51 protein-coding genes (2 of these 51 only partly in view) are annotated in these 57671 nt (G+C 58.2%); 28 read left to right on the top strand and 23 right to left on the bottom strand.

The annotated features are described in order from the left end of the window. The 4 genes from ACERY3_RS03080 to ACERY3_RS03065 all read left to right on the top strand — a co-directional run. Window positions 1–293, top strand: the 3' portion of a protein-coding gene (locus ACERY3_RS03080; RefSeq protein ID WP_033145039.1) for a metalloregulator ArsR/SmtB family transcription factor. 28 nt of this gene lie to the left of the window's left edge; the window shows 293 of its 321 coding nt (coding positions 29–321); its start codon lies off the left edge, out of view; the stop codon is at window positions 291–293. A 40-nt stretch (window positions 294–333) separates the two neighbouring features. Beyond that, window positions 334–1623, top strand: coding sequence for an arsenic transporter (locus ACERY3_RS03075; RefSeq protein WP_373225020.1), 1290 nt, complete (start codon window positions 334–336; stop codon window positions 1621–1623). A gap of 12 nt (window positions 1624–1635) precedes the next feature. Then, entirely contained in the window at window positions 1636–2067 is a 432-nt protein-coding gene (arsC, locus tag ACERY3_RS03070; RefSeq protein WP_047061470.1) for a glutaredoxin-dependent arsenate reductase, read from the top strand. Between the two features lie 117 nt (window positions 2068–2184). Beyond that, a complete protein-coding gene (locus ACERY3_RS03065; RefSeq protein WP_373225019.1) occupies window positions 2185–2955 on the top strand; it encodes an SDR family NAD(P)-dependent oxidoreductase in 771 nt (256 codons plus the stop codon). Here the strand turns inward: ACERY3_RS03065 and ACERY3_RS03060 are convergent. Further along, window positions 2952–3503 carry a TetR/AcrR family transcriptional regulator gene (locus tag ACERY3_RS03060; RefSeq protein ID WP_033145035.1) on the bottom strand — a complete coding sequence of 184 codons (552 nt, stop codon included), beginning with the start codon at window positions 3501–3503 and terminating at the stop codon, window positions 2952–2954. The genes ACERY3_RS03065 and ACERY3_RS03060 overlap by 4 nt on opposite strands. Window positions 3504–3584: 81 nt before the next feature. Between ACERY3_RS03060 and ACERY3_RS03055 the strand changes: the two genes are divergently transcribed. Then, the gene (locus ACERY3_RS03055; protein WP_032661348.1) at window positions 3585–4799 is read left to right on the top strand and encodes an MFS transporter; all 1215 of its coding nucleotides are present in this window, start codon (window positions 3585–3587) and stop codon (window positions 4797–4799) included. Further along, entirely contained in the window at window positions 4789–5601 is an 813-nt protein-coding gene (locus ACERY3_RS03050; RefSeq protein WP_373225018.1) for a Cof-type HAD-IIB family hydrolase, read from the top strand. The genes ACERY3_RS03055 and ACERY3_RS03050 overlap by 11 nt, the downstream gene beginning before the upstream one ends. Window positions 5602–5668: 67 nt before the next feature. On the opposite strand, the gene ACERY3_RS03045 is transcribed toward ACERY3_RS03050, so the two are convergent. Then, window positions 5669–6901, bottom strand: coding sequence for an MFS transporter (locus ACERY3_RS03045; protein WP_032661345.1), 1233 nt, complete (start codon window positions 6899–6901; stop codon window positions 5669–5671). A gap of 168 nt (window positions 6902–7069) precedes the next feature. Here ACERY3_RS03045 and ACERY3_RS03040 point away from each other — a divergent pair, with 168 nt between their 5' ends. The 3 genes from ACERY3_RS03040 (at window position 7070) to deoR (ending at window position 9240) form a co-directional block, all read left to right on the top strand. After that, window positions 7070–7798, top strand: a complete 729-nt coding sequence (locus tag ACERY3_RS03040) for a phosphatase PAP2 family protein (protein ID WP_373225017.1) — start codon at window positions 7070–7072, stop codon at window positions 7796–7798. Window positions 7799–7805: 7 nt separating this feature from the next. After that, window positions 7806–8414 carry an undecaprenyl-diphosphate phosphatase gene (gene ybjG / locus ACERY3_RS03035; protein WP_211437787.1) on the top strand — a complete coding sequence of 203 codons (609 nt, stop codon included), beginning with the start codon at window positions 7806–7808 and terminating at the stop codon, window positions 8412–8414. 67 nt (window positions 8415–8481) lie between these two features. Then, the gene (deoR, locus tag ACERY3_RS03030; RefSeq protein WP_047061464.1) at window positions 8482–9240 is read left to right on the top strand and encodes a DNA-binding transcriptional repressor DeoR; all 759 of its coding nucleotides are present in this window, start codon (window positions 8482–8484) and stop codon (window positions 9238–9240) included. Window positions 9241–9336: 96 nt separating this feature from the next. Here deoR and dacC read toward each other — a convergent pair whose 3' ends face one another. Then, window positions 9337–10542: a serine-type D-Ala-D-Ala carboxypeptidase gene (gene dacC / locus ACERY3_RS03025; protein ID WP_032661393.1), complete on the bottom strand. Its 1206-nt coding sequence runs from the start codon at window positions 10540–10542 to the stop codon at window positions 9337–9339. Between the two features lie 240 nt (window positions 10543–10782). Here dacC and ACERY3_RS03020 point away from each other — a divergent pair, with 240 nt between their 5' ends. Further along, the gene (locus ACERY3_RS03020) at window positions 10783–11409 is read left to right on the top strand and encodes a glutathione S-transferase family protein (RefSeq protein WP_373225015.1); all 627 of its coding nucleotides are present in this window, start codon (window positions 10783–10785) and stop codon (window positions 11407–11409) included. Here ACERY3_RS03020 and ACERY3_RS03015 read toward each other — a convergent pair whose 3' ends face one another. Together ACERY3_RS03015 and bssR are read right to left on the bottom strand one after the other, a co-directional pair. Further along, window positions 11410–12528, bottom strand: coding sequence for a PQQ-dependent sugar dehydrogenase (locus ACERY3_RS03015; RefSeq protein WP_373225013.1), 1119 nt, complete (start codon window positions 12526–12528; stop codon window positions 11410–11412). A 108-nt stretch (window positions 12529–12636) separates the two neighbouring features. Next, entirely contained in the window at window positions 12637–13020 is a 384-nt protein-coding gene (gene bssR, locus ACERY3_RS03010; protein ID WP_023310914.1) for a biofilm formation regulator BssR, read from the bottom strand. Window positions 13021–13236: 216 nt separating this feature from the next. Here bssR and rimO point away from each other — a divergent pair, with 216 nt between their 5' ends. Continuing rightward, on the top strand, window positions 13237–14562 hold the full coding sequence (rimO, locus tag ACERY3_RS03005; RefSeq protein ID WP_211437784.1) for a 30S ribosomal protein S12 methylthiotransferase RimO: 1326 nt from the start codon (window positions 13237–13239) through the stop codon (window positions 14560–14562). 108 nt (window positions 14563–14670) lie between these two features. Here the strand turns inward: rimO and gsiD are convergent, their stop codons facing one another. The 5 genes from gsiD to iaaA are packed head-to-tail and all read right to left on the bottom strand — an operon-like array spanning window position 14671 to window position 20893. Continuing rightward, entirely contained in the window at window positions 14671–15582 is a 912-nt protein-coding gene (gene gsiD / locus ACERY3_RS03000; protein ID WP_373225012.1) for a glutathione ABC transporter permease GsiD, read from the bottom strand. Between the two features lies 1 nt (window position 15583). Next, window positions 15584–16504, bottom strand: a complete 921-nt coding sequence (gene gsiC, locus ACERY3_RS02995; protein ID WP_023310911.1) for a glutathione ABC transporter permease GsiC — start codon at window positions 16502–16504, stop codon at window positions 15584–15586. Between the two features lie 5 nt (window positions 16505–16509). Beyond that, window positions 16510–18048: a glutathione ABC transporter substrate-binding protein GsiB gene (gene gsiB / locus ACERY3_RS02990; RefSeq protein WP_033145024.1), complete on the bottom strand. Its 1539-nt coding sequence runs from the start codon at window positions 18046–18048 to the stop codon at window positions 16510–16512. Between the two features lie 23 nt (window positions 18049–18071). Beyond that, the gene (gene gsiA, locus ACERY3_RS02985; protein ID WP_373225010.1) at window positions 18072–19943 is read right to left on the bottom strand and encodes a glutathione ABC transporter ATP-binding protein GsiA; all 1872 of its coding nucleotides are present in this window, start codon (window positions 19941–19943) and stop codon (window positions 18072–18074) included. A gap of 11 nt (window positions 19944–19954) precedes the next feature. Continuing rightward, a complete protein-coding gene (gene iaaA, locus ACERY3_RS02980) occupies window positions 19955–20893 on the bottom strand; it encodes a beta-aspartyl-peptidase (RefSeq protein WP_094934338.1) in 939 nt (312 codons plus the stop codon). A gap of 188 nt (window positions 20894–21081) precedes the next feature. Here iaaA and moeA point away from each other — a divergent pair, with 188 nt between their 5' ends. Further along, window positions 21082–22314, top strand: coding sequence for a molybdopterin molybdotransferase MoeA (gene moeA / locus ACERY3_RS02975; protein ID WP_373225009.1), 1233 nt, complete (start codon window positions 21082–21084; stop codon window positions 22312–22314). A gap of 1 nt (window position 22315) precedes the next feature. After that, complete coding sequence (gene moeB / locus ACERY3_RS02970) at window positions 22316–23068, top strand: molybdopterin-synthase adenylyltransferase MoeB (RefSeq protein WP_058841667.1); 753 nt, start codon at window positions 22316–22318, stop codon at window positions 23066–23068. 89 nt (window positions 23069–23157) lie between these two features. Here moeB and fsa read toward each other — a convergent pair whose 3' ends face one another. After that, on the bottom strand, window positions 23158–23820 hold the full coding sequence (fsa, locus tag ACERY3_RS02965) for a fructose-6-phosphate aldolase (RefSeq protein WP_058841668.1): 663 nt from the start codon (window positions 23818–23820) through the stop codon (window positions 23158–23160). Window positions 23821–23948: 128 nt separating this feature from the next. On the opposite strand from fsa, the gene ACERY3_RS02960 reads away from it, so the two are divergent. The 4 genes from ACERY3_RS02960 (at window position 23949) to ACERY3_RS02945 (ending at window position 29700) form a co-directional block, all read left to right on the top strand. Further along, on the top strand, window positions 23949–24848 hold the full coding sequence (locus tag ACERY3_RS02960) for a glycyl-radical enzyme activating protein (protein ID WP_373225008.1): 900 nt from the start codon (window positions 23949–23951) through the stop codon (window positions 24846–24848). 4 nt (window positions 24849–24852) lie between these two features. Further along, complete coding sequence (locus tag ACERY3_RS02955) at window positions 24853–27285, top strand: formate C-acetyltransferase/glycerol dehydratase family glycyl radical enzyme (protein ID WP_058841670.1); 2433 nt, start codon at window positions 24853–24855, stop codon at window positions 27283–27285. Between the two features lie 193 nt (window positions 27286–27478). Continuing rightward, window positions 27479–28294 (top strand): Cof-type HAD-IIB family hydrolase, encoded by an 816-nt coding sequence (locus ACERY3_RS02950; protein WP_047061452.1) that lies wholly within the window; start codon window positions 27479–27481, stop codon window positions 28292–28294. A 149-nt stretch (window positions 28295–28443) separates the two neighbouring features. Then, a complete protein-coding gene (locus tag ACERY3_RS02945; protein WP_058841671.1) occupies window positions 28444–29700 on the top strand; it encodes a DUF1479 domain-containing protein in 1257 nt (418 codons plus the stop codon). On the opposite strand, the gene ACERY3_RS02940 is transcribed toward ACERY3_RS02945, so the two are convergent. Continuing rightward, a complete protein-coding gene (locus ACERY3_RS02940; protein ID WP_096151248.1) occupies window positions 29697–30770 on the bottom strand; it encodes a LacI family DNA-binding transcriptional regulator in 1074 nt (357 codons plus the stop codon). The genes ACERY3_RS02945 and ACERY3_RS02940 overlap by 4 nt on opposite strands. 288 nt (window positions 30771–31058) lie before the next feature. Between ACERY3_RS02940 and ACERY3_RS02935 the strand changes: the two genes are divergently transcribed. Together ACERY3_RS02935 and ACERY3_RS02930 are read left to right on the top strand one after the other, a co-directional pair. After that, a complete protein-coding gene (locus tag ACERY3_RS02935) occupies window positions 31059–32360 on the top strand; it encodes an MFS transporter (protein WP_058841673.1) in 1302 nt (433 codons plus the stop codon). Between the two features lie 17 nt (window positions 32361–32377). Further along, on the top strand, window positions 32378–34741 hold the full coding sequence (locus ACERY3_RS02930) for a glycoside hydrolase family 31 protein (RefSeq protein ID WP_058841674.1): 2364 nt from the start codon (window positions 32378–32380) through the stop codon (window positions 34739–34741). Window positions 34742–34832: 91 nt separating this feature from the next. On the opposite strand, the gene ACERY3_RS02925 is transcribed toward ACERY3_RS02930, so the two are convergent. Next, complete coding sequence (locus ACERY3_RS02925) at window positions 34833–36428, bottom strand: ABC-F family ATPase (protein WP_047061448.1); 1596 nt, start codon at window positions 36426–36428, stop codon at window positions 34833–34835. 222 nt (window positions 36429–36650) lie between these two features. On the opposite strand from ACERY3_RS02925, the gene ldtB reads away from it, so the two are divergent. After that, complete coding sequence (ldtB, locus tag ACERY3_RS02920) at window positions 36651–37571, top strand: L,D-transpeptidase (RefSeq protein ID WP_029740604.1); 921 nt, start codon at window positions 36651–36653, stop codon at window positions 37569–37571. Between the two features lie 43 nt (window positions 37572–37614). On the opposite strand, the gene ACERY3_RS02915 is transcribed toward ldtB, so the two are convergent. The 9 genes from ACERY3_RS02915 to mntR form a co-directional block, all read right to left on the bottom strand. Continuing rightward, window positions 37615–38331: a GntR family transcriptional regulator gene (locus ACERY3_RS02915; RefSeq protein WP_048976797.1), complete on the bottom strand. Its 717-nt coding sequence runs from the start codon at window positions 38329–38331 to the stop codon at window positions 37615–37617. Window positions 38332–38346: 15 nt separating this feature from the next. After that, window positions 38347–39669 carry a PTS sugar transporter subunit IIC gene (locus ACERY3_RS02910; protein WP_058841675.1) on the bottom strand — a complete coding sequence of 441 codons (1323 nt, stop codon included), beginning with the start codon at window positions 39667–39669 and terminating at the stop codon, window positions 38347–38349. A gap of 51 nt (window positions 39670–39720) precedes the next feature. Then, the gene (locus ACERY3_RS02905) at window positions 39721–41097 is read right to left on the bottom strand and encodes a glycoside hydrolase family 1 protein (RefSeq protein ID WP_033145006.1); all 1377 of its coding nucleotides are present in this window, start codon (window positions 41095–41097) and stop codon (window positions 39721–39723) included. Between the two features lie 148 nt (window positions 41098–41245). Beyond that, window positions 41246–42286 carry an aldo/keto reductase gene (locus ACERY3_RS02900; RefSeq protein ID WP_023310892.1) on the bottom strand — a complete coding sequence of 347 codons (1041 nt, stop codon included), beginning with the start codon at window positions 42284–42286 and terminating at the stop codon, window positions 41246–41248. A 102-nt stretch (window positions 42287–42388) separates the two neighbouring features. Next, window positions 42389–43912, bottom strand: coding sequence for an efflux transporter outer membrane subunit (locus tag ACERY3_RS02895; protein WP_058841676.1), 1524 nt, complete (start codon window positions 43910–43912; stop codon window positions 42389–42391). Then, window positions 43912–45483 (bottom strand): DHA2 family efflux MFS transporter permease subunit, encoded by a 1572-nt coding sequence (locus ACERY3_RS02890; RefSeq protein ID WP_033145003.1) that lies wholly within the window; start codon window positions 45481–45483, stop codon window positions 43912–43914. Before ACERY3_RS02890 ends, ACERY3_RS02895 begins: the two co-directional genes overlap by 1 nt. Then, on the bottom strand, window positions 45480–46574 hold the full coding sequence (locus ACERY3_RS02885) for an HlyD family secretion protein (RefSeq protein ID WP_032661279.1): 1095 nt from the start codon (window positions 46572–46574) through the stop codon (window positions 45480–45482). The genes ACERY3_RS02890 and ACERY3_RS02885 overlap by 4 nt, the downstream gene beginning before the upstream one ends. 101 nt (window positions 46575–46675) lie before the next feature. Then, window positions 46676–47785 carry an anion transporter gene (locus tag ACERY3_RS02880; protein WP_058841677.1) on the bottom strand — a complete coding sequence of 370 codons (1110 nt, stop codon included), beginning with the start codon at window positions 47783–47785 and terminating at the stop codon, window positions 46676–46678. Then, a complete protein-coding gene (gene mntR / locus ACERY3_RS02875; protein ID WP_023310887.1) occupies window positions 47782–48255 on the bottom strand; it encodes a manganese-binding transcriptional regulator MntR in 474 nt (157 codons plus the stop codon). Before mntR ends, ACERY3_RS02880 begins: the two co-directional genes overlap by 4 nt. A gap of 183 nt (window positions 48256–48438) precedes the next feature. On the opposite strand from mntR, the gene mntS reads away from it, so the two are divergent. Together mntS and ACERY3_RS02865 are read left to right on the top strand one after the other, a co-directional pair. Next, window positions 48439–48567 carry a manganase accumulation protein MntS gene (gene mntS / locus ACERY3_RS02870; protein WP_045887583.1) on the top strand — a complete coding sequence of 43 codons (129 nt, stop codon included), beginning with the start codon at window positions 48439–48441 and terminating at the stop codon, window positions 48565–48567. 283 nt (window positions 48568–48850) lie between these two features. Further along, on the top strand, window positions 48851–50434 hold the full coding sequence (locus tag ACERY3_RS02865) for a phosphoethanolamine transferase (protein ID WP_058841678.1): 1584 nt from the start codon (window positions 48851–48853) through the stop codon (window positions 50432–50434). A 157-nt stretch (window positions 50435–50591) separates the two neighbouring features. Here the strand turns inward: ACERY3_RS02865 and ompX are convergent, their stop codons facing one another. Further along, on the bottom strand, window positions 50592–51110 hold the full coding sequence (gene ompX, locus ACERY3_RS02860) for an outer membrane protein OmpX (RefSeq protein WP_023310884.1): 519 nt from the start codon (window positions 51108–51110) through the stop codon (window positions 50592–50594). A 354-nt stretch (window positions 51111–51464) separates the two neighbouring features. Between ompX and rhtA the strand changes: the two genes are divergently transcribed. The 6 genes from rhtA to ybiO form a co-directional block, all read left to right on the top strand. Next, window positions 51465–52352, top strand: a complete 888-nt coding sequence (rhtA, locus tag ACERY3_RS02855; RefSeq protein ID WP_023334998.1) for a threonine/homoserine exporter RhtA — start codon at window positions 51465–51467, stop codon at window positions 52350–52352. Between the two features lie 299 nt (window positions 52353–52651). Then, the gene (gene dps / locus ACERY3_RS02850) at window positions 52652–53155 is read left to right on the top strand and encodes a DNA starvation/stationary phase protection protein Dps (protein WP_010428924.1); all 504 of its coding nucleotides are present in this window, start codon (window positions 52652–52654) and stop codon (window positions 53153–53155) included. Window positions 53156–53517: 362 nt separating this feature from the next. Then, the gene (gene glnH / locus ACERY3_RS02845; protein WP_023310880.1) at window positions 53518–54261 is read left to right on the top strand and encodes a glutamine ABC transporter substrate-binding protein GlnH; all 744 of its coding nucleotides are present in this window, start codon (window positions 53518–53520) and stop codon (window positions 54259–54261) included. Window positions 54262–54345: 84 nt separating this feature from the next. Further along, complete coding sequence (glnP, locus tag ACERY3_RS02840; RefSeq protein WP_003858462.1) at window positions 54346–55005, top strand: glutamine ABC transporter permease GlnP; 660 nt, start codon at window positions 54346–54348, stop codon at window positions 55003–55005. Next, a complete protein-coding gene (gene glnQ / locus ACERY3_RS02835) occupies window positions 55002–55724 on the top strand; it encodes a glutamine ABC transporter ATP-binding protein GlnQ (RefSeq protein ID WP_032641580.1) in 723 nt (240 codons plus the stop codon). The genes glnP and glnQ overlap by 4 nt, the downstream gene beginning before the upstream one ends. Window positions 55725–55848: 124 nt before the next feature. Next, a protein-coding gene (gene ybiO / locus ACERY3_RS02830) for a mechanosensitive channel protein (protein ID WP_058841680.1) crosses the window boundary here: on the top strand, window positions 55849–57671 show its 5' portion. Its footprint extends 391 nt past the window's final position; 1823 of the gene's 2214 nt are visible here — the first part of the coding sequence; its start codon is at window positions 55849–55851; the stop codon falls past the right edge of the window.

Genomic DNA, 57671 nt, shown 5'->3' with positions numbered 1-57671 from the left:
CCCTCTCCGACGAAACGCGACTCGCCATCGTCATGCTGCTCCGTGAAGCGGGCGAGCTGTGCGTATGCGATCTCTGCTCCGCAACCACCGAGTCTCAGCCTAAGGTCTCCCGCCACATGGCGTTGCTGCGCGAGTCCGGGCTGGTTATCGACCGTCGCGAGGGGAAGTGGGTCTATTACCGTTTGTCTCCCAACATGCCTGCATGGGCGGCAACCGTTATCGACAACAGCTGGAACTGCCTGCGGGACGAGACGCGCATGAAGCTTAAAAACCGACTTTCAGGCTCGTGCTAGGCAAAACACATTCACAAAAACAGATATAACGGAGTAGAAGATGTTTCTGGCAGGGGCTATTTTTCTGTTTACGCTGGTACTGGTCATCTGGCAGCCCAAAGGGCTCAGTATCGGCTGGAGCGCCAGCATTGGCGCCGTGCTGGCGCTGGCCAGCGGCGTGATTCACATTAACGATATACCTGTGGTATGGAATATCGTCTGGAACGCCACGGCAACGTTCATTGCCGTCATCATCATCAGCCTGCTGCTGGATGAGTCCGGCTTTTTCGAGTGGGCGGCGCTGCACGTTGCCCGCTGGGGGAACGGTCGCGGGCGATTGCTGTTTACGTATATCGTGCTGCTGGGCGCAGCCGTGGCGGCGCTGTTTGCCAATGACGGTGCGGCGCTAATCCTGACCCCTATCGTCATCGCCATGCTTCTGGCGCTGGGGTTCAGCAAGCAGGCCACGCTGGCGTTTGTGATGGCAGCAGGTTTTATCGCCGACACCGCCAGCCTGCCGCTGATTGTGTCGAACCTGGTCAACATCGTGTCGGCAGACTTCTTTAAGCTGGGGTTCAGCGAGTACGCCTCGGTGATGATCCCGGTAGATATCGCCGCGATTGCCGCAACGCTGGTGATGCTGCATCTGTTCTTTCGCAAGGAAATCCCCCCGGAATATGACCTGGCAAAACTCCGCGAGCCCGCGCGGGCCATTCACGATCTCCCGACGTTCAGAACGGGCTGGATCGTCCTGCTGCTTCTGCTCGTCGGTTTCTTTGTGCTTGAACCTCTCGGCATTCCGGTCAGCGCCATCGCGACCGTCGGCGCGCTGATTTTATTCGCTGTCGCAAAACGCGGACATGCGATAAACACCGGAAATGTGCTGCGCGGCGCGCCGTGGCAGATCGTTATCTTTTCGCTGGGGATGTATCTGGTGGTGTATGGCCTGCGCAATGCCGGGCTGACGGACTCTCTCACAGGCGTACTGGATAGCCTGGCCGGACACGGGCTGTGGGCCACCACGCTGGGAACCGGGTTCATCACCGCGTTTCTGTCATCCATAATGAACAATATGCCCACCGTGCTGATTGGCGCGCTCTCCATCGAGGGCAGTACGGCGACAGGTTTGATCAAGGAAGCGATGATTTACGCCAACGTGATTGGCTGCGATCTGGGGCCGAAAATCACGCCTATCGGCAGCCTCGCCACCCTGCTCTGGCTCCACGTGCTGGCGCAGAAAAACATGACGATCACCTGGGGCTACTATTTCCGGACGGGCATCGTTATGACGCTGCCGGTCCTGTTTGTGACGCTCGCCGCGCTGGCGCTACGTCTCTCCTTCACACTGTAATGAGCCACTGATATGAGCCACATCACCATTTATCACAACCCGGCCTGCGGAACCTCGCGCAACACGCTGGAGATGATCCGCAACAGCGGCACGGAGCCAGAGATTATCCTTTATCTGGAAACCCCGCCGTCGCGCGATAAGCTGACCACCCTGATTGCCGAGATGGGCATTTCAGTGCGGGATCTGCTGCGTAAAAACGTGGAGCCCTATGAACAGCTCGGCCTTGCCGACGATAAGTTCACCGACGACCAGCTTATTGATTTTATGCTGCAGCACCCGATCCTGATTAACCGTCCGATCGTGGTGACGCCGCTGGGCACCCGCCTGTGCCGACCGTCTGAAGTCGTCCTCGACATCCTGCCGGATGTGCAGAAAGGGGCGTTTACGAAAGAAGATGGTGAAGCCGTCGTGGACGCCAGCGGCAAAAAAATCTCGCCAAAGTAACCCGTTGATAATGGCGCAGTAAGGCCTTCCAGCCGCATACCCCCCCATCTGCCAGGTTGCATCAGCCGAAACCCGGCACATACTTCTGAGGGTTAATCCTGGTGAGGGTATGCAGCTATGGGCTTTAAGAACAAAACCGCCGTTATCTTCGGCGGCAGCGGCGTCATCGGCAGTTCAGTGGCGCACGCTCTGGCGCGTGAAGGGGCGGATGTGTACCTCGCCGCACGCGACCACGCCAGGCTGGAGCAGGTCGCCAGCAGCATTCGCGCCGCCGGAGGGTCTGCCAGCACGTTTGTTTTCGATGCGCTCGATGATTCCTCGCAGCTCCCGGACCTTGCCCGCATTGATGTCGTCGTCAACGCTACGGGCTTTATGCACGATCAGGGCAAACGCCTTGAGGCGTTAACGCTCGACGAGTTCAGGCAGGGTTTCGCCCCCTTCCTGGCCGCGTACTTTAACATTGCGAAAGCCGCGTCGCCCCGTATGGGCGGCGAGCATGGCGGGACCATAATTACCGTCGTCGCGCCTGCCGCGAACATGACGATCGCGGGCCACCTCGGGCATATCGTCGGCTGCGCGGGAACGGAAGCCTTGACCCGGGCGCTGGCGGCGGAGCTGGGGACACAAAATATCCGCGTGCTGTGCGTGCGTTCGCACGCGATAGCAGACGCGGTGCAGGCGGGTTCGTATGTGGGAGCCATTTTCGCCGCCAGGGCGCAGACGATGGGGATCACGGTTGAGCAGTTTCTCAGCGGTGCCGCGCAAAGTACCCTGACGCATCGCCTGCCGACGCTGGCACAGGTGGCAGACACGATTACGTTTCTGGCCTCAGATGCGGCAGGCGCTATGACGGGAACCACCGTCAATATGACCGCGTGCGCAACCTAGCGGCCGCCCTCGCCCGCAATTCTCCCCACCATCGCCCGGATCTCCTCCCGGGTTAACGGCGCCCGGTCGGTGACATAGTGCAGCGTCATCCCTTCGATAAACGCGTCCAGGGCGCGGGTGGTAACCGGGTCGAACCACTGCTCCAGCGTGGTCTGGCTCATCTTCATCCAGTCCTGCATCACCGTTTTCAGCGCCGCGCTGCGGTGCATAAAGGCGTAGAGCTGATACATCAGCGCCATGTTGTGCGGCGTGGTCACCTGCGAGCTGTGGATCAGCGTGGTGATAGATTCGCACGCCATTTCCGGCCCAGTGACGCCCGCAAAGAAATCCCGGTACTGCTGCGACATCTGCCGGGTAAACCACGTGAAGGCCTCTTCCAGCAGCGGCTCCATGCCGTCGAAATAGTAGGTCATCGACCCCAGCGGCACACCCGCGCAGGTGGCGATTTTACGGTGCGTGACGGCGTGAATACCGTGCTCGGCGATGGTATCGAGCGTTGCCTGCAGGATCTTCTCCCGGCGATGCGGATCGTTCGGTGGTCTGCTCATAAATTCCTCACGTGGTTTGTGTACAAATGTACACAAACTTGCTAGTGTTGTCGCTATTGTTGTACTTCTGGTGCTACCCCAATGACGCAGACCTCTCCCCGTAAAGCCCTGCAGCGACGCCTGTGGGCGCTGTTTATGTTCTTCTTCATTCCCGGCCTGCTGATGGCCTCCTGGGCCACGCGCACCCCCGCCATTCGCGATATTTTGTCCGTTTCTACCGCCGAGATGGGCATCGTGCTGTTCGGCCTGTCGATAGGCTCCATGAGCGGCATCCTCTGCTCCGCGTGGCTGGTAAAGCGCTTTGGTACGCGAGCGGTGATCCGCACCACCATGTGCTTTGCCGTGTTCGGGATGGGCATATTAAGCGTGGCGCTGTGGTTTGCCTCGCCGGTGCTGTTCGCCCTGGGCCTGACGGTATTTGGCGGCAGCTTCGGTTCGGCGGAAGTTGCCATCAACGTGGAAGGGGCGGCGGTCGAACGTGAGATGAATAAAACCGTGCTGCCGATGATGCACGGTTTTTACAGCCTCGGCACGCTGGCCGGTGCGGGAGTGGGGATGGCGCTGACGGCTACCGGCGTGAGCGCGAATCTGCATATCCTGCTGGCGGCGCTGGTGTGCATCATTCCGATCCTGACCGGCATCCGGGCCATCCCGGACGGCACCGGTAAAAACTCCGCTGACGAACAGCACTCGGCTGAAAAAGGGCTGCCCTTCTACCGCGACTTCCAGCTGATGCTGATCGGCGTGGTGGTGCTGGCGATGGCGTTCGCGGAAGGTTCCGCCAACGACTGGCTGCCGCTGCTGATGGTGGACGGTCACGGCTTTAGCCCGACCTCCGGCTCGCTGATTTACGCCGGGTTTACGCTGGGGATGACCGTCGGGCGCTTCACCGGCGGCTGGTTTATCGACCGCTACAGCCGCGTGGCGGTGGTGCGCGCCAGCGCCCTGCTCGGCGGCCTGGGTATCGCGATGATCATCTTTGTGGACGTGGACTGGATTGCGGGCGTTTCCGTGATCCTCTGGGGACTGGGGGCATCACTTGGCTTCCCGCTGACCATTTCCGCCGCCAGCGACACCGGCCCGGATGCCCCGACGCGCGTCAGCGTGGTGGCAACCACGGGCTATCTCGCCTTCCTGGTCGGGCCGCCGCTGCTCGGCTTCCTCGGCGAGCACTACGGGCTGCGCAGCGCCATGCTGGTGGTGTTAGGGTTGGTCATCATCGCGGCGCTGGTGGCGCGCGCGGTGGCAAAGCCGGAAACGAATCAAACGACACTGGAGAAGGGATATGAGCGTTAAACTGATCGCCGTCGACATGGATGGTACTTTTCTGAGCGATGCCAAGACCTATAATCGGCCGCGCTTTCTGGCGCAGTACGCCCGCATGAAGGCGCAAGGCATTCGCTTCGTGGTCGCCAGCGGCAACCAGTATTACCAGCTGATCTCCTTTTTCCCGGAGATTGCGCATGAGATTGCGTTCGTCGCCGAAAACGGCGGCTGGGTCGTGAGCGAAGGTGAAGATGTCTTTAACGGCGAACTGTCGAAAGCCCATTTCGAGACCGTCGCGAACGTGCTAACCGAGGTTCCGGGCATTGAGATCATCGCCTGCGGGAAAAGCAGCGCGTACACGCTGAAATGCTATGACGAGGGCTTTAAGGATATCGCGGCGAAGTATTACCACCGCCTCGAAATGGTCAGCGATTTCGATAACCTGAACGATATTTTCTTCAAGTTCGGGCTTAACGTCTCTGATGATGAAATTCCGCGAATTCAGGCGCTGCTGCATGAAAAGCTGAGCGACATCATGGTGCCCGTCACCACCGGCCACGGCAGTATCGACCTGATTATCCCCGGCGTGCATAAAGCTAACGGTCTGCGGATCCTGCAAAAGCGCTGGGGCATTGACGACAGCGAAGTGGTGGCCTTCGGCGACAGCGGCAACGACGTGGAGATGCTGCGCCAGTCCGGGTTCAGCTTTGCGATGGCGAATTCCAGACCGCACATCAAAGAGGCGGCGCGTTTTGAAGCGCCGCACAATAACGATGAAGGCGTTTTAAACGTGATTGAGAAGGTGTTGAACGGGGAGGCACCGTTTAATTGACCGCGTGCGGTCTGGTGCCCTCGCCCCTCACCCTGGCCCTCTCCCCAAAGGGGAGAGGGAAAAAAGATTATGGTTGCAGGGCGTTCCCGACGCGTTTGTCTTTCAGGAACACCACCATCAGGCCGACCCACAGCGCGCCGTTGGCGAGGTTAAACAGGCTGAACAGCCCGTTGCCGCCCATCGCGTAGGCATGCTTGCTCACTTCAATACCGACGGTAAAAATCAGCATCTGCAGCATTCCCATCGCCGCTGACACCGTGCCTTTACTCATCTCGCTGGCAAACAGCGTCAGGCGCACCAGCCCGGCGTTGGCCACGCCAATTCCGAAGGCATAGAGGCTGAGCCCCGCCGTCATCCACAGATAGGCGTGGGATGACGCGACGGTCGCCACCGCAGCCAGAATCAGCCCTGCCGCAATCGGCCAGCCGCCCATGATAATCAGTGAACGCACGGTGCGGCGTGACGTCAGGCGTGCCAACACCAGGTTCCCGATAATCAGCGCGCCAAAGATCGGCACCTGCAGCAGGCCATACTCGTAGCTGCTGAGCTTTTCACCGCTGATGATAATGACCGGCGACTGCGCGATCCACGCCAGCAGCGGCAGGCTAACGAACCCGGTCGCCAGCGCGCCCGCAACAAAGCGGCCATTCTTCAGCACTTCTTTGTAATCCCGGCCCAGCTCTTTCAGCGAAAGTTTCTCGCCGATGCGGGTAGCGGTTTCCGGCATCGCCCGGTGCAGGCCAAAGAACGCGAAGGCGGCAAGAAGCGCAAAGAGCACAAACATCCCTTCCCACGGCGCAACGTGCACCCACGCGGCACCCACCAGCGGCCCGAGTAAGGGGGCGATCAGCGCCACGTTCGCCATCAGCGCGGTAATTTTGATACACACCGCCTCTTCAAACGACTCCTGAATGGCGGCATACCCCACGGCGCCGATAAAGCACAGGCTCACCCCCTGCAGGAAGCGCAGCAGGGTAAATTGTTCAATGTTTTGCGCCAGCAGCGTGGCGAGACAGGTGACGATGAACCACACCACGCCCGTCAGCATTACCGGACGACGGCCAATACGATCCGACAGCGGGCCTAACAGCCACTGTAAAAACATGCCGCCGGCCAGATAGGCGGTCATGGAGGTCGGCACCCACTCAATACCCGCGTTGTACTGCGCCACAACGGCCAGCATACCGGGCTGGATCATATCGTTGCCGATATAGGTAGAGAATTCGTAGAGCACCAGACACAGAGGGAAAAGCAACGCCTGACGACCCAGACGTGAACCAGAAGAAGAACGGTTTAACATGCAATCTCTTTATAATGACAAAATCGCGACGAGTTTAATGAAATGCCGCAGCCCGAGATAGTGATTTATCGAGGATAAACAGAAATAAAGCACATATCGTCTTCGTTTAAGGTTTCCTTAAGTTGACACTTTTATGATAGCGCGATTACTCGTCAACGATCCCAAATTATGGCACTCACCTCCAGCCGTTCAGAATTGTCTAACTTACAGACAAATAAGACAAAACAACTTTACCGCTTGCCGACCCGCTTTTATGGTTATCAGCTTTTCGTACTGATCGCCCTTGCCGTGCTTTTCACGTGGCTATCGCGCAATGAAGCGCTCGACAGATGGATCACCGGCTTTTGGTATGACGCGGCAACGCAGAGCTTCCCGCTGCAGAAGGACCACCTGCTGGATCTTCTGAACCACCGTCTGGCGAAGTACATCGCCATCGGCTTAGGTGCCGTGGCGCTGTTTTACGGCGCCTACAAGCGCAACGCAAGGCTGGTGACGGCGGCGCTGCTGATGGGCGTTGGCGCGCTGGTGGTAGGCGTGCTGAAAAGCGTGAGCCATCACAGCTGCCCGTGGGATCTGGTGGAATATGGCGGTAAGGCTATGTCTTATCCCCTGTTCAGCGCCGTCCCTGCTGACAGCGGTCCGGGGCGCTGTTTTCCCGGCGGTCATGCCTCCAGCGGCTTTATGGTGATGGGGCTGTTTTTTGCCTTCTGGCGCGAGCGTCCGCGTCTCGCCTGGTGCTTCGTCGCGCTGGGCGTGGTGTTAGGTCTGGCGATGGGCTACGGCCAGGTCATGCGCGGGGCGCATTTTTTCTCTCACAACCTGTGGGCCGGGTGGTGGGTCTGGTTTTCCCAGGTGGTGGTCTACGGACTTATTTCCATCCGGTTTGCTAAAGAGTGATAACGCTATGTTAGAGAATCTGAATTATCAGCTGTTTTATCTGATCAACGCCACGCCAGCCTCGCCTGAGTGGTCGATCGATTTTGCCACTTTTCTGGCAAAAGATCTGATCAGTATCGTGCCTGCACTGGCTGCGATTCTCTGGCTGTGGGGTCCCCGCAGCCAGGTGAAGGCGCAGCGCCAGCTGGTGATTAAAGTCGCGATGGCGCTCGGGGTAAGCGTCCTGGTCAGCTACATTCTCGGCCATGCGTTCCCGCACGATCGTCCTTTTGTCGATCATGTCGGCTATACCTTCCTGCACCACGCGCCGGATGACTCGTTCCCGAGCGATCACGGAACGGTGATCTTTACCTTCGCGCTGGCTTTCCTGTTCTGGCATCGCCTGTGGTCCGGTGCGGTCCTGATGGTGGCGGCCCTTGCTATCGCCTGGTCTCGCGTTTACCTGGGCGTTCACTGGCCGCTGGATATGGTGGGCGGTTTCCTGGTGGGGCTGATTGGCTGCGTGAGCGCGGCTATCCTGTGGAGCCTCTTTGGCGAAGCGCTTTACCGCACGCTGTCTTCGCTCTACCGCGCCATTTTCGCTATCCCGATCCGCAAAGGCTGGATACGTGACTAACCCCAACCTGACAGGTTACACTTGAGCCCCCGCCCTGCGGGGGTTCACTTTTTTATCCCGAGGAACTATGGAAACACGTCGCGATGACCGCATTGCTCAGCTGCTACAGGCGCTGAAGCGCAGCGATAAGCTGCATCTTAAGGAAGCCGCCAACCTCCTCGGCGTCTCAGAGATGACCATTCGTCGGGATCTGAACAGCGAAAGCGCGCCCGTCGTGCTGCTCGGCGGGTATATTGTGCTTGAGCCGCGTAGCGCCAGCCATTACCTGATCAGCGACCAGAAGACGCGCCTGGTGGAAGAGAAGCGCAAAGCCGCCCGGCTTGCGGCCTCACTGGTACAGCCGCACCAGACGCTGTTTTTTGACTGCGGAACCACCACACCGTGGATTATCGAAGCCATCGACAACAGCATCCCTTTTACCGCCGTGTGCTACTCCCTGAACACCTTTCTGGCGCTTCAGGAGAAACCGGAGTGCCGGGTGATCCTCTGCGGCGGCGAGTTTCACGCCAGCAACGCCATCTTTAAGCCGCTCAACCTGCAGGATACGCTCAGCAATCTCTGCCCGGATATCGCGTTTTATTCCGCCGCAGGCGTCAACGTGCGTCAGGGTGCGACCTGCTTTAACCTGGAAGAGCTGCCGGTGAAGCACTGGGCGTTAAGCGCCGCGCAGTACCATGTGCTGGTGGTCGATCACAGCAAGTTTGGCAAGGTGCGTTCGGCAAGAATGGGTGAGCTGGCGCAGTTTGACGCCATCGTCAGCGACTGCCGCCCGGACGACGAGATCGTGGCCCACGCGAAGGCGCAGCAGGTGAAGTTAATGTATTAAGGGGGTGCGGTCTGATGCCCTCACCCCGGCCCTCTCCCACAGGGAGAGGGAGAAAAAACGTAGGCCGGGTAAGCGCAGCGTCACCCGGCAAAAAACTTAGCTAAACCAGCTGCCAAACCACCCGTGGAATTTCATCATCACGAAATCCCACATCCGGCTGAAGAAGCCGCCCTCTTCCACCGCCTCCATTACAATCAGCGGACGCTGTTCAATCGACTTACCGTTTAGCTGGAAATCAATCGTCCCGACCACCTGGCCTTTTTTCAGCGGAGCCGTAAGCTGCGGGTCGGTCAGGGTATAGCTGGCCTTCAGGTTTTTCAGCTGACCGCGCGGAATGGTCACCGAGCCGCCTTCACCCGCCCCGAGATTGACTTCACTCTTGTCGCCAAACCAGACGCGCTGGCTGACGAAGGTGGCATCCGGTTTAATCGGCGTCACGGTTTCATAGAAGCGGAAGCCCCAGGTCAGCAGTTTTTCTGACTCATTAAAGCGAATACGGTCGGTTTTGGTGCCCAGCACCACCGAAATCAGGCGCATGTCGCCCTGGGTCGCGGAGGCCACCAGGTTATAGCCCGCGCCCGCCGTAGTGCCGGTTTTCATTCCGTCCACATTAACGTTACTGCTCCACAGCAGGCGGTTGCGGTTCGGCTGGCGGATTTTATTGAAGGTAAACTCTTTCTCTTTATGGATGGCGTATTCATCCGGCACGTCGTGGATCAGCGCTTTCCCCAGCAGCGCCATGTCACGCGCGGTGCTGAACTGTCCCGGCGAATCCAGACCGTGAACCGTTTTGAACGTGGTGTTGGTTAAGCCCAGTTTCTGCGCGTAGCCATTCATCAAGCCAATGAAAGAATCCTGGCTGCCGGCAACGTAATCGGCCAGCGCGATGCACGCATCATTTCCCGACTGAATAATTACCCCTTTGTTCAGATCGGAAACGGAGACCTGATCCCCCGGCTTCAGGAACATCACCGAAGAGCCCCGCAGCGCCGGGTTGCCGGTCGCCCAGGCATCCTTCCCGATGGTGACCATATCGTCCAGCTTGATCTTGCCCGCTTTCAACGCCTGGCCGACCACATAGCTGGTCATGATTTTGGTCAGGCTTGCCGGATCGAGTTTCTCATCCGCGTTGCCTTCCGCCAGCACTTTACCGCTGGAGTAGTCCATCAGGATCCAGGCGCGCGCATCCACAGGCGGCGCTTCGGGCGCAGCCTGTTCAGCTGCGTAGAGCGTTGGTGCAAACAGGAAAAGGAGCGCAGAGCCTGTCGCAAGGCTGCGCAGAGAAGTCATTTTACGCGTCATAAATGCCACCCGAGTGTCCATTCAAAAATTACGTCACATCACCGTGTCGCAAGAAGCGATGAGTAATAGCGCACTAAAACGGTTAAAGAAACCCAACGAGGGTAAAGTTATTAAAGTTTATGCAATAACATTCAGATACGCTTTGATTCAGACGATTTTTTTGTCTTCTGTTGCGTAATTGTTAGGTTTATCTCACCATGGCGAAAGCTGACCCGGATTCACATCTCATCAGGAGTAAATATGATTACGCTATGGGGCAGGAACAACTCGACCAACGTTAAGAAAGTGCTCTGGACGCTCGAAGAGCTGGATTTACCGTTCAATCAAATCATGGCCGGCATGTCGTTCGGCGTGAACAAAGAGGCCGACTATCTGGCCATGAACCCGAACGGCCTGGTGCCGCTGCTGCGCGATGATGAAACCGACGCGACGCTTTGGGAATCCAACACCATTGTGCGTTACCTCGCCGCCCAGTACGGTCAGGGCCGCCTGTGGGTAGAAAGCCCGGCCCGTCGCGCCCAGGGTGAAAAGTGGATGGACTGGGCGAATCAGACGCTATCGCCAACCCACCGCGTGATCCTGATGGGGTTAGTCAGAACCCCTGAAGCCGAGCGCGACTACCCTGCCATTCATGCCGCTCAGGATGCGTGTGAAAACCTGTTTGCGATGATGGATGACGAACTGTCTAAGCACGCCTGGTTCTCCGGTGAGGCGTTCGGCGTGGGCGATATTGCCGTGGCGCCGTTCGTCTGGAACCTGACCAACCTCGGCCTGAAGTGGACGCCGCGCCCTCACCTTGAGCGCTGGCTAAAACAGCTGAGCGATCGCCCGGCGTACCGCAACGTGGTAATGATCCCGGTCACCTGATTACGCACCGGACGGGCTGACTTTTAACAGCTGCCCGTCCGTCTCGTCGGTCAGAACGTATAAATAGCCGTCCGGCCCCACCCGCACATCGCGAATACGTTTATCCCGGTCGCCGAGAATTCGCCCGTCCTCCGTGACCTTATTGCCCTCCACGCTCAGCACGATAACGTCCTTTTCCTTCAGCGCGCCGATAAACAGCTTGTTTTTCCACTGCGGGAAGACGTCGCTGTTGTAAAACGCCATACCGCTCACGGCAGGCGACACTTTCCAGACGAACAGCGGTTTTTCGGTTCCCTCAACGTGCTCGCCTTTGGCTTCCGGAATTTTCAGACCGCTGTAGTTAATGCCGTGCGTCGCCAGCGGCCAGCCGTAGTTCTTTCCTTTCTCCGGGATGTTGATCTCATCCCCGCCGCGCGGGCCGTGCTCGTTCAGCCACAGCGCGTCGCTCCAGGGATTCATCGCCATCCCCTGCGGGTTGCGAATGCCGTAAGACCAGATTTCGGGTCGCGCGCCGGGGGTATTCACAAACGGATTATCCGGCGGCACTTTTCCGTCTTCGGTGAGGCGCACCACTTTACCCTGCAATTTATCCAGATCCTGCGCCGTCGGACGCTGGTTATTCTCGCCGAGTCCGATAAAGAGCGAGCCTTTGCCGTCGAATACCAGTCGCCCACCAAAATGGTTACCGGTGGAGAGTTTCGGCATCTGGCGGAACACCACCTGGAAGGCTTCAATGAGCGTCAGATCGTCACTCAGTCGGCCATAGCCCACCGCCGTTCCGGCCTTGCCGTCACTCCCGGCTTCGGCGAAGCTCAGCCAGATGCGGCGTGATTTTTTAAAATCCGGGGCGAGGACCACGTCCAGCAATCCTCCCTGACCGTTTGCCCAGACCTTCGGCACGCCGACAATCGGATCGGACAGCCCTTTTCCGGCCTGCCAGCGTTTGAGCTGACCGCCCTTCAGGGTCACCAGCAGGCCTTTATTGTCCGGCAGAAACGCCAGAGACCAGGGATGATCGAGTTTGTTTTGCAGCACCTCGACCTTGACCGCCTCCGGGGCAGCAAGAAGCGAAAACGGAATGAACAGCGCAGGCAGGGAAATTAGCGAGGATCGAGGCATAACGCGCGCTCCTTTATCGGCATATGGCATAAAGGTTAGCCACTGCATCCGGGCGCGTTACCACTTTTACAAAAGCTTAATCAGAAGGGGGAGTTGCCTCCCCCTGGGTCAGTGCTGTTCAAGCTTCTCGTGCTCGTTCAGGCACATGATGCATAGAGAGAGCGTGGTCAGGCAGTTTTCAAGCTTCTCCGCGTTAACAGCGATAAAATTCGGGCAGTCGTGGCGTCCGTTCATCAAACATACCCCAGCGATGGAGAGCACCTCAGCGGCGCGGCGCAGGGCGATCAGCTCACTTTCGCCGTATTTCGCCTTCAGGGTCGGTGCTTTTTCACGCATGAAATTGCAAAGTTCAAACAGGTTATCACGCAGATGTTCGCTTTCGCTGACTGACATATACCCTTTTGCCTTCCTCAACTGCAGGTACGCGGCCAGGTCGATTCGGGCATTGATCAGCTTGTTAAGCAGATCGCGTTTTAGTCTGTCAACGGTCATGCTCTTTCCTCCTCTGTCAGCCATTGTGCATAATCAGGATAAGTACATTTTTTGTACAGTTTAATGCCTGGGATCAATTTTTATTAACTGATTAACATTATTTACAATGTTACAACGTCTGCCCGGCGCATCCGCCTTGCAAAGAGTGTATAAATCCCCCGCGATACGCTGTAAAATCCCGCCCTGATAACTCCATAAATGATGAATTTTTAACCTATGAGCAATGTTACTCACCAGCCGAAAATCGGCTTCGTCTCCCTGGGCTGCCCGAAAAACCTCGTGGATTCCGAACGCATCCTGACCGAACTGCGCACCGAGGGCTATGACGTGGTGCCAAGCTACGACAACGCCGATATGGTGATCGTGAACACCTGCGGGTTTATCGACAGCGCGGTTCAGGAATCACTGGAAGCCATCGGTGAGGCCCTGACGGAAAACGGCAAAGTGATTGTTACCGGCTGTCTGGGCGCGAAAGAAGACCAGATCCGCGAAGTGCACCCGAAGGTGCTGGAGATCACCGGCCCGCACAGCTACGAGCAGGTGCTGGAACATGTTCATCACTACGTGCCTAAACCAAAGCACAACCCGTTCCTGAGCCTGGTGCCAGAGCAGGGCGTGAAGCTGACGCCGCGCCACTACGCGTACCTGAAAATTTCCGAAGGCTGCAACCATCGCTGCACCTTCTGCATCATCCCGTCCATGCGTGGCGATCTGGTGAGCCGTCCGATTGGCGAAGTGCTGGCGGAAGCTAAACGTCTGGCCGACGCGGGCGTGAAGGAGCTGCTGGTCATCTCCCAGGACACCTCGGCTTACGGCGTGGACGTTAAACACCGCTCCGGTTTCCACAACGGCGAGCCGGTGAAAACCAGCATGGTAGGCCTGTGCGAACAGCTGTCTAAACTCGGTATCTGGACGCGTCTGCACTACGTCTACCCGTACCCGCACGTTGACGACGTGATCCCGCTGATGGCGGAAGGCAAAATTCTGCCATACCTGGATATCCCGCTGCAGCACGCCAGCCCGCGTATCCTGAAGCTGATGAAGCGTCCTGGCTCCGTTGATCGCCAGCTGGCGCGCATCAAGCAGTGGCGTGAAATCTGCCCGGAGCTGACCCTGCGCTCCACCTTCATCGTCGGCTTCCCGGGTGAAACCGAAGAAGACTTCCAGATGCTGCTCGACTTCCTGAAAGAAGCGCGTCTGGACCGCGTAGGCTGCTTCAAGTACAGCCCGGTAGAAGGCGCAACCGCCAACGAGCTGGCGGACCAGGTGCCGGAAGAAGTGAAAGAAGAGCGCTGGAACCGCTTCATGCAGCTGCAGCAGCAGATCTCTGCCGAGCGTCTGCAGGAAAAAGTGGGCCGCGAGATCATGGTGATCGTTGACGAAGTGGACGAAGAAGGCGCGATTGGCCGCAGCATGGCGGACGCCCCTGAAATCGACGGCGCGGTGTACCTGAACGGCGAAACCAGCGTTAAGCCGGGTGATATTATTCGCGTGAAGGTTGAAAACGCGGACGAGTATGACCTGTGGGGTAGCCGGGTTTAATTACATTCCCCTCACCCCGGCCCTCTCCCCAAAGGGGCGAGGGGGAAAACCGCACCGAGCAGTCCCCTCTCCCCTCCGGGGAGAGGGTTAGGGTGAGGGGCAATAAACCTACCCCTTAATCCTCGGATCCAGCGCGTCGCGCAGCCCGTCCCCCAGCAGATTAAACGCCAGCACGGTCAGGAAAATCGCCAGACTCGGGAAGATCGCCACGTGCGGCGCAATCACCATATCCGCCCTCGCCTCGTTCAGCATCGCGCCCCACTCCGGGGTCGGAGGCTGCGCGCCTAACCCCAGAAACGACAGGCTGGCCGCCGAAATAATCGACACGCCAATACGCATGGTGAAATAGACCACGATGGACGATACCGTACCCGGCAAAATATGGCTGAACAGGATGGTGGCGTCGCTCGCCCCCATGCTGCGGGCGGACTCGATAAAGGTCTGCTGTTTCAGCACCAGCGTGTTGCCGCGCACCAGCCGCGCGAACGCCGGAATCGAAAAGACCGCGACCGCAATGATGACGTTCGCCATGCCGCTGCCCATGATCGCCACCACGGCAATCGCCAGCAGAATGCCGGGAAAAGCAAACAGCACGTCGCAGATGCGCATGATGATGCGGTCCCACCAGCCTTCGTAATACCCGGCAACGAGGCCCAGCACGGTACCGATGGCCGCGCCAATCAGCACCGCGAACACCCCGGCGGCGAGCGAGATTTGCGCCCCCACCAGCACGCGGCTAAAGATATCGCGCCCGAGGGAGTCCACGCCGAACCAGTGCAGCATCGACGGTCTGTCGTTCAGACGGTCGTAGTCAAAATAGTTTTCCACATCAAACGGCGCCACCCACGGCGCAATCACCGCCACCGCAATCAGCAGCAGCACAAACAGCCCCGCGGTCATCGCGACTGGCTGACGGCGAAAACGCCGCCAGAATTCAGACCACGGGGTGCGGACGTGGTCCGGTTTTAGCCCCGGCATGGCGTTTAAAACGGCCTGACGTCGCCAGTTCAACAATCGCATCTTACTTGTACCTGATGGCCGGGTTAATGGCGGCGTAGAGCACGTCCACCACTAAGTTGATAAGAATAAACTCCAGCGAGAAAAGCAGGACTTCCGCCTGAATCACCGGGTAGTCGCGCATCTCGACGGAATCGACCAGCAGGCGTCCCAGCCCCGGCCAGTTGAAGACCTTTTCCACGACGATCGAGCCGCCGAGCAGGAAGCCAAACTGCAGCCCCATCATCGTCACCACCGGGATCATCGCATTGCGAAACCCGTGCTTGAGAATGACCCACTTCTCGCTGACCCCTTTCGCCCGTGCGGTGCGAATATAATCTTCGCTCAGCACGTCAACGAACGAGGCGCGGGTAAAGCGCGCCATCACCGCCGAAACGGCAGCGCCCAGCGTCATGGAAGGCAGGATGTAGTGCTTCCAGGTATCAGCCCCGACGGTCGGCAGCCAGCCCAGTTCGACGGAGAAGATCTGCATCAGCAGCATCCCCAGCGCGAACGCCGGGAAGGAGATGCCGGTCACCGCCAGCGCCATGCCGAGCTTGTCCGGCCAGCGGTTGCGCCAGACGGCCGCGATAATCCCTGCGCCAAGCCCGAACACGACCGCCCAGCTCATGCTGGCTATCGTTAACCAGAACGTCGGCATAAAGCGGCTGGCAATCTCCTCCGACACCGGACGGCGCGACACCATTGAGATACCAAAATCGCCCTGCAGAACGTTGCAAATGTAATGGATGAACTGCATATACAGCGGCTGGTCGAGGCCAAGCTGCTTACGCACCAGGTCAATAACGGTGGCATCCGCCTCAGGCCCGGCGACCAGACGCGCCGGATCGCCCGGCAGCATATGGACAAACAGAAACACCAGGACCGCCACAATCAGCAGCGTCGGAATAAGCCCCAGCAGGCGTTTACAAACATAATTCAGCATGAGGTTTATTTTAAATCCGCATCGTCAAAGCTAAAGCCCGTGTCCGGCATGATGTAGAACCCGGTCAACGCTTTGTTATGGGCTGACACCAGTTTCTCCACCACCAGCGGCACCCACGGTGACTCTTTCCAGATAATATCCTGCGCGTCTTTATAGAGACGCGCCTTCTCTTCCGGTTTGGTGGTTTTCAGGGCATCGGCCAGGTCTTTGTCCACCTGCGGGTTGCTGTAAAACGCGGTGTTGAACAGGGTTGGCGGCCAGTTTTGCGAGGCAAACAGCGGCGACAGCGCCCAGTCGGCTTCACCGGTCGAGGCCGTCCAGCCGGTGTAGAACATCCGCACGCCGCTCTCTTTCTGCCCTTTCCCCTCCACTTCTGCCGCACGCTGTCCGGCATCCATTGCGGTGACCTGTACCTTGATCCCCACCTGCGCCAGCTGCTGCTGGGTAAATTGCAGCACCTTCTGGGCGGTACTGTGATTATGCGAGGACCACAGCGTGGTGCTGAAACCGTTCGGGAAGCCCGCCTCTTTCAGCAGCTCGCGCGCTTTAGCCGGATCGTACGGCCACGGCTGATAGCTTTGCGCATAGGCGATCGCCGGCGGCAGCACGCCGGTGGCCGGGGTGGCATAGCCGGCAAAAGCGACCTTCACCAGCGCCTGACGGTTAATGGCGTAGTTGATGGCTTCACGCACCTTCGGGTTATCGAACGGCTTTTGCGTGACGTTCATGCTGATGTAGCGCTGCATGATCGACGGGCTGGCGACCAGCTCCAGCTTGCTGTTTTTCTGCAAAATGGCGGCCTGCTCATAGGGGATCGGGAAGGCAAACTGCGCCTCGCCGGTTTGCAGCATCGCCGCGCGGGTGTTGTTGTCCACCACCGGGCGCCAGGTGATGGTGTCGAGCTTCGGCAGCCCCTGCTGCCAGTATCCCGCGAATTTCTTCACCTTCACAAAATCGGTCTGGTTCCAGGTGAGCAGTTCGTAAGGGCCGGTGCCAACAGGGTGGAAGCCGATCTCCTTGCCGTATTTTTTCAGCGCGGCAGGGGAAATCATCGCCGTTGCCGGATGCGCCAGGATATTGATAAACGCGGAGAACGGCTCTTTCAGGGTGATTTTGACCGTCGCCGGGTCGACCACCTCGGTGCTGGCGATATTTTTATACAGGTTATAGCGCTTGAGGCTATTTTCCGGATTGCTGGCGCGGTCCAGGTTAACCTTCACCGCCTCCGCATTGAAGTCTGTCCCGTCCTGGAACTTCACGCCGGTCCTGAGCTTGATGGTATACACCAGCCCGTCGTCGGACACGGTGTACCCCTCCGCCAGCACGTTTTTGAGCTTCATCTCTTTATCGAGGCCAAACAGGCCCTGATAGAACGATTTCGCCACCGCCTGAGAGAGCGTGTCGTTGGCGTCATACGGATCGAGCGTGGTGAAATTGGAGCCGACGGCGACCACCACGTCTTTGGCAGCGAACGCGGGGGCAGCGGCCAGGGCTGCCGTCACGCTCGCGGCTAACAACCATCTACGCGCTACAAATGTAACCATTGTGTTCTCCTGCCTGTTGTAAGTTATAACCGCGAAAAAGCGTTGTCCTGACGCGGGGGAGCGACGAAATGACCCGGCCCGACCTCGCGCAGCGTCACGCGCTCCACGGCCTCGCCGCGTTTATGAATATTGCTCGGCATTTCATCCTGCAGCAGCACGCGCTGGCCGTGACGATGCGCGGGATCGGCAACCGGGACCGCCGCGATAAGCTTGCGGGTGTACGGGTGCTGCGGGTTTTCAAACACCGCCCTTCGCGGCCCAATCTCCACGATCTGCCCCATAAACATCACCGCCACGCGATGGCTGATGCGCTCGACCACGGCCATATCGTGCGAGATAAACAGGAAGGCGATGCCCATATCCCGCTGTAAATCCAGCAGTAAGTTGATGATTTGCGCCCGGATAGAGACATCCAGCGCCGAGACGGACTCATCGGCAATCACCACTTTCGGGTTTAGCGCCAGCGCGCGGGCGATGCAGATACGCTGCCGCTGTCCGCCTGAAAACTCGTGCGGATAACGCCAGGCGTGTTCCGGCTTCAGGCCGACGCGCTCCAGCAGCCAGGCCACGCGACGCTGGGCCGCTTCGCCGTCAAGCAGGTTATGTACCCGCAGCGGCTCCATGATCGAATACCCCACCGTGTGGCGCGGATCGAGGGAGGCATACGGATCCTGGAAAATAAACTGAATATCCCGCCGCACCGCCTGCAGCTTGCTGTCCGGAAGGGTATCAATGCGCTCACCGTTAAAGGTAATGCTGCCTTCCTGTGATTCCACCAGACGGAGCAACGCGCGCCCGGTGGTGGATTTACCGCAGCCGGACTCCCCCACCAGCGCCAGCGTTTCGCCCGGCCAGAGATCGAAACTGACGTTTTCCACCGCGTGCACTTCGCGCTTAACGCGGTTCAATACGCCGCTGCGCAGCGGAAAACGGGTGACCAGATCGCGCACTTCCAGAATAGGCTTACCCGGCACCACGGTGTCCTGCTCGCGCTCCTCCTCCTGTAGCTCAGACGCCTCAAGAGAAATCAGCGGGAAGCGGCGCGGCAAATCGCTGCCGTTCATCGCCCCCAGGCGCGGAACCGCCGCCAGCAGCGCTTTGGTGTAAGGATGCACGGGCGCGTGAAAAATCTGCTCAACCGGGCCGGTTTCCACCGCGCTGCCCTTGTGCATCACCAGCACCCGATCGGCGATATCGGCGACTACGCCCATATCGTGGGTGATGAATATCACCCCCATCTCCATCTCCTGCTGCAGCACTTTAATGAGCTGCAGGATCTGCGCCTGAATCGTCACGTCCAGCGCCGTCGTCGGTTCATCGGCAATCAGCACCGCCGGACGGCAGGAGAGCGCCATGGCAATCATCACCCGCTGGCGCATGCCGCCGGAAAGCTGATGCGGGTAGCGACCCAGAATGGCCTGCGCCTCCGGGATGCGCACCAGCTCCAGCATCCGTCGGGCCTCGTTGAGCGCTTCATCGCCGCTCAGCCCCTGATGCAGGCGGATGGACTCGGCGATTTGTTCCCCGACCGGGAAAACCGGGTTCAGGGAGGTCATCGGCTCCTGGAAGATCATCGCAATATCCGCCCCGCGCACGCCCTGCATCTGCGAACCGCTCAGCTCATTTAAATCAATGACCTGACGGTTGCGGCGGCGCAGGAGCATTTTCTCGCTGCTGATTTGCCCGCCCGTCTGTTCCAGCAGGCGCATCAGCGCCAGCGCGGTGACCGATTTACCGGATCCGGACTCGCCAACAATCGCCAGCGTCTCGCCGCGCCTGAGCGTGAACGATAAATTCTCTACTGCGGGGATGAACTGCCGCTCTTCCTGAAACGCAATATTGAGCTGATGGACAGCCAGCACTTCGCGGTTGTCCAGTTCTTCACTGTGCGGCACGCGCTGCCCCCTTATTCACGATAGATGCCCGTGCTCGGCTCATCACCGGCATAGCCCCAGGCGCGGTACATACCTTCGCTGTTGAACGGCAGAGCCACGTTGCCCTCACGATCCACCGCAATGAGCCCGCCGACGCCGCCCAGGGCAGGCAGTTTCTCCATCACCACGCGCTCGCAGGCTTCACTCAGGCTTAAACCGCCGTAATCCATCAGCGCGGTGATGTCGTAGGCCGCGAGGGCGCGAATAAACACTTCCCCGGTTCCGGTACACGACACCGCCGCCGTCGCGTTATTGGCATAGCAACCCGCGCCGGGCAGCGGGCTATCGCCCACGCGCCCGGGCAGCTTGTTGGTCATCCCGCCCGTTGAGGTCGCCGCCGCGAGGTTTCCGGCCTTATCCAGCGCCACCGCGCCGACCGTGCCCATTTTGGTGGTTTCATCCAGCGGCGCACTGTGGTCAAGCTGCGTCATGCCCGCCGAACGGGCCTCCAGCAGCTGCTGATAGCGCTCCTCCGTGGAAAACAGATCCGGCGATACCGGTTCCATCCCGTGCCCGAAGGCAAACGCCTCCGCCCCGGCCCCTGTGAGCAGGACGTGCGGACTCGCCTCCATCACCAGACGCGCCGCCAGCACCGGATTGCGCAGATGACTCACGCCCGCCACGGCGCCCGCTTTCAGGGTGACGCCGTCCATCACGCAGGCATCCAGCTCGTGCGTTTCATCCCGGGTAAAGACCGAACCGATCCCCGCATTAAATAACGGACACTCTTCCAGCAGGCGCACCGCTTCGGTGACCACGTCCAGCGCGCTTTCGCCCGCTTCCAGCATTTTCTGACCCGTTTCCACAATGGCGTACAGCGCGTCGATATAGCGCTTTTCCTGCTCGGGACTGAGCTGTGCTCGGGTGATTGCCCCGGCGCCACCATGAATTGCGATTACCGCATTAACCATTCGCATCACCCGTTAGCCTGATTTGCGGCTTTTTCTATAAATATCATTATCGTCGATGAAACTTCAGATGATTTTTGAATATAGAAAGACGTAAGTGTGATGTAAAGCGTACACCCATCGGGTCATACAGTTAGCCGCACTTTTCTGCCATAATGAGCGCTTTCGTTGTTACTCCGCAGGAGCCCACCATGGATTTTACCGCCGGACTGATGCCGCTTGAGACGGCACTCACGCAGATGCTTGACCGAATTTCCCCGCTGCATGACGTTGAGACGCTGCCCCTCGTGCGCTGTTTTGGCCGTATTGCCGCGCGCGATATCGTCTCTCCGCTTAACGTGCCTGGGTTTGATAATTCCGCGATGGACGGTTACGCGGTACGCCTGGCGGATCTCCAGACGGGTAACGCCCTGCCGGTGGCGGGTAAAGCCTTTGCGGGTCAGCCGTTTAGCGGTGAATGGCCTGCGGGCACCTGCGTACGCATCATGACCGGCGCGCCGGTTCCGGCTGGCTGCGACGCCGTGGTAATGCAGGAAGAGACTGAACAGACCGACAGCGGCGTGCGTTTTACCGCGAACGTTAAAGCGGGCCAGAACATCCGCCGCACGGGCGAAGATATCACCCTTGGCGCGACGGTCTTTGCCGCCGGGCAGAAGCTGACGGCAGGTGAGCTGCCGGTGCTGGCGTCGCTCGGCGTGGCTGAAATCGACGTTATTCGTAAAGTGCGCGTGGCCGTCTTCTCCACCGGTGACGAACTTCAGCTTCCGGGCGAGCCGCTGCAGGACGGTCAGATTTACGACACCAATCGCCTGGCGGTACACCTTATGCTGGAGCAGCTGGGCTGCGAGGTGATTAACCTCGGCATCATTCCTGACGATCCGGAAAAACTGCGCGCCGCGTTTATCGAGGCGGATAACGCTGCCGACGTGGTCATCAGCTCCGGCGGCGTCTCCGTGGGCGAAGCGGATTACACCAAAACCATCCTTGAAGAGCTGGGGGAAATCGCCTTCTGGAAGCTGGCCATCAAGCCGGGCAAACCGTTCGCGTTTGGCAAGCTCACGCGCGGCTGGTTCTGCGGCCTGCCGGGTAATCCGGTCTCGGCGGCACTCACCTTCTACCAGCTGGCGATCCCGCTGCTGGCGAAGCTTTCCGGCAACAGCGCCAGCCCGCTGCCGGAACGCCAGCGCGTGCGCGCCGCCACGCGCCTGAAAAAATCGCCGGGCCGCCTCGATTTCCAGCGCGGCATTCTGGCGCGCAACGCGGACGGCGAGCTGGAAGTGAGCACCACCGGGCACCAGGGCTCACACATTTTCAGCTCCTTCAGCCAGGGCAACTGCTTTATCGTCCTGGAGCGCGAGCGCGGCAATGTGGAAGCAGGCGAGTGGGTTGAGATCGAGCGTTTTAACCACCTGTTCGGAGGCTGACATGACGGTGGAGCTGAGCGACCCGGAGATGATGCGCTACAACCGCCAGATTGTGCTGCGCGGGTTTGATTTCGAAGGCCAGGAAGCGCTTAAGGCAGCAAGCGTGCTGGTTGTTGGTCTGGGCGGCCTGGGCTCCGCCGCCGCGCAGTATCTTGCCGCAGCGGGCGTGGGCAGAATGACGCTGCTGGATTTTGATACCGTGTCGGTGTCAAATCTCCAGCGCCAGACGCTGCACAGCGACGCGACGGTTGGCCAGCCGAAGGTGGACTCTGCCCGCACGGCGCTGGCGCGCATCAACCCCAACGTTCAGTTCACCCTGATTGACGCGATGCTGGATGACGAGGCGCTGTCCGCGCAGATTGCACAGCACGACCTGGTGCTGGACTGCACCGATAACGTCACCGTCCGTAACCAGCTGAACGCAGGCTGCTTTGCCCACAATATCCCGCTGGTTTCCGGCGCGGCGATCCGCATGGAGGGGCAAATCAGCGTCTTCACGTACGGGGAAGGCGAACCCTGCTACCGCTGCCTGAGCCGTCTGTTCGCCGAGAACGCCCTGACCTGCGTTGAGGCAGGCGTGATGGCGCCGCTGGTCGGCGTGATTGGCTCCCTGCAGGCGATGGAAGCGATCAAAGTGCTGGCGCGCTACGGCACGCCTGCCGCGGGGAAAATCGTGATGTATGACGCGATGACCTGCCAGTTCCGCGAGATGAAGCTGATGCGTAACCCGGAGTGTGAGGTTTGCGGAGGTTAAAGCAAACGGCAACCTTCAGGTTGCCGTTTTAGTGTGTGCTCCCTCTCCCTGTGGGAGAGGGTTGGGGTGAGGGCATCAGGCCGCACCCGTCAGATCGACATCCGTCCAAACGCGCCCTGCCAGTCCTGCTCAAACTTCACAATCGCCGCATCCACGGCCGGAGAAGTAATAAACTGCTGCGCCACGTCCAGCGGCAGCGTGATGGACTCGCAGCCCGCCAGCAGGCAGTCCAGCGCCTGACGCGGCGTTTTGAAGCTCGCGGCCAGCACCTTTGACTGCGGGGCGTGCAATGTCAGCAGCTGTTGCAGTTCAACCACGGTCTGGATCCCGTCCCCGCCCTGCGCGTCCAGGCGGTTAACGTAAGGCGCCACATATTCCGCGCCCGCCAGCGCGGAGAGCATCCCCTGCGCAGCACCGTAAACCGCCGTACCCAGCGTCGGGATCCCTTCCGCTTTCAGCATCTTGATCGCCGCCAGCCCTTCGGCGGTCACCGGCACTTTCACCACCAGATCGTTAATGATGGCGCGCAGCTTGCGCGCGTCCTCCACCATCCCTTCAGCGGTGGTCGCCATCACCTGGGCGAAAAGACGGCCTTTGCCGCCCAGCGCGTCGTGCAGCGCTGGCAGCAAAACGTCCAGCGGCGTTTTACCTGCCGCCACAATGCTTGGGTTGGTGGTCACGCCCGCCAGCGGGAAGATGCGCGCCAGCTTTTTGACTGCCGCGACGTCAGATGTGTCGAGATAAAGTTCCATGATGTCACCCTCAAATTTAGCCTGCACTTACCCTATCACGACAAAACCTGCTCAGTAGTTGACCTGCATCAAGATAACTTTCATTCGAAAGTAATTTAATCTTCATATGCAATAAGAGAGGCGAAATCATGATCTTCAATATTCAGCGTTACTCTACCCACGACGGCCCCGGTATTCGAACCGTGGTGTTCCTGAAAGGCTGCTCGCTGGGCTGTCGCTGGTGCCAGAACCCGGAAAGCCGCTCCCGCAGCCGGGACGTGCTGTTTGACGCGCGCCTGTGCCTTGACGGTTGCGACCTGTGCCAGCAGGCGGCACCGGGCTGCATCGAACGCGCGCTGAACGGGCTGGTTATCCACCGCGAGAAGCTTGATGAAGCCACGCTCAACGCCCTTGCTGACTGCTGCCCTACGCAGGCGATGACCGTCTGCGGTGAAGAGCAGCAGGTCGAGGAGATCATGGCGACCGTACTGCGCGACAAACCCTTCTACGACCGCAGCGGCGGCGGGATCACCCTCTCCGGCGGCGAGCCGTTTATGAACCCTGAGCTGGCGCACGCCCTGTTTAAAGCCAGCCACGAACAGGGGATCCACACCGCCGTGGAAACCTGCCTTCACGTGCCGTGGCACTACATCGAGCCGTCATTACCGTACGTCGATCTGTTCCTCGCCGACCTGAAGCACGTCGACGGTGAGGTGTTCAAACAGTGGACGGACGGCTCGGCTAAGCGAATCCTGGACAACCTGAAACGCCTTGCCGTCGCCGGAAAAAAAATCACCATCCGCGTGCCGCTGATCCAGGGCTTTAACGCTGACGAAGCGTCCATCACCGCCATTACCAACTTCGCCGCCGACGAGCTCGGCGTCGACGATATTCATTTTCTGCCGTATCACACGCTGGGCATGAACAAATACACCCTGCTCGGCCAACCTTACTCTGCCCCTGACAAACCGCTGGATAACCCTGCCCTGCTGGACTTCGCGCAGCACTACGCCTGCCAGAAAGGGTTAACCGCGACCTTACGAGGATAAACCTATGACAACCCTGAATCTCAACACTCTCAGCGAGCGCATTAAGGCGCACAAAACGGCGCTGGTGCATATCGTCAAGCCGCCTGTCTGTACCGAGCGCGCCCAGCATTACACCGAAATGTACCAGCAGCACATGAACAAGCCGATCCCGGTACGCCGCGCTCTGGCGCTGGCGCATCACCTGGCGGAACGCACCATCTGGATCAAACACGACGAGCTGATTATCGGTAACCAGGCAAGCGAAGTGCGCGCCGCGCCGATTTTCCCGGAATACACCGTCTCCTGGATTGAGAAAGAGATCGACGATCTGGCGGACCGCCCGGGCGCGGGCTTTGCGGTGAGCGAAGAGAACAAGCGCGTGCTGCACGACATCTGCCCGTGGTGGCGCGGCCAGACGGTGCAGGACCGCTGCTACGGCATGTTCACCGACGAGCAAAAAGGCCTGCTGGAAACCGGCATTATCAAAGCCGAAGGCAACATGACCTCCGGCGACGCGCACCTGGCGGTCAACTTCCCGCTGGTGCTGGAAAAAGGCCTCGACGGCCTGCGCGCTAAGGTGGCCGAGCGCCGCACGCGCATCAACCTGACGGTGCTGGAAGACCTGCACGGCGACCAGTTCCTGAAGGCGATCGATATCGTGCTGGAAGCCGTAAGCCTGCACATCAAACGCTTTGCCGATCTGGCGCGTGAAATGGCGTCCACCGAACCCCGCGAAAGCCGCCGCGACGAGCTGCTGGCGATGGCGGAAAACTGCGACATCATTGCCCACGAGCCGCCAAAAACCTTCTGGCAGGCGCTGCAGCTGTGCTACTTCATCCAGCTGATCCTGCAGATTGAGTCCAACGGCCATTCCGTCTCCTTCGCGCGTATGGACCAGTATCTCTATCCGTACTACCGCCGCGACGTCGAGCTTAACCAGAGCCTGGATCGCGAACACGCTATCGAGCTGCTGCACAGCTGCTGGCTGAAGCTGCTGGAAGTGAACAAAATCCGCTCCGGCTCGCACTCCAAGGCTTCCGCCGGTAGCCCGCTGTACCAGAACGTCACTATCGGCGGCCAGAAGCTGGTCAACGGCGAACCAATGGACGCGGTGAACCCGCTCTCTTACGCGATTCTGGAATCCTGCGGTCGCCTGCGCTCCACCCAGCCGAACCTGAGCGTGCGCTACCACGCGGGCATGAGCAACGACTTCCTCGACGCCTGCGTGCAGGTGATCCGCTGCGGCTTCGGGATGCCCGCGTTCAACAACGATGAAATCGTCATTCCGGAATTCATCAAGCTCGGCGTTGAACGAGACGACGCCTACGACTACGCGGCCATCGGCTGCATCGAAACCGCGGTGGGCGGCAAGTGGGGATACCGCTGCACCGGCATGAGCTTTATCAACTTCGCCCGCGTGATGCTGGCCGCGCTGGAAGGCGGCCGCGACGCCACCAGCGGCAAGGTGTTCCTGCCGCAGGAGAAAGCGCTCTCCGCCGGTAACTTCGACAACTTCGACGAAGTGATGGCGGCGTGGGACAGCCAGATCCGCTACTACACCCGCAAATCTATCGAGATTGAGTACGTGGTGGATACCATGCTGGAAGAGAACGTCCACGACATTCTCTGCTCGGCGCTGGTGGACGACTGCATCGAGCGCGCGAAAAGCATCAAGCAGGGCGGCGCGAAGTACGACTGGGTCTCCGGCCTGCAGGTGGGCATCGCTAACCTCGGCAACAGCCTGTCGGCGGTGAAGAAGCTGGTGTTCGAACAGGGCACTATTGGTCAGCAGCAGCTGGCGGCGGCGCTGGCGGATGACTTCGACGGGCTGACCCACGAGCAGCTGCGCCAGCGTCTGATCAACGGCGCGCCGAAGTACGGCAACGACGACGACAGCGTGGACATGCTGCTGACGCGCGCCTACCAGACCTACATTGAAGAGCTGAAGCAGTACCACAACCCTCGCCACGGCCGCGGCCCGATTGGAGGTAACTACTACGCGGGCACCTCTTCCATCTCCGCAAACGTGCCGTTTGGCGCGGCAACGATGGCCACCCCGGACGGACGTAAGGCGCACACCCCGCTGGCGGAAGGAGCAAGCCCGGCCTCCGGTACGGACCACCTCGGCCCGACGGCGGTAATTGGCTCGGTGGGTAAACTGCCGACGGAAGCGATTCTCGGCGGCGTGCTGCTGAACCAGAAGCTGAACCCGTCGACGCTGGAAAACGACAGCGATCGCCAGAAGCTGATGGTGCTGCTGCGCACCTTCTTCGAGGTGCATAAAGGCTGGCATATCCAGTACAACATCGTCTCGCGCGAAACGCTGCTGGAAGCGAAGAAACATCCTGACCAGTATCGTGACCTGGTGGTGCGCGTCGCGGGCTACTCGGCGTTCTTCACCGCCCTGTCGCCGGATGCGCAGGACGATATTATCGCCCGTACTGAGCATACGCTGTAACGGTGTATCCATTAAGGGGAAATGCGCACGCTGATGCCCTCACCCCGACCCTCTCCCACGGGGAGAGGGAGAAAACACTAAAAACGGCAACCCAGGTTGCCGTTTCGCTTTTACTTTCGAATGAAATTAAATTTGTGCTCCCCGTCACCTTGTTATTAGAATGTTTCAAAACGCAGTGACCCAGGAGCACAGTATGACCGTTAAAGTTATCGTCACCGATATGGACGGAACTTTCCTTGATGATGCCAAGCAGTACGATCGTGACCGCTTCCAGGCACAGTTTGAACAGCTTAAAGCCCGCGATATTGAATTCGTTGTCGCCAGCGGCAACCAGTATTACCAGCTCATCTCCTTCTTTCCGGCGCTGAAAGACAGGATCTCCTTCGTGGCGGAAAACGGCGCGCTGGTGTTCGATCGCGGCGAACAGATTTTCCACGGCGAGCTGACGCGTCATGAATCGCAGATCGTGATTGGCGAACTGCTGAAAGACAAAGGGCTGAACTTCGTAGCCTGCGGGCTGGAGAGCGCCTGGGTCAGCGACCAGGCTCCTGAAGAATTCGTGGCGCTGATGTCAAAGCACTATCACCGCTTAAAGCGCATCAGCGATTACCGCGAAATTGACGACGTACTGTTTAAGTTCTCCCTGAACCTGCCGGACAGCGATATCCCTAATCTGGTGGATAAACTGCACGTCTCCCTGGACGGCATCATGAAGCCGGTCACCAGCGGCTTTGGTTTTGTCGATTTGATTATCCCCGGCCTGCACAAGGCCAACGGTATTAGCCGTCTGCTGAAACGCTGGAAAATCTCCCCGCAGGAGTGCGTGGCTATTGGCGACAGCGGCAACGATGCCGAGATGCTGAAGCTGGTGAAATATTCCTTTGCGATGGGCAACGCGGCAGAGAGCATCAAAGAAATCAGCCGCTACGGCACCGACGACAACAACCATCAGGGCGCGCTGAACGTCATCCAGGCCGTGCTCGACAACCATTCCCCGTTCGACGTCTGATCCTTTCCTCGCCGGAGCGTCGCTCCGGCCTCTCACTCTTTTTCCGTCCTGTGGCTTGCGTCAAGTTTTTAAACTTGCATTAACTTATTTTTAACTTAAAGTATCACTTGTAGACACTTTTACTTTCGAATGAAAGATGCGAGGCAGTTATGACCTTTACCAGTGAAACTTTGCCAGCGGATCACAAAGCGGCAATCCGTCAGTTAAAACGTGAGCTGCGCGCGCAGATCGGCGACGTGCAGGCAGTGTTTAATAAGCTCAGCGACAAAATTGCCACCCGCGTGGCGGAAATCAACGCGCTTAAGAACAAAGGTGAATCCGTCTGGCCGGTGATCCCGTTTGCGGATGTGAAAAACGGCACCATTACCGACTCACAGCGCGAGGCCGTTAAACGCCGCGGCTGCGCGGTGATTAAAGGTCACTTCCCGCGCGAGCAGGCGCTGGCGTGGGATCAGTCGATGCTCGACTACCTCGATCTGAATAAGTTTGACGAGGTCTACAAAGGCCCGGGCGATAACTTCTTCGGCACCCTGACGGCCTCTCGTCCGGAGATTTACCCGATTTACTGGTCTCAGGCGCAGATGCAGGCGCGCCAGAGCGAAGAGATGGCGCAGGTGCAGTCGTTCCTGAACCGTTTATGGACATTCGAGAGCAACGGCAAGCAGTGGTTCAACCCGGACGTGAGCGTGATTTACCCGGACCGTATTCGCCGCCGCCCGCCGGGAACGACCTCGAAAGGACTGGGCGCACATACCGACTCCGGCGCGCTGGAGCGCTGGCTGCTACCGGCCTATCAGCAGGTCTTTGCCCGCGTGTTTGACGGCAACGTCGAGAAATACGATCCGTGGAACGCCGCGCACCGTACCGAAGTGGAAGAGTACACCGTCGATAACACCACCAAATGCTCGGTGTTCCGCACCTTCCAGGGCTGGACGGCGCTGTCGGATATGATCCCAGGTCAGGGGTTGCTGCACGTGGTGCCAATCCCGGAAGCGATGGCCTACATTCTGCTGCGGCCGCTGCTGGACGACGTGCCGGAAGACGAGCTTTGCGGCGTGGCGCCGGGGCGCGTCCTGCCGGTTTCAGAGAAATGGCACCCGCTGCTGATCGAGGCGCTGACCAGCATTCCGGCACTCGATGCGGGCGATTCCGTGTGGTGGCACTGCGATGTGATCCATTCCGTCGCGCCGGTGGAAAATCAGCAGGGCTGGGGCAACGTGATGTACATTCCTGCCGCGCCGATGTGCGAGAAAAACCTCGCCTACGCGAAAAAGGTCAAGGAAGCGCTTGAAACCGGCGCGTCGCCGGGAGACTTCCCGCGCGAGGATTATGAAAAAAGCTGGCAGGACCGCTTTACCGTGAACGATCTCAACATCCACGGCAAGCGCGCGCTGGGCATGGTTTAACTGTCGTACAGCCCTTCCCGCTCTACGGCGGTGCGTCGTTTCCCCTGACGTATCCGCCGTACCGATTCCCGCACGGCCAGCGTGCCGTTAAGCAGCAAGGTTCCCACCGGCGCGTCCGGGCGCATCAGCCGCTGCTGGAGCATATATACCGCTTCGGTTCCCAGCTCATCGCGCGGAACGTGCACCGCCGTTAATGGAACATCCTGAATCGCCGCCAGGTTAAAGCCGTCAATGCTCATCACCGACACGTCCTGCGGCACGCGCAGGCCGTGGTTTTGTAATGCGCTAATGGTGCCCGCCGCCATAAAATCGCCGCCGACCAGGAACGCGGTAGGTAAATCCTTCCCCTGCACTTCACTGAGCCAGCCGCTGACCATCTGTTCCGTTTCGCGCGCGCTGAAGCTGGGCACCACCAGCAGATCGCGTTTATCGATGAATTTCAGGTTGTGAGACTGCCACGCGTCGCGGATCCCCGCCAGGCGCAGCTCCATGGTGTAGCGGCGCAGGCACAGCACGTTCATCACCTCACGGTGTCCCATCTCGAACAGATATTCCGCCGCCCGCTCGCCGATAGCGCGATGATCCGGCGCGACGGCAGGCAGACGCATGTGCCGGTCGCGGCAGTTAATCAGCATGCAGGGTTTACCCACGTCCACCGCCAGATCGTGGATATGGGGATCGTCGATGCCAAGAAGGATTGCCGCCTGAGTGTCCGCTTCGTTCATGCGTGCCAGAAACAGCTGGGCGTCGCTGTCGTTCTCCTCCAGCGCGCAGTAGCGAAGACGCACATCGTGGGACGCCAGGCCTTTACTCACGCTCTGGATCACGCGGTAGTAAAAGATGTCGGACCGCTCGTCAAACGCCCGCTGCGGGGCAAAAACCACCAGGCTGTTAAGCAGCAGACGCCCTGCCGCCATGCCGTCCATGACCCCCAGCTCCCGCGCGCACGCCAGCACCTTTGCGCGCGCTTTTTCACTGGTATTCGCTTTTCCCGCCAGCACTCGCGACACGGTGCTGATCGAGAGCTGCGTCCGGGCCGCGATTTCGGTGATTTTTAGCCTTTTGTCCATTTTGTGATCTGGCTCCATTTGCGAAATGAAAAAATTTTCATAGCGTATTGGTCAGGCAATAGCTGACATAAAGGGCATCATGCCAGAGGGTTTACGTCAGTTATGAGAAATTTTGCACAAAATCCACTTTTGCCCACTCATTTTCTTCCTTAAGGTGAACTTGTCACACAACTTCCATACTAGTTGTATACCAACTTAAGCATTTTAAACGGATAGAAATCAAAGGCATAAAAATCCGTGTGACACCTGAACCTCCGTCCCCTTACCGTCCGTCTTGTGGAGAGTAAAATGAGTCAGGACATCAATAACACCGTAGCGATAAGCAAAACCCGTCGCGTCATCAAGAACCTGCGCTGGTACGTGCTGGTGCTGTTCTTACTTGGCGTCACCGTTAACTACATCACCCGTAACTCACTCGGGATCCTCGCCCCGGAACTGAAAGAGAGCCTCGGGATCACCACCGAGCAATACTCCTGGATCGTCGGTGCGTTCCAGATCGCCTATACCATTTTCCAGCCCCTGTGCGGCTGGCTGATTGACGTCATCGGCCTGAAGATTGGCTTTATGGTCTGCGCCGGGATCTGGGCGCTGATGTGTATCTTCCATGCGGGCGCAGGAAGCTGGCTGCACCTCGCTATTCTGCGCTTCTTTATGGGTGCCTCTGAGGCCGCCGCTACCCCGGCGAACGCCAAAACCATCGGCGAATGGTTCCCGAAATCAGAGCGACCCGTTGCCGCTGGCTGGGCTGGCGTGGGCTTCTCCATCGGCGCGATGCTGGCCCCGCCTATCATCTACTTTGCTCACGCGTCGTTCGGCTGGCAGGGTGCGTTTATGTTTACCGGCGTGCTGGCGCTGCTGTGGGTGATCCTCTGGTGGGCGTTCTACCACAACCCGGAGCAGCACCCGAACCTGAGCAAGGACGAGCTGGCGTTTATCAAGCAGGACAACGAACCGCCTGCGGTGAGACTGCCCTTCCTGACCGCGCTGAAAACCGTCTCGAAAAACAAACGCTTCTACGGTATCGCCATCCCGGCCTTTATGGCGGAACCGGCCTGGGCAGTGCTGAGCTTCTGGGTGCCGCTGTATCTCGCCAAAGAGCACGGCATGGATCTGAAGCAGATTGCGATGTTTGCCTGGCTTCCGTTCCTCGCCGCCGACCTCGGCAGCGTGGCGAGCGGCTACCTGACGCGTCTGTACACCCGTCTGTTCGGCTGCTCGCGCGTTAACTCGGTCGTTGCCAGCTCCGTGACGGGCGCGTTCCTGATGATCTCTCTGGGCATCGTGGCCATTACCCGCGACCCGTATATCACCATCGTGCTGATCTCCATCGGCGGTTTCGGGCACCAGATTATCTCCTGCATGCTGAGCGCCCTGGTCGTTGAGTCGTTCGACAAAGGCCAGATGGCGACCGTCAACGGCATGCGCGGCTCTGCGGCGTGGATCGCCAGCTTCCTGTTCTCGCTGTTAATCGGCGTGACCGCCGACAAAATCGGCTTTAACCCGCTCTTTATTGCCATGGGCTTCTTTGACCTGATTGGCGCTGTCTTCCTGGTAGCATTTATTGCTGAACGTCGCGCCAAGCGCGCCTGATAGTGGATGTATTGCATATGAAAACCCTGAAAAACTGGACCGTAGATACGCAGTCGGCAAACCATCTGGAACTGCTGGTCGATAACCAGCACCGCCTGTGCCTGTATATGCTGGAAGAAAACCTGTTCCGCGTGCTGATCAAACGCAAAGGCGAGCTGGCGCTGGACCGCACCTGGAGCATCGCGCCGGAAAAAGACGTGCCCTGGGAAGGCCGCCGTCGTGACGATATAAGCGGTTTTTCCTGCCCGGCCTGGACCCTGACGCAGCAGGGTGAGACGCTCACCGTGGCAACCGAACAGCTGCGCGTGACGGTCCACCAGCCGCTGTGGCTGGAGTGGCACTACCGCAATGAGGCGGGCGAGTGGCAGCCGCTGGTCAACGACCGTCCAACCAGCGCCTACCTGCTGAACGCCCACGGCGACGGCGTGGCGCACTACCTCAGCCGCCGCAAGGACGAGCGTTTCTACGGCCTGGGCGAAAAAGCGGGCGATCTGCAGCGCAACGGCAAGCGCTATGAGATGCGCAACCTCGACGCAATGGGTTACAACGCGGCCAGCACCGACCCGCTCTACAAGCATATTCCGTTCACCCTCATCCGCCGCGATGACGTGAGCTACGGCCTGTTCTACGACAACCTGAGCAGCTGCTGGCTGGATCTGGGCAATGAGATAGACAACTACCACACCGCCTACCGTCGCTGGCAGGCGGAAGCGGGCGATATCGATTACTACATCTTTACCGGCAAGCGCGTGCTGGACGTCACCAAAGCCTTTGTGCGCCTGACCGGGAAAACGCTGTTCGGACCGAAATGGAGCCTGGGCTACAGCGGCTCGACCATGCACTACACCGACGCGCCGGACGCGCAAAACCAGCTGATGAACTTCATCCGCCTGTGCGAAGAGCACGCCATTCCGTGCGACTCGTTCCAGCTCTCCTCCGGCTATACCTCGATCAACGGCAAGCGCTACGTCTTTAACTGGAACTATGACAAGGTGCCGCAGCCGAAGGTGATGAGCCAGGCGTTCCACGACGCGGGGCTCAAGCTTGCGGCAAACATCAAGCCGTGCCTGCTGCAGGACCATCCGCGCTATAACGAAGTGGCGGAGAGCGGCCTGTTCATTCGCGATTCAGAAACCGATGCACCGGAACGTTCCAGCTTCTGGGATGACGAAGGCTCGCACCTCGACTTTACCAACCCGCAGACGGTGCAGTGGTGGCAGAACGGCGTCACCACGCAGCTGCTGGAGATGGGCATCGACTCTACCTGGAACGACAACAACGAATATGAAGTGTGGGACGGGGAGGCGCGCTGCTTTGGCTTCGGCAAGGAGATCGCCATCAAGCACATTCGCCCGGTGATGCCGCTGCTGATGATGCGCGCCTCGCTGGAAGCGCAGCAGCGTTTCGCGCCGGAAAAACGTCCGTACCTGATCTCCCGCTCCGGCTGCGCCGGGATGCAGCGCTACGTTCAGACCTGGAGCGGCGACAACCGCACCTGCTGGGACACCCTGCGCTATAACATCCGCATGGGGCTGGGCATGAGCCTGTCCGGTCTGTTCAACGTCGGTCACGACGTCGGCGGTTTCTCCGGCGACAAACCGGACGCCGAGCTGTTCGTGCGCTGGGTGCAGAACGGCGTGATGCACCCGCGCTTTACCATTCACTCGTGGAACGATGACCACACCGTGAACGAGCCGTGGATGTACCCGGGCGTCACGCCAGCCATTCGCGGCGCGGTTGAGCTGCGCTACCGCCTGCTGCCGTACCTCTATACCCTGCTCTGGCAGGCGCACGCCGACGACGAGCCGATGCTGCGCCCGACCTTCCTCGACCACGAACACGATGCGCAGACGTTTGAGGAGTGCGATGACTTCCTGCTGGGCCGCGACCTGCTGGTGGCCAGCGTCGTCGAAGCCGGGCAGCGCGAGCGCCGCGTCTGGCTGCCGGATAACGACACCGGCTGGTATGATTTTTACACCCACGCGTGGTATGCGGGCGGCCAGTCAATCGTCCTCGACGCGCCGCTGGAAAAACTGCCGCTGCTGGTGCGCGCCGGTGCCGCTCTGCCGCTGAGCGAACGCATTACGCATGTGAATGCCGAAAAAGATACGACCCGCGAGCTGAAGCTGTTCCCGGTGAAGGGCGTCGGCACGACCACCGGAATGCTGTTTGAAGACGACGGCGAAAGCTGGGGCTACCAGAACGGCAACGCGCTGTGGGTGGAGTGGGAAATGGTGTGCGACGGCGCAACCATCAACCTGAAGGTCAACGCGCGCGGGGATTATCGTCCGGCGTGGAAATCGCTTAAGGTGTCGCTGCCTGCAGGCGAAAAACGTACGCTGCTGGTGAACGGGGTTGAAGGGGGCGAGTGGGTGGTCTAGTGCGGCCTGATGCCCTCACCCTAACCCTCTCCCACGGGGAGAGGGAACAGAACGTAGGCCGGGTAAGGCGAAGCCGCCACCCGGCTTTTTTTTAGTTCTCGATACCTTTACTGCGCAGGTAATCTTCGTAATTACCGGTGAAGTCCACCACGCGCTCTGGCGTAATTTCGATCACGCGGGTCGCCAGCGAGCTGACGAACTCACGGTCGTGAGAGACGAAGATCAGGGTACCCTGATACATCTCCAGCGCCATGTTCAGGGATTCGATAGATTCCATGTCCAGGTGGTTAGTCGGTTCGTCCATCACCAGGATGTTTGGTTTTTCCATCATCAGCTTGCCGAACAGCATGCGGCCCTTCTCACCACCGGAGAGCACCTTAGCCGGTTTTTTAATGTCGTCCTGGCTGAACAGCAGACGACCCAGGATGCTGCGCACCGCCTGCTCGTCGTCGCCTTCCTGCTTCCACTGGCTCATCCAGTCGAAGACGGTGAGGTCGTTTTCGAACTCGTATTCATGGTCCTGCGCGTAGTAGCCAATCTGCGCGTTTTCAGACCACTTCACGGTGCCGTTGTCCGGCTGCAGTTCGCCAACCAGGGTTTTCAGCATGGTGGATTTACCCACGCCGTTGGCGCCGAGGATGGCAATCTTCTCGCCCACTTCCAGCAGCAGGTTGAATTTTTTAAACAGCGGGCCGTTCTCAAAGCCTTTTGCCAGGGCTTCCACTTCCAGCGCGTTACGGAACAGTTTCTTGTCCTGCTCGAAGCGGATGAACGGGTTCTGACGGCTGGAGGCTTTGACTTCGTCCAGCTTGATTTTGTCGATCTGACGGGCACGCGAGGTCGCCTGACGCGACTTAGAGGCGTTGGCGCTAAAGCGGCTGACGAAGGACTGCAGGTCAGCAATCTGCGCTTTCTTCTTGGCGTTATCCGCCAGCAGACGTTCACGCGCCTGGGTAGCCGCCGTCATGTACTCGTCGTAGTTGCCCGGATAAACGCGCAGCTCGCCGTAGTCCAGATCCGCCATGTGCGTACAGACCATGTTCAGGAAGTGACGGTCGTGCGAGATGATGATCATGGTGCTGTCGCGATCGTTCAGCGTCTGCTCCAGCCAGCGGATGGTGTCGATGTCCAGGTTGTTCGTCGGTTCGTCGAGCAGCAGGATGTCCGGGTTAGAGAACAGCGCCTGTGCCAGCAGCACGCGCAGCTTCCAGCCTGGCGCAACTTCGCTCATCGGGCCGTAATGCTGTTCAACCGGAATGCCTACGCCCAGCAGCAGCTCGCCCGCGCGCGCTTCCGCAGAGTAGCCGTCCATCTCGCCGTACTGCGTTTCCAGATCGGCCACTTTATAGCCGTCTTCTTCGCTCATTTCGGCCAGCGCGTAGATGCGATCGCGCTCCTGCTTCACTTCCCACAGTTCCCCATGCCCCATGATCACGGTGTCGAGCACGGTGAACTCTTCGAAGGCGAACTGATCCTGACGCAGCTTACCGATACGCTCGTTAGGGTCGAGCGATACGTTACCGAGCGTCGGCTCCAGGTCACCGCCGAGGATCTTCATAAAGGTGGATTTTCCGCTACCGTTGGCACCAATCAGGCCGTAACGGTTGCCGCCGCCAAATTTGACGGAAATGTTTTCGAACAGCGGCTTACTGCCAAACTGCATAGTGACGTTGCTGGTAACTAACACGGGGAGATTCCTGCGAAAAGTGTGATAAACACGGCATTATGCCACAATTCCGAATTGAGATCCCGTGTTGCGGCAATCCACTAAACTTTAACAAAATCGAAAAAAATGTGATTTCGTACACATCTGAATTCCCTGTTAGCGGGAATGCACATATAATGCGCTCCCATCACAGATTCAGACTTATCAACTCATCGCCAGAATGGCTTAGATACCTCGCACAACATGAACATGAAATTAACAACGCTTTTTGCGGCGGCGTTAGCCGTAGTAGGTTTTTGTAAGACCGCGTCTGCGGTGACGTATCCCCTGCCAACCGACGGTAGCCGTCTGGTAGGCCAGAACCAGGTTGTGACGGTACCAGAAGGTAACTCTCAGCCACTGGAGTATTTCGCTGCGCAGTACCAGCTGGGCCTGTCTAACATGCTGGAAGCGAACCCGGGCGTTGACCCGTATTTGCCGAAAGCGGGCACCGTGCTGAATATTCCTCAGCAGCTGATCCTGCCGGATACCGTTCATGAAGGTATCGTGATTAACAGCGCCGAAATGCGTCTGTATTACTACCCGAAAGGCACCAACACCGTTATCGTGCTGCCAATCGGTATCGGCCAGCTGGGTAAAGACACCCCAATGAACTGGACCACCAAGGTTGAGCGTAAGAAAGCGGGCCCAACCTGGACGCCGACTGCCAAAATGCACGCGGAATACATCGCTGCGGGTGAACCGCTGCCAGCCGTTGTACCGGCAGGCCCGGATAACCCAATGGGTCTGTACGCGCTGTACATTGGCCGCCTGTACGCTATCCACGGTACCAACGCCAACTTCGGTATCGGCCTGCGCGTAAGCCACGGCTGCGTGCGCCTGCGTAACGACGACATCAAATTCCTGTTCGAAAACGTGCCGGTCGGTACGCGCGTGCAGTTCATCAACGAACCGGTGAAAGCGACCTCTGAGCCAGACGGCAGCCGCTACATCGAAGTGCACAACCCGCTGTCCACCAGCGAAGACCAGATCAACAACAACGAAATCGTCCCTGTTACGCTGAACAGCGCGGTACAGGCGGTGACTTCTCAGCCAGACGTAGAAACGGCGATTGTTGACCAGGCCGTGCAGAACCGCTCCGGTATGCCGGTGCGTTTGAACTGATAGCGAAGCATTAAAAAAGCGGGCCTCGTTGCCCGCTTTTTTTTTATCCGTTATTCACGATCACGATCCCGCCGTGGTCGTACCGATAGTGGCAGTGGGCATACTCCAGCGGCGTGCCGTCCTCCAGATAAATCACCTGCTCCACTTCCAGGACGGGGTCGGTCTGCTCGCAGACCAGATGCTCCCTGTCCAGCGCGTTGGGCTTAAGCGCCCGCACCACCCGATACGACCCCATAATTTTCAGCCCCAGCGTCTCCTGCACGTACTGGAACACTGAACCTTCAAGATGGTTTTTCGTCAGGCCCGGCACCAGATTCATCGGCATCACCGTGGAATCCAGCGACATCGGTTCGCCGTTCAGCAAACGGAGGCGAATGAAGTCATAGATCGGCGCATCGGCGTTAATCATCAGCGACGCCTGCTCTTTTTCGTTCGGGAAGCGCAGCTCGAAATGCACTACCCGGCTGGTCACCGTGCCCAGATGCGCCCAGGTTTTGGTCGCGCCAAAGTAGTCGCTGCCGGAGAGGTCCCACTGCGAGAGCTGAAGGAAGTTTTTGCGGATGAACGTGCCCTGCCCCTGGCGGGTATAGACCAGACCTTCGACGATCAGCTGGCGCATCGCCTGCTGAATGGTCATCCGGCTGGAGTTGAACTCCGCCGCCAGCGCAAACTGGTCCGGCAGGGGTTCGTTGGCGGCGTACTGCTGGCTGATAATGCGTTTCTTAATTTCCCGCGCTATGGTGATGTACTTCGCCGCCATCGTTCTTCCTTTCAGTTAGTTTTCTATCCCGCTGTTTTTTAACGCCACTCTCTCGGCAATCTTGAGGAAAGGCAGGTAGAAGAATACACCAAATACGATGATTGCCAACTGCACCACCACCGCCCGCCAGTCCCCTGCCGTGGCCAGCCAGGCGCTGAGAATGGGCGGCGTGGTCCACGGGATCATCACCACGCAGCGCGACATTAACCCCAGCGTGGTACAGAGCCAGGCGAAGTAAATGCCGATGGCGGGCAGCAGCACGAATGGGATCATCAGCGGCAGGTTAAACACGATCGGCAGGCCGAAAATCACCGGCTCGTTGATGTTGAATAAACCAGGCGCCAGCGACAGACGCGCCACCTGCTTCGCCGATTTTTGTCGGGAGAAGATAAAGATGGCAATCAGCAGCGATATCGTGCTGCCCGTGCCGCCCACCATGCCAAACGTCGGCACGAAGATGTTATTGATGATATGCGGGATGGGCTGGCCGTTGGCGAAAGCCAGCATGTTTTCATTGGTGTTGATCAGCAGGAACGGCTCCAGCACCACGCTGTTAACGACAGACTGATGAATACCGAGCGTGAACAGGAAGTTACCGAAGCTGTAGATGAAAATCGTCCCCGGCAGGCTGGTGTTGATCAGCCGCAGCGGCTGCTGGATAAAGGTGGTAATAAGATGGATCAGGTCCGTGTGCAGTACGTTTGCCAGCACGGCCGCCAGCACCGCGAACAGGGAGAGCGTGAGGATGGTCGGGATCAGCGCGGTAAAGGATTTGCTCACCGCCGGAGGCACGTTTTCCCCGAGGGAAATGTGCAGCGCCTTCAGGCGCGAAATGGCGATAAACAGTTCCGTTGAGAGCAGCCCGATCAGCACCCCGGCGAAAATCCCGGTTGAGCCAATATTGGTGAACGTCAGCACCTGGGTGATGTTCACCGCGGCATCGCTGCCGACGGGCGTAATCTGCAGGCGCATCGGCATCATGATGATGAAGCTGCTGACGCCGATAACCACTGCCGAGACCGGATTGTCGAAATCTTTGTTGCGCGCCAGCGACCAGGCAATCATCGGGGCCAGCAGCAGCGCGGCAATGTTCAGCGTGCCGTTGATAATCGCCTCGCCCCACACTTTGAAGTGTGCCAGCGTGTCGCCGTGAAAAATCCACGGAAATACCACGTTGTTCACCAGCACCGCCAGACCGGCGAGGATGAAAATCGGCATCACCGTGGCGAAGGCGTCGCGCAGGGAGCGCAGGTGCACCTGATTAGCCAGGCGCGCCGAGAACTCTACAAACTTATCGACAAAAGACTGCATGTGCGGTGTTATTTTTGTTTCAGACATAGCGGATAGTTCCCATCAATCAGTCACAAAAACGGCCCGGCAGCGTACGGCTTACATCTCGCGTCCGTTGGTATGGATAACCTGTTTTAACCACGCGTAGCTCTTCTTCGGCACGCGCTTCAGGTCTTTCAGGTCGTGGTTTTCACGGTTGACATAGACCACGCCGTAGCGCTTACGCATGTCGCCCTGGGAGCTGAGAATGTCGATTAACCCCCAGCCGAGGTAGCCGATCACCTCTGCCCCGTCCTCGAACATCGCCTCCTTCATGGCATTGATATGCGCCCGGTGGTAGTCGATGCGGTAGGTGTCCTCGATCGGATTGACGCCGTCCCAGGACTCAATCACCCCGATGCCGTTTTCGATCGGGAAGACCGGCATCCGCCAGTCGTTGGCGTAGCGGGTGATGATGGTACGAAAGCCCAGCGGATCGATCTGCCAGTTCCACTCGGTGGCCTTCAGGTACGGGTTGTTTTTCTCGCCGTGCAGCAGGTAATAGTTCACCGGCGTGCCTTCCGGGATCGCATCGCTGTCCAGCGTTTTGCTGGCGTAGTAGCTGAAGGCCATATAGTCGTTTTTAGTCCGCGCCAGCAGCGCTAAATCCTCGGCGCGGTAGATATCGCCAAAGCCCTCCTGCTCCACCACCGCCATCACCGCGGGGCTGTAGCCCTGCCCTGCGAAGACGCGCAGCAGGTTCTGGTTGAGGAACTCGTCGTACTGCTGGGCGCAGAAGATATCGCGCGGTTTGCAGGTGGCCGGGTAGATCAGCTGGTGCGCCAGCATGCCGCCCATCAGCTGGCCGGGCCTGGTCTGATGCAGATACTCGGTCAGCGCCATGTGCGCCACCATCGTATGGTGCTGCAGTTCGTACAGCTCGCGCAGGGTTTTGTCGCCGTGCATATAGCCGGAAATGCGGAACGCTTCAGGCATATGGAAAATGTTCTGCTCATTGAAGGTCAGCCAGTACTTCACGCGGTCGCCATAGCAGTCGATCATCTTTTTGCCGTAGCGGATAAAGGCCTCCATCACGCGGCGGTCGTTGAAGCCGTTGTACTCCTGCGCCAGCGCCAGCGGCATATCGAAGTGGTACAGGCAGACCATCGGCTCGATGCCGCGGGCGATGAGATCGTCAATAAAGCGGTCGTAAAACGCGATGCCTTCGTCGTTGAACGCGCCGTCGCCCTGCGGGCAGACGCGGCTCCATGAGATCTGAAAGCGGTAGCAGTTCATGCCCAGATCCTGCATCAGGTCGAAATCTTCCCGGTAGCGGTGGTAGGAGTCGGTCGCGACTTTCCAGTCGGATACGTTCTCCCCGGCTTCGCGAATGTCGTAAACCGACATCCCCTTCCCACCCTCGTTCCATGCCCCTTCCGTCTGCATGCTGGACACCGAGTTGCCCCATAAAAAATTGGCCGGCAGCGAATTGTTCATGCTCTCTCCCTATATGACTAGTCATTTAAAATTTCATGACTAGTCATATAGGCGAAGATGATATGGGGATCAAAGAGGAGGATCGTTTTTTGTGAGCAATGCGGGAAAAAAAGCCCCGGTTAGCGATGCATTGCCGGGGCAAGGAAGGTTATTGTTGCGCGAGCTGATTGCGGCGATATTCCCCCTGCCGCTCCAGCATCCAGCCCGGGTATTCGCGCGGCAGCGCGCTCACCGCATCAAGCTGCTTGAGTTCGTCTTCGCTTAAGCGGATCCCGGTCGCGGCGATATTGTCGTCCAGCTGTTCGACGCGTTTCGCGCCAATGATGACGCTGGTCACCGCTTTCTGATGCAGCAGCCAGGCCAGCGCGATTTGCGCGACGGAGACGCCCTTGCTTTCGGCGATAGTGCGCATCACGTCTACGCAGTCGAAGGCGCGATCTTTGTTCACCGGCGGGAAGTCAAACTCCAGACGGCGACCGCCGGCTTCACTCTGACCGTCGCGGCCATATTTTCCGCTCAGCAGGCCGCCCGCCAGCGGGCTCCAGACCATCAGCCCGACGCCTTCGCTCTGCATCATTGGTACAAGCTCGCGCTCCAGATCGCGCCCGGCAATGGTGTAATACGCCTGCAGCGACGCGAAACGCGCCAGCCCAAGACGTTCAGAAATACCGAGCGCTTTGGCAATCTGCCAAGCCGCCCAGTTCGAGACGCCGATGTAGCGCACGTGGCCGTGCTGCACCAGGTTATCCAGCGCGTAGAGCATCTCTTCAATCGGCGTTGCGGGGTCGAAGCCGTGAAGCTGGTAGAGATCGATATGATCGAGCTGCAGGCGGCGCAGGCTCTCCTTCACGCTGCTGATGATGTGATAGCGCGAGCTGCCGCGCGAGTTCACCCCTGCCGTTCCCGTTTCGCCGAACACTTTCGTGGCGACAACCACGTTCTCGCGAGGGATCTTCAGGTTTTTCAGCGCCTGACCGGTGATCTCTTCCGAGCGTCCTTCCGAGTAAACGTCCGCGGTGTCGATAAAGTTGATCCCGGCATCCAGCGCGCGGCCCACCAGCTGCTCGGCTTCACTTTGCTGGAGCTGGCCAATCTTGCCCCACATGCCGCCCTCACCGCCGAAGGTCATGGTGCCGAGGCACAGTTCAGAAACAAACAGACCGGTGTTGCCCAGTTTTTGATAACGCATAAGTTATTCCTCGCATGTCGATTGGGTACCCGATAGTTATACCCGCCCCTCAGCCATCGCGAATGTGGTGTTCCTGTCCGTTTCTTGCCCAATCCTCTGAATTTATCCGCGCGGTGCGTCGCCAAAGACGCTGTATTCTGGTAATTGCACCTGCTGATACGGCTCCCAGCCGCCGCCGAGGGCCTTGTAGAGCGCCACCAGATCGAGCGCGCTCTGTACCTGCGCCTGCGCGCGCTGCTGCTGGGCCTGCGCCAGCTGACGCTGAGCGTCCAGCACGTCGATAAAGCTGGCAATCCCCTGGCGGTAGCTGTCGCTTGCCAGGTCAAAGGCGTTTTGTAGGGCGTCGATCGTTTTTGCGAGACCCGCTTCACGCTGCTGGTCGGTGCGATAGCTCACCAGCGCGTTTTCGACATCGCCGAGCGCGGTCAGCACCGTCTGGCGATAGTCCAGCACCGCCGCCCCCTGCTGCGCGCGCGCCACCTTGACGCTGGAGACCAGTCGACCGCCCTGGAAGATGGGAATGGAGACCTGCGGGCCGAAGCTGTAGAAGTGGCTGCTCCAGTCGGTCAGCCAGTTGGTTTCGCTGTTGCGCAGGCCAAACTGCCCGGAGAGCGTAAAGCTCGGGAACAGCTCCGCCACCGAGACGCCGATTTGCGCCGTGGCGGCGTGGAGGTTCGCCTCCGCTTCGCGCACGTCCGGACGGCGTCGTGCCAGCGTGGACGGAATGCCGGTCTGCACGATATCCGGCAGGGCCGGCATCGGCTGCACGCTTTGCAATTCCGCATCCAGCCCCCCAGGCGGCTTGCCGAGCAGGATCGCCAGACCGTTCATCGCCTGCCGCTCCTGCGCCTGATATTGCGGAAGCTGGGCCTCAAGGTTGCCTAACTGCGCCCGGGCGTTTTCCACGTCCATCTGCGGCGACAGCCCGCCGCGCTGGCGGCTTTCGGTCAGATCCAGAGTCTGCTGCGCGCTTTTAATCTGGGTGTTCAGCGTGGCGATAATGCTCTGCGCCCCGCGCAGCTGGAGCCACGCGCGCGCCACTTCGGCCTCAAGCGATACCAGCGCGTCGTTACGCTGCTCGATGGCGGCTTTCTGCTGCGCTTCGGCGGCTTCCACCTGACGACGCACCTTGCCCCACAGATCGATTTCCCACTGGGCGTCGAAGCTGCCCTGGTAGAGGTTAATCGGCTGCGTCAGCGGCCCCAGCGCGCCCTTCAGGTTGGGATCGATACTATCCACCTGGTCATACACGCCATGGGATTTCAGCTCTCCTTCCAGGCCAAGCTGCTGGCGCGTCGCCTGCAGATTGCCGTTGACCGACGGATAAAACGCCCCGCCCGCCTGATTAATCTGCTCTCGCGCTCCGGCGATGCGCAGCACCGTCTGCTGCAGCGTCAGGTTTCCGGCAATGGCGCGCTCAACCAGGCTGTCGAGCTGCGGCGAGCCGAAGGTCTTCCACCAGAGCGGATTGGTCGCAGCGGAAGTAGTATGCGATTTCACCGCGCTGTCGCCCTTATCGTTCCAGTGCGTAACGGCGGGTGGCGCAGGCTGCTTGTAGTCCGGCCCGACGGCGCAGCCCGCCAGCAGCATCATTATCATCAGGGGGTGTAAACGTCTGTGTATCATCAATGTGCTCCTGCACTCCCCTCGCTCTTAACCGGCGAGAGCAACAAACAAAACGGAATCAGTAACAAAGCCACCGCGCTCAGAATGGTGAAGACGTCGATGTAGGCCAGGAAGCGCGACTGCTCGATCATGGTCTGGTACATGCGTCCGGTGGCGATGCCGGTGGGGTCGCCCACCTGGGTGGTGAAGTTCTGGATCGCCTGGGCGCTTTCGCGTATCGCCTGCTGGAACTGCTCGTTAAGCGGCGAGGCGTGGTACGCAAGGTGCGCGCTGTGCGCCTGCGCGCGTTCGGTGATGGCCGCCGTCGAAAGGGATATGCCAATCGAGCCCGCTACGTTGCGGAACATGGTAAACAGCGCCGCCGCATCGGCATTCAGCCGCCTCGGTATCGAGATAAACGCAATAGTCGTGAGCGGCACAAACAGGAACCCCAGCCCTATCGACTGGGCGCTGCGGAACAGCACCAGCGTTTCGAAGTCGATATCCGGCGTCAGCGTGCGCGACCAGAAGAACGACACCGCCAGACAGGTAAAGCCAAAGGCGATGATCCAGCGCGTCTGCACCACCGGCATCAGCTTCAGCACCAGCGGGATAGTTAATACGATCAGCACCGCGCCGGGCGACAGCACCAGCCCCGACCAGGTAGCGGTGTAGCCCAGGTCCTGCTGCGCCAGCTGCGGGATCACCACCGAACTGCCGTACAGGATCATCGCCATCCCCGCCATCAGCAGGCTGGAGATGGCAAAGTTGCGGTCCTTCATGCAGTGCAGATCCACCACCGGCTTTCTGGCATACACCAGCCAGTAGATGGCGCCGATAATGCCGACAAGCGTCAACACGCCGAAGGTGCGGATAAAGTTCGAGTAGAACCAGTCCTCATCTTCTCCCCGGTCGAGCATCACCTGCAGACAGCCCAGCCCCAGCGCGATCAGGCCGATCCCCGTCCAGTCGATAGTCAGCTTCTCTTTTGATTTGCTCTCCCACGGCGGATCTTCCAGCAGCTGGTAGATCGCCAGCACCGTGACAATCCCCACCGGAATGTTAATAAAGAACACCCAGCGCCAGGAGTAGTTATCGGTGATCCAGCCGCCCAGCGTCGGGCCGAGCACCGGCGCAACGATAATCGCAATGGAGGACAGACCAAACGCTTTGCCCCTGTCTTCGGGTTTGAAGTAGTCGAGCAGCACCGACTGCTGCGTGGGCTGCAGCCCGCCGCCAAAAAAGCCCTGCATCACGCGGAACAGGATGATCTGCCACAGCTCGGTGGCAATCCCGCACAGGAACGAGCAGACGGTGAACATGACGATGCAAATCAGGAAGAACTGCTTGCGGCCAAACACCCGGCTCAAAAACGCCGAGATGGGCAGCACGATGCCGTTCGCGACCAGATAGCTGGTTAACACCCAGGTGGATTCGTCATAGCTGGACGAGAGCGAGCCTGCCACGTGGGGGAGCGCCACGTTGACGATGGTGGTGTCCAGAATTTCCATGAATACCGCCAGGGTGACGACAATCGCCACCGCCCACGGATTGCTGGCGGGTTTCCAGCTGTCGTGGCTGTGATCCGTCATTCCACCGTCACCTTCGGTGCAACCGACAGCCCGAGCGGCAGCGGTTTGTTTGGATCCAGGCCTTTATCAATCACGATTTTGACCGGCACGCGCTGCACAATTTTGACGAAGTTGCCGGTGGCATTTTCTGCCGGGAAGGCGGAGAAGCGCGAGCCGCTGCCCTGCTGGATACTGTCTACGTGCCCTTCAAGCTCCATATCCGGCCACGCGTCGACGGACACGGTGACCTTATCGCCCGGCTTCATGCGCTCGAGCTGCGACTCTTTAAAGTTCGCGACCACCCACACGTTCGGGGAAACCAGCGAGAACAGCGCCGTCCCCGCCTGCACCAGCGTGCCGGGCTGCACGTTGCGTTTGGTGACAACGCCGTCGAAAGGGGCGCGGACTTCGGTATAGGAGAGGTTAAGGTTGGCCGTTTCCAGCTGCGCTTTAGCCTGATCGACCTGACGCTCGCGCGCTTCAACGTTGGTTTCCTGCTGGCGGATTTGCAGCTGGACCTGCTCTGCCACTTCCAGCTGCGCCTGAGCGCTGGCCAGCCCCGCCTGTGCGCTACGCAGCTGTGCGTTCGCGGAATCGATACTTTGCTGAGTGGTCGCACGCGGGTCGACGCCGCGCTGACGACGGTACTCTGCCTGCGCGTTCGCCAGATCGGCCTGCGCTTTCAGCACCTGCGCTTTGGCTTCGTCACGCTGGGCGGGATACTGGACTTTTGAAAGCGCCAGCTGCGCCTGAGCCTGATGCAGCTGCGCGATAGCCAGCCCAAGCTGGGCCTGAGCCTGATCGCGCTGCGCGGTGGTGTCCCGCGGATCGATAACCACCAGCAGATCGCCCTTTTTCACGCGCTGGTTATCGCGCACGCGCAGCTCGGTAACGTAGCCCGCCGTTTTGGGGGCAATCGTCACCACGTCGCCGTCGGTAAAGGCGTCGTCGGTCGTCTCTTCGTTACGGGTTAAAAACCACCAGACCAGCGCCACGACCACCATCACCACCACGACAATGCCGAGGATAATTAACGGTTTCTTGCCCGGGCGCTTACGCTCATTATTGTTTTTGTCCTGCTCGTCAGCAGGCGGGTTTTGATCTTCAGCCATAGTTCAGCAACGGTCCTGTCAGTGAGCGGCATCACACTATGCCGTTCACTAAAGCTAGGACGTTGCTATACGTTTGCCAGGAAAAACTGACAAATTGCGCACTATATGAGAAGGAATATTCCGAAACCGATCGCCGCGGCCCAAACCAGCATCGGAATCGACCAGACGTGGAAACGCCACCAGATACGGCGGTCGTTGGCCATGCGCAGCGCAATCAGGTTTGCCAGCGAGCCGGGCAGCAGCCCAAACCCGCCGATGTTGACCGCCCAGGCCAGAAGCGTATCGGGCGGAACATAGTTGAGCAGGAGAATGGTGGACGGTACGTTGCTGATAAACTGCGACAGGCCAATCGCCGTCAGCCACAGTCCCGGCTGAGACAGCGTGCTGACGCTGTGCAGAACGTTCTGCAGTACCGGAAGCTGGATAAGAAGATGCACATCAATAAACATCGCCATAAAGACCAGCAGCAGCGTCCAGTCCACGCTCACCAGCACGCGACGCGCCAGGACGACAAAGCCTGCGGCAACGAGCAGGACGCCCGCCAGCTCATACTTCAGCTCCAGCGCGAACAGAAAGACGATGTATAACCCGAGACAGCTCCACACCAGGCGCGGCTGCCACTGCGGGCCGGTTGTGCCGCTGTGGTACTGCAGCTTTTTATCCGGAAACGCAAACCAGCACACCGCCATCAGCGACAGCATCATCACCAGCGCCAGAGGGGCCATCTGCCAGGTAAAGGCGGCGAACGACAGCCCGGACCGTCCCCACAGAAGGATATTTTGCGGGTTGCCGATTGGCGTCAGAAGCGAGCCCGCATTGACGGCCAGCGCTTCAAAGATGATCAGCCGGCTGACGGGGATCTCGCACAGCTTACGCAGCGTGAGCGTGAGGGGCACGATGATAAACAGCGCCACATCGTTGGTCAGAAACGTCGACAGCACCGCGGCGGAGAACACCATAAACAGGGACAGCCTGCGCTCGGTGGCAAAGCGGCGCACCATTTTGCGGCCCAGAACGTCAAAATAGCCGCTCAGCTCGACCCCTTTGGTGAGCATCATCAGGCCACTCAGGGTAATGATGGTGCGCCAGTCAATTGCGGCGGGCCAGGCGTGTGGCGCAAAAGGCACTAAGAGGCTTAACGCTGCGCCAATGATTAATAAGAGATGGAAGAAACGATCGCGTGCCAGGGCCTGCAGTCCGGGGATTTTCATTCAGCGGAGGGACCATATTTAAGGGTAAATTCGCGGAACTTCACCAGCGTCTCTTCGCTGACGTGGTGTTCCATGCCTTCCGCATCCCGGCGGGCGATTTCCGGGCTGACGCCCAGCACCAGCAAAAAATTCTCGACAAGCTGATGGCGCTCGCGGCTCTCCTGCGCGAGTTTCTCCCCTTCCGGCGTCAGAAAAACACCGCGCCAGGGGATCATTTCAATTAAGCCCACGGAAGCCAGGCGTTTTAACATTTTAGCGACAGTTGGCTGTGAAACCCCCAGCCTGGCGGCCATATCGACCTGGCGCGCTTCACCGACCTCACGAATCAGATCGGAAATGAGTTCAACATAATCATCAATCAGTTCACGCCGGTGCGCTTCACGGACCTGGCGAAAACCTTCGACATGTTCTTCAACATTCACCAGTTGCGTCGTTTTCCTCATTGTCGGATGACCTGCGCGACGGTTCATTGTACTTCCTCAGTGGGGTGACGCTTCCAGCGCCCGGATTCGAGAGCGCACATTGTAAACCATAGCTCCGCAAGCACAAAAAATTAACGAAATAGCCATAGCTATACAATATAGCCTGTGCTATATCTGTATGTAATGCAGTCACCCTTCACGGATCGAAGGGATCAAAACTCAGGAGGTCTTATGAACGAATTCAAGAGGTGCATGACCGTGTTTACCCACTCTCCCTTTAAAGTGCGCTTAATGCTGTTGAACATGCTGTGCGATATGTTTAACACCAAACCGCATCAGGACGACAAACCTTCCCACTAAGCGGCGTTGCGGTACGCCGCTTCATTTTCCCGTCACAATCTCGCTGTAAACTGGCTTCCAGCCGCCTTATTCCCGATCTTTTTTACGGATTTGCAGTCCCCTTCGCAAAACATCTGCTTAGCAACTGTTGATATTCTTTAGCGCTCGCACTATCTTCTTGCAGCCCTGCACAATTTGCGGCTCGCTGAAGCGGACCCTCATTCCCTCTCCACGCACTGTCAGGCAGGTTATGACCCTTGACGCCAGGGTGAGCACATGGCGTTTTCATCCATGATAGTGACCTATGAATGTAACCCTGATAGATACCGTTGTGACCCGCAGCCGGGCCTTAAGCCCGTGGACGGGTTTTTACTTTTTGCAGTCATTACTGATTAACTTTGCGCTGGGTTATCCCTTTAGTCTGCTCTACGCGGTGGCTTTCACCTGCGTTCTGCATGTGCTGTGGCGAACCGCACCGCGCGTGCAAAAAGCGTTAATCGGGATCTGCTCGCTGGTCGCTGCACTCTATTTCCCGTTTGGTCAGGCTTACGGCTCGCCAAACTTTAATACCCTGCTGGCGCTGCACTCGACCAATATGGAAGAGTCAACGGAGATCCTGACGATCTTCCCGTGGTACAGCTACGTGGTCGGGCTCTTTATCTTCGCGCTGGGCGTTATCGCCATCCGCCGTCAGCCGGGCGAGAAAAAACCCTGGGGTAAGATCGAAATACTCTGTCTGGTATTCAGCGTTGCCGTGGCGTTTGTCGCCCCCATCCAGAATATTCCCTGGGACGGTAAGCTAAGGCTCACCAATATCGGCTATCCGGTTTTCCGCTTCGTGAAGGACGTCGTTGTCAATAATAAAGAGGTTCTCGACGAACAGGCGCGCATGGCGGAGCTTTCCAATATGAAAGACACCTGGAACGTGCTGGCCGTTAAGCCGAAATATCACACCTATGTGGTGGTGATTGGGGAAAGTGCCCGTCGCGATGCAATGGGAGCCTTCGGCGGACACTGGGATAACACACCGTTTGCCAGTTCGGTCAAAGGCACGCTGTTTACCGATTATGTCGCGGCCAGCGGCTCGACGCAGAAATCGCTCGGCCTGACGCTTAACCGGGTCGTCGACGGCAAACCTCAGTATCAGGATAATTTTGTCACCCTGGCAAACCGCGCGGGTTATCAGACCTGGTGGTTCTCCAATCAGGGGCAAATTGGCGAATACGATACGGCCATCGCCAGTATCGCCAAACGTGCGGACGAAGTGCAGTTCCTGAAGAACGGCGACTTTGAAGCCGACAAAAACACCAAAGACGAAGCGCTGTTGAAAATGACGGCACAGGTTTTCGCCACCCCGCGCACCCAGCCTCAGCTGATCGTCCTGCACCTGATGGGGTCGCACCCGCAGGCCTGCGATCGCACCGGCGGGAAGTACGCGGAGTTCGTGCAGTCCAAAGAGACCTCTTGCTATCTCTACACCATGACGCAAACCGATGAGCTGCTGAGCAAGCTGTACGATCAGCTACGCAATACAGGTGACAGCTTCTCCATGGTCTATTTCTCGGATCACGGACTGGCGTTTAAAGAGCGTGGTAAAGAGGTGCAGTACCTGGCGCACGATGACAAGTTCCAGCAGAACTTCCAGGTGCCGTTTATGGTGCTGTCGAGCGACGATAAAACGCATCGCGTGATTAAAGCGCGCCGTTCGGCTAATGATTTCCTGCAGTTCTTCTCACAGTGGACGGGGATTACAGCCGAGCAGATAAAAACGGCTTACCCGTTTGTCTCTAACAAGAAAGCTCCCCCAGTGTACGTTACCAACTTCAAGTTACAGAAAGTTGACTACAACCATCTGGGTACGGATATTTTCGATATTAAGAGTAAGTAATTGCCGTCTCGTGCGGACTGATGCCCTCACCCTGGCCCTCTCCCACGGGGAGAGGGAACAAACACTAAAAACGGCAACCTGGGGTTGCCGTTTTGCTTTTACCTTCAAAAAAAAATCCGCCACAGTGGGCGGATTTTTTATTTAATCACCGGAGTGATTAGAAGCGGTAACCTACGCCCGCGATCCAGGTGCCAACGTCAACGTTGCGGATACGGCTCTGCTCATAGGAGAAGTCCAGAGCAACGTCCTGGATTGGGTTGAACTGCAGGCCTGCGCCATAGGAGAAGCCATAGTCGCTGTTGCTTGCAGTGCGGCTTTCGCTCTGGTTTTCAGTCTGCTGGAATTTACCGTAGCCAACACCTACAACACCGTAGATGCTCGCCCAGTCATTCAGACGGTAAGCTGGACCAGCGGTGATACCGTAGTACTGGCCTTTGTTGTATGCGCCGTTTTCAGAACGATCTTTCTCGGTGTAGGTGAAAGAACCGATCACGCCCAGTGGGTTGTTATCCTGCTCGTAGCGATACTTCAGGTTGAAACCGTTAGCTTTGTTCATCACGCCCTGATAGTCGCTCTGAGCGTAACCACCAGTAACAGTAGAAGTAGCAGCTACAGCGGTACCTGCGGAAACAGCCAGTACAGCGGCCAGTGCTGAAAGACATGCAATTTTTTTCATAACCACCTCAAATGTGCTTCAAGTAAGTCCGTAAGTTTTAAATATATCAAAAAATTTTGCGAAACTCTTTGTGATTCGTGATGTCTAATGAAACCTTTCCTGTAACAGAACGTTTCCAGCATCAGCTATCTCTTTCAAATCACATGCAATTTTCACTACTAAATGCGCATATTGCGCGCACGCGCCGTTACATTCATCCAGATTATTCCTAATCTATCAGGCGATAAATCCACCAGCGCTTAACCATTTTACGGATTTGACACGGTTTTTTTTCAACAGCGTCTCAACCGTTGCCGCTTATTTCCTTTACACTGCAACCTTTACCTCATTTGACATAAGCTGACAGGAGAAAGGATGCCTGGGTTATCCCGCACGTCGTCGGTCTGGTTGCCGGTGGCAGTCATACTCATTGCCATGTTGTCCATTCAAAGCGGTGCTTCGCTGGCAAAATCACTTTTCCCGCTGGTAGGTGCGCCAGGCGTGACTGCCCTGCGTATCGTGCTGGGCACGGCGATACTGGTGGTCATTTTCAAACCCTGGCGTCTGCGCTTCAAAAAGGAGCAGCGTTTACCCCTGCTGTTTTATGGACTTTCCCTCGGGGCAATGAACTATCTGTTCTACCTCTCTATTCAGACGATACCGCTGGGGATCGCCGTCGCGCTGGAGTTTACCGGCCCGCTGGCGGTGGCGCTTTTCTCCTCGCGACGTCCGGTCGATTTTATCTGGGTCGTGTTAGCCGTTCTGGGCTTATGGTTCCTGCTGCCGCTGGGCCAGAGCGTCGCTGAGATCGATCTGACGGGCGCAGCCCTGGCGCTGGGTGCTGGCGCCTGCTGGGCCGTCTATATACTTACGGGCCAGCGTGCAGGAGAAGAGCACGGTCCGGCGACCGTCGCGTTAGGTTCCCTGATCGCAGCCATCGTCTTCGTGCCTATCGGCATGGCGCAGGCGACCGAATCTATCTGGCAATGGTCCGTCATGCCCATCGGGCTGGCGGTCGCGATTCTCTCTACCGCACTCCCCTACTCTCTGGAGATGATTGCCCTTACGCGTCTGCCGACGCGTATATTTGGCACCCTGATGAGCATGGAGCCTGCGCTAGCCGCCATTTCCGGAATGGTGTTTCTCGGCGAAACCCTGACATTGACCCAGACGCTGGCGCTCTGCTCGATTATCGCGGCATCAATGGGCTCGACGCTCACCATGCGCCCGGAACCTAAAGTTGAGAAAGTGGATATCAGCTAAGGCCATATATTCTGCATGGCTTCCATGCCATGCAGAATAAAGGCCAGAAAGACAGTCGTTATAATTTCTTACACACTTTGTTCTATTTTCGAAATATCCCTCTGCGTTTACATCCCCATCCAGCAATTAAGATTGATCTGTATCAATTTTAAAAATACCCATTTATTTCAATGAATTAAATTCACAAGCCACTTCTCGCTATTAAACCGATAGGCACAGCCAAACCGCAGAGAAAAAATCCGGTGCTATACTTAGTTCCGTAATTACCTGGGACATAAACATCAAGAGGATATGAGATTATGAGTACCGCTAAACTGGTGAAAACGAAAGCGTCTAATCTGCTTTATACCCGTAACGATGTATCGGATAGCGACAAAAAGGCGACCATTGAGTTGCTGAATCGCCAGGTGATCCAGTTCATCGATCTTTCGCTGATCACCAAACAGGCCCACTGGAATATGCGCGGTGCAAACTTTATTGCCGTTCATGAAATGCTGGATGGCTTCCGCACAGCACTGGTGACCCACCTCGATACGATGGCTGAACGTGCCGTTCAGTTAGGCGGCGTGGCGCTGGGTACCACGCAGGTGATCAACAGCAAAACGCCACTGAAGAGTTATCCGCTGGATATCCATACCGTTCAGGATCACCTGAAAGAGCTGGCGGACCGCTACGCGATTGTGGCCAATGACGTGCGCAAAGCGATCGGCGAAGCCAAAGACGAAGATACCGCAGACATTTTCACTGCCGCTTCCCGCGACCTGGACCAGTTCCTGTGGTTTATCGAATCTAACATCGAATAATTCATACGAATTTTCTATCAAACCCTCGCCCTCCGGCGAGGGTTTTGCACATCTATGGTGCACAGTTTTTGTCTGCACACCTGCAAAAGTGAACGAAATGTAATAATCACCTCACACAACCGTTAACGGAAGATTGTTTTTTCGTCAGAATTTACGCTAAATATCTCCCCGTCAGTTGAGCCAAACGAAGCGCACCAAAATGGTGCTCCACTTTGGTGCAATAAAGCCTCATTGCCCCATTTATTGTGCAATGCATGACATCATCCCCTTTGCAAAACAATAGCTTGTAAAGTTGGCACGATTTTTTCATTGTGCCACCTGTTCTCGCAGGGGATCGCCCCGTGGATATAAAAGGAAATGCTATGAAGTCTGTATTAAAAGTTTCACTGGCTGCACTTACCCTGGCTTTTGCAGTGTCCTCTCAGGCTGCCGACAAACTGGTTGTGGCGACCGACACGGCGTTCGTTCCGTTTGAATTCAAACAGGGTGATAAATACGTTGGTTTTGATGTGGATCTGTGGGCCGCTGTCGCAAAAGAACTCAAGCTGGATTACACCCTGAAGCCTATGGACTTCAGCGGCATCATCCCGGCACTGCAAACCAAAAACGTTGATCTGGCGCTGGCAGGCATCACCATTACCGATGAACGTAAAAAAGCGATCGACTTCTCTGACGGCTACTACAAAAGCGGCCTGCTGGTCATGGTCAAAGCCGATAATAACGACGTAAAAAGCGTGAAAGATCTCGACGGCAAAGTGGTGGCAGTGAAGAGCGGCACCGGTTCTGTTGATTACGCGAAAGCAAATATCAAAACCAAAGACCTGCGTCAGTTCCCGAACATCGACAACGCGTACATGGAACTCGGCACCAACCGTGCTGACGCTGTTCTGCACGACACGCCTAACATTCTGTACTTCATCAAGACAGCCGGTAACGGCAAGTTCAAAGCCGTTGGCGAGTCTCTGGAAGCGCAGCAGTACGGTATCGCGTTCCCGAAAGGCAGCGACGACCTGCGCACGAAAGTTAACGGCGCGCTGAAAACGCTGAAAGAGAACGGCACCTATAACGAAATCTACAAAAAATGGTTCGGTACCGAGCCTAAATAATAAGACGTAAAAATGACGTTCACTCGGGGGCGACCTTTCGCCCCTGCTATTTTTGAAACACGGTAACAGTAACAGGAAATTATCATGCAGTTTGACTGGAGCGCCATCTGGCCTGCCATTCCACTCTTGCTTGAAGGCGCTAAAATGACCCTGTGGATTTCGGTCCTGGGTCTGGTTGGTGGGTTGATTATCGGTCTTGTCGCCGGTTTCGCCCGCACCTACGGCGGCTGGATCGCAAACCACATCGCACTGGTTTTCATCGAAGTGATCCGCGGCACGCCTATTGTCGTGCAGGTCATGTTCATCTACTTCGCCCTGCCTATGGCGTTCACCGACCTGCGCATCGACCCGTTCAGCGCAGCCGTCGTCACCATTATGATCAACTCAGGCGCCTACATTGCGGAAATCACCCGCGGTGCGGTGCTGTCGATTCATAAAGGTTTCAGTGAAGCCGGTCTGGCGCTAGGTCTTTCTCGTCGCGAAACGATCCGCCACGTTATTCTGCCGCTGGCGCTGCGTCGCATGCTGCCGCCGCTCGGTAACCAGTGGATCATCAGCATTAAAGATACCTCGCTGTTCATTGTTATCGGCGTGGCAGAGCTGACCCGTCAGGGGCAGGAGATCATAGCTGGCAACTTCCGCGCGCTGGAAATCTGGAGTGCGGTAGCCGTTGTCTACCTGATCATTACTCTGGTTCTGAGCTTCGTTCTGCGTCGTCTTGAAAGAAGGATGAAAATCCTGTGATTGAATTTAAAAACGTTTCCAAGCACTTTGGCCCAACCCAGGTGCTGCACAATATCGATCTGAACATTAAACAGGGTGAAGTGGTGGTGATTATTGGGCCATCCGGCTCCGGTAAATCCACCCTGCTGCGCTGCATCAACAAGCTGGAAGAGATCACCAGCGGCGATCTGATCGTCGACGGCCTGAAGGTAAACGACCCAAAAGTGGACGACCGTCTGATTCGTCAGGAAGCGGGCATGGTGTTCCAGCAGTTCTACCTGTTCCCGCACCTGACGGCGCTGGAAAACGTGATGTTTGGCCCACTGCGCGTGCGCGGTGCCAGCAAAGCGGCGGCGGAAGCGCTGGCAAAAGATCTGCTGGCGAAAGTCGGCCTGGCAGAACGTGCGCACCACTTCCCTTCCGAGCTGTCCGGCGGTCAACAGCAGCGTGTGGCGATTGCCCGCGCCCTGGCGGTCAAACCGAAAATGATGCTGTTTGATGAGCCTACGTCCGCACTCGACCCGGAGCTGCGCCACGAGGTGCTGAAAGTCATGCAGGATCTGGCGGAAGAAGGGATGACAATGGTTATCGTAACCCACGAAATCGGCTTTGCTGAGAAAGTGGCGTCCCGCCTGATCTTTATTGATAAAGGCCGTATCGCGGAAGACGGTAACCCGCAGGAGCTGATTGCGAACCCGCCGAGCCAGCGTTTGCAGGAGTTCCTGCAGCACGTCTCCTGATCCATCGCTTTACGATAAGCCGGGCTTGCCCGGCTTTTTTACGCCAGATTGTTCCCAAAAATCCCCCGCCGCGCCCCGACTTCTATACTTATCATTTTGTTCGACATTTTCACCGGAGGACGCCGTGCCGTGGATCCTGTTGCTGTTGATTAGCCTGTTTAGTGCGCCTTCGTTCGCCGTCGCGATCCCCGGCGTCACCACCGGAGCCCCTGCGACCCAGCAAAATACGCCGCCTCCGGAACCCGATGTTGAACAGAAAAAAGCCGCCTACGGTGCGCTTGCCGACGTCCTTGAAAACGACACCTCCCGGCAGGAGCTCATTGGCCAGCTGCGCAAAGCCGCCGCCACGCCGCCGCAGGAGTCGGTGCCAACCCTCACCCCTCCGCAGGTTGAGGAGCAAAAAACGGTGCTGGAAAACGTCACCGACGTGAGCCGCCACTATGGGGAAGCGCTCTCATCACGCTTCGCTCAGCTGTACCGCAACCTGATTGGCTCGCCGCATAAGGCATTTAACCCGCAAACGTTTACCGCCGCCGCCACGCAGTTCCTGATGCTGGCGGGTGCGGTATTTCTTTTTTACTGGCTGGTGCGTCTGTGCGCGTGGCCGCTGTACCGCAAAATGGGGCAATGGGGACGCAGGAAGAATCAGCATAAAAGCAGCTGTCTGCACCTGCCGTTGATGATAGCCTCAGCGTTTATCATCGATTTACTGCTGCTGGCCTTGACGCTGTTTTTAGGCCAGATGCTGGCCGACAGGCTGAATGCAGGCAACAAAACCATCGCCTTCCAGCAGTCGCTTTTCCTGAATGCCTTTGCCCTGATTGAGTTCTTCAAGGCGCTGCTGCGGTTACTCTTTTGTCCGCACGTGCCGGAGCTGCGGCCTTTCTCCATTCGGGATGCGAGCGCGAAGTACTGGGCACTGCGCCTCAGCGTGCTCAGCGGGCTGATTGGCTACGGCCTGCTGGTTGCCGTGCCGATCATCTCCAACCAGGTAAACGTCCAGTTTGGCGCGCTGGCAAACGTGCTGATCATGATCTGCATTACCGTCTGGTCGCTGTATCTGATCTTCCACAACAAAAAAAACATTACCCAAAGCCTGCTGAATCTGGCCGATCGCTCCCTCTCGTTCTTTAGCCTCTTTATTCGCGCGTTCGCCCTGGTGTGGCACTGGCTAGCAAGCGCTTACTTCATCGTGCTGTGCTTCTTCTCGCTGTTTGACCCGGGCAATAGCCTGAAATTTATGATGGGGGCGACGTTCAAAAGCCTGGCCATTATCGGCATCGCGGCCTTTGTGTCGGGGCTGCTGTCGCGCTGGATCTCGAAAACCATCACCCTGTCGCCGCAGGTCCAGCGTAATTACCCGGAACTGCAAAAACGGGTAAACGGCTGGATGTCGGTATCGCTCAAAGTGGCGCGCATTCTCACCGTCTGCGTGGCGATTATGCTGCTTCTGAATGCGTGGAGCCTGTTTGATTTCTGGAACTGGCTGCACAACGGTGCGGGTGAAAAAACGGTCGACATCCTGATTCGCATCGCGCTGATTTTGTTCTTCTCCGCCGTCGGCTGGACGCTGCTGGCGAGCCTTATTGAGAACCGCCTGGTATCGGATATTCACGGCAGGCCCCTGCCCAGCGCGCGGGCAAGAACGCTGCTCACCCTGTTCCGCAACGCGCTGGCGGTGATTATCAGCACCATCACCATTATGATTGTGCTGTCAGAAATCGGCGTGAATATCGCCCCGCTGCTGGCGGGTGCCGGTGCCCTGGGGCTGGCCATCTCCTTCGGCTCACAAACGCTGGTGAAGGATATTATTACCGGCATCTTCATTCAGTTTGAGAACGGGATGAACACAGGCGATCTGGTGACCATCGGACCGTTAACCGGTACGGTAGAGAGGATGTCCATACGCTCCGTCGGCGTGCGTCAGGACACAGGGGCCTACCACAT

This window comes from Enterobacter cloacae complex sp. ESBL7 (genome assembly GCF_041679625.1).
Taxonomy (GTDB): Bacteria; Pseudomonadota; Gammaproteobacteria; order Enterobacterales; family Enterobacteriaceae; genus Enterobacter; species Enterobacter asburiae_B.
This window is presented reverse-complemented; position numbering and strand designations above follow the sequence as displayed.

Coding starts and splice junctions, on each gene's coding strand:
- ACERY3_RS03075 (WP_373225020.1), top strand. CDS start 334: ATGTTTCTGGCAGGGGCTATTTTTCTGTTTACGCTGGTACTGGTCATC.
- arsC (WP_047061470.1), top strand. CDS start 1,636: ATGAGCCACATCACCATTTATCACAACCCGGCCTGCGGAACCTCGCGC.
- ACERY3_RS03065 (WP_373225019.1), top strand. CDS start 2,185: ATGGGCTTTAAGAACAAAACCGCCGTTATCTTCGGCGGCAGCGGCGTC.
- ACERY3_RS03060 (WP_033145035.1), bottom strand. CDS start 3,503: ATGAGCAGACCACCGAACGATCCGCATCGCCGGGAGAAGATCCTGCAG.
- ACERY3_RS03055 (WP_032661348.1), top strand. CDS start 3,585: ATGACGCAGACCTCTCCCCGTAAAGCCCTGCAGCGACGCCTGTGGGCG.
- ACERY3_RS03050 (WP_373225018.1), top strand. CDS start 4,789: ATGAGCGTTAAACTGATCGCCGTCGACATGGATGGTACTTTTCTGAGC.
- ACERY3_RS03045 (WP_032661345.1), bottom strand. CDS start 6,901: ATGTTAAACCGTTCTTCTTCTGGTTCACGTCTGGGTCGTCAGGCGTTG.
- ACERY3_RS03040 (WP_373225017.1), top strand. CDS start 7,070: ATGGCACTCACCTCCAGCCGTTCAGAATTGTCTAACTTACAGACAAAT.
- ybjG (WP_211437787.1), top strand. CDS start 7,806: ATGTTAGAGAATCTGAATTATCAGCTGTTTTATCTGATCAACGCCACG.
- deoR (WP_047061464.1), top strand. CDS start 8,482: ATGGAAACACGTCGCGATGACCGCATTGCTCAGCTGCTACAGGCGCTG.
- dacC (WP_032661393.1), bottom strand. CDS start 10,542: ATGACGCGTAAAATGACTTCTCTGCGCAGCCTTGCGACAGGCTCTGCG.
- ACERY3_RS03020 (WP_373225015.1), top strand. CDS start 10,783: ATGATTACGCTATGGGGCAGGAACAACTCGACCAACGTTAAGAAAGTG.
- ACERY3_RS03015 (WP_373225013.1), bottom strand. CDS start 12,528: ATGCCTCGATCCTCGCTAATTTCCCTGCCTGCGCTGTTCATTCCGTTT.
- bssR (WP_023310914.1), bottom strand. CDS start 13,020: ATGACCGTTGACAGACTAAAACGCGATCTGCTTAACAAGCTGATCAAT.
- rimO (WP_211437784.1), top strand. CDS start 13,237: ATGAGCAATGTTACTCACCAGCCGAAAATCGGCTTCGTCTCCCTGGGC.
- gsiD (WP_373225012.1), bottom strand. CDS start 15,582: ATGCGATTGTTGAACTGGCGACGTCAGGCCGTTTTAAACGCCATGCCG.
- gsiC (WP_023310911.1), bottom strand. CDS start 16,504: ATGCTGAATTATGTTTGTAAACGCCTGCTGGGGCTTATTCCGACGCTG.
- gsiB (WP_033145024.1), bottom strand. CDS start 18,048: ATGGTTACATTTGTAGCGCGTAGATGGTTGTTAGCCGCGAGCGTGACG.
- iaaA (WP_094934338.1), bottom strand. CDS start 20,893: ATGGTTAATGCGGTAATCGCAATTCATGGTGGCGCCGGGGCAATCACC.
- moeA (WP_373225009.1), top strand. CDS start 21,082: ATGGATTTTACCGCCGGACTGATGCCGCTTGAGACGGCACTCACGCAG.
- moeB (WP_058841667.1), top strand. CDS start 22,316: ATGACGGTGGAGCTGAGCGACCCGGAGATGATGCGCTACAACCGCCAG.
- fsa (WP_058841668.1), bottom strand. CDS start 23,820: ATGGAACTTTATCTCGACACATCTGACGTCGCGGCAGTCAAAAAGCTG.
- ACERY3_RS02960 (WP_373225008.1), top strand. CDS start 23,949: ATGATCTTCAATATTCAGCGTTACTCTACCCACGACGGCCCCGGTATT.
- ACERY3_RS02955 (WP_058841670.1), top strand. CDS start 24,853: ATGACAACCCTGAATCTCAACACTCTCAGCGAGCGCATTAAGGCGCAC.
- ACERY3_RS02950 (WP_047061452.1), top strand. CDS start 27,479: ATGACCGTTAAAGTTATCGTCACCGATATGGACGGAACTTTCCTTGAT.
- ACERY3_RS02945 (WP_058841671.1), top strand. CDS start 28,444: ATGACCTTTACCAGTGAAACTTTGCCAGCGGATCACAAAGCGGCAATC.
- ACERY3_RS02940 (WP_096151248.1), bottom strand. CDS start 30,770: ATGGACAAAAGGCTAAAAATCACCGAAATCGCGGCCCGGACGCAGCTC.
- ACERY3_RS02935 (WP_058841673.1), top strand. CDS start 31,059: ATGAGTCAGGACATCAATAACACCGTAGCGATAAGCAAAACCCGTCGC.
- ACERY3_RS02930 (WP_058841674.1), top strand. CDS start 32,378: ATGAAAACCCTGAAAAACTGGACCGTAGATACGCAGTCGGCAAACCAT.
- ldtB (WP_029740604.1), top strand. CDS start 36,651: ATGAACATGAAATTAACAACGCTTTTTGCGGCGGCGTTAGCCGTAGTA.
- ACERY3_RS02915 (WP_048976797.1), bottom strand. CDS start 38,331: ATGGCGGCGAAGTACATCACCATAGCGCGGGAAATTAAGAAACGCATT.
- ACERY3_RS02910 (WP_058841675.1), bottom strand. CDS start 39,669: ATGTCTGAAACAAAAATAACACCGCACATGCAGTCTTTTGTCGATAAG.
- ACERY3_RS02905 (WP_033145006.1), bottom strand. CDS start 41,097: ATGAACAATTCGCTGCCGGCCAATTTTTTATGGGGCAACTCGGTGTCC.
- ACERY3_RS02900 (WP_023310892.1), bottom strand. CDS start 42,286: ATGCGTTATCAAAAACTGGGCAACACCGGTCTGTTTGTTTCTGAACTG.
- ACERY3_RS02895 (WP_058841676.1), bottom strand. CDS start 43,912: ATGATACACAGACGTTTACACCCCCTGATGATAATGATGCTGCTGGCG.
- ACERY3_RS02890 (WP_033145003.1), bottom strand. CDS start 45,483: ATGACGGATCACAGCCACGACAGCTGGAAACCCGCCAGCAATCCGTGG.
- ACERY3_RS02885 (WP_032661279.1), bottom strand. CDS start 46,574: ATGGCTGAAGATCAAAACCCGCCTGCTGACGAGCAGGACAAAAACAAT.
- ACERY3_RS02880 (WP_058841677.1), bottom strand. CDS start 47,785: ATGAAAATCCCCGGACTGCAGGCCCTGGCACGCGATCGTTTCTTCCAT.
- mntR (WP_023310887.1), bottom strand. CDS start 48,255: ATGAACCGTCGCGCAGGTCATCCGACAATGAGGAAAACGACGCAACTG.
- mntS (WP_045887583.1), top strand. CDS start 48,439: ATGAACGAATTCAAGAGGTGCATGACCGTGTTTACCCACTCTCCCTTT.
- ACERY3_RS02865 (WP_058841678.1), top strand. CDS start 48,851: ATGAATGTAACCCTGATAGATACCGTTGTGACCCGCAGCCGGGCCTTA.
- ompX (WP_023310884.1), bottom strand. CDS start 51,110: ATGAAAAAAATTGCATGTCTTTCAGCACTGGCCGCTGTACTGGCTGTT.
- rhtA (WP_023334998.1), top strand. CDS start 51,465: ATGCCTGGGTTATCCCGCACGTCGTCGGTCTGGTTGCCGGTGGCAGTC.
- dps (WP_010428924.1), top strand. CDS start 52,652: ATGAGTACCGCTAAACTGGTGAAAACGAAAGCGTCTAATCTGCTTTAT.
- glnH (WP_023310880.1), top strand. CDS start 53,518: ATGAAGTCTGTATTAAAAGTTTCACTGGCTGCACTTACCCTGGCTTTT.
- glnP (WP_003858462.1), top strand. CDS start 54,346: ATGCAGTTTGACTGGAGCGCCATCTGGCCTGCCATTCCACTCTTGCTT.